This is a genomic window from Candidatus Methylomirabilota bacterium (genome assembly GCA_028870115.1).
Classification (GTDB): domain Bacteria; phylum Methylomirabilota; class Methylomirabilia; order Methylomirabilales; family Methylomirabilaceae; genus Methylomirabilis.
In genome coordinates, this window is sequence record JAGWQH010000039.1 from 1 (window position 1) to 42424 (window position 42424).

At 58.7% G+C, this 42424-nt stretch carries 43 protein-coding genes and 1 pseudogene; 12 read left to right on the top strand and 32 right to left on the bottom strand.

Going from position 1 to position 42424, the window contains the following annotated elements; all coding sequences use genetic code 11:
* On the top strand, nucleotides 1-120 hold a 120-nt coding region (locus tag KGL31_04030), incomplete at its 5' end, for an IS110 family transposase (protein MDE2321071.1).
* A 47-nt stretch (nucleotides 121-167) separates the two neighbouring features.
* Here the strand turns inward: KGL31_04030 and KGL31_04035 are convergent.
* Together KGL31_04035 and dnaK are read right to left on the bottom strand one after the other, a co-directional pair.
* A complete protein-coding gene (locus KGL31_04035; protein MDE2321072.1) occupies nucleotides 168-620 on the bottom strand; it encodes an Hsp20/alpha crystallin family protein in 453 nt (150 codons plus the stop codon).
* A 23-nt stretch (nucleotides 621-643) separates the two neighbouring features.
* A complete protein-coding gene (dnaK, locus tag KGL31_04040) occupies nucleotides 644-2563 on the bottom strand; it encodes a molecular chaperone DnaK (protein ID MDE2321073.1) in 1920 nt (639 codons plus the stop codon).
* A gap of 283 nt (nucleotides 2564-2846) precedes the next feature.
* Between dnaK and KGL31_04045 the strand changes: the two genes are divergently transcribed.
* On the top strand, nucleotides 2847-3182 hold the full coding sequence (locus tag KGL31_04045) for a divalent-cation tolerance protein CutA (GenBank protein ID MDE2321074.1): 336 nt from the start codon (nucleotides 2847-2849) through the stop codon (nucleotides 3180-3182).
* An 82-nt stretch (nucleotides 3183-3264) separates the two neighbouring features.
* Here KGL31_04045 and KGL31_04050 read toward each other — a convergent pair whose 3' ends face one another.
* The 6 genes from KGL31_04050 to KGL31_04075 form a co-directional block, all read right to left on the bottom strand.
* A complete protein-coding gene (locus KGL31_04050) occupies nucleotides 3265-4254 on the bottom strand; it encodes a cation transporter (GenBank protein ID MDE2321075.1) in 990 nt (329 codons plus the stop codon).
* Entirely contained in the window at nucleotides 4211-5071 is an 861-nt protein-coding gene (locus tag KGL31_04055) for a DUF4115 domain-containing protein (GenBank protein ID MDE2321076.1), read from the bottom strand. Before KGL31_04055 ends, KGL31_04050 begins: the two co-directional genes overlap by 44 nt.
* 119 nt (nucleotides 5072-5190) lie before the next feature.
* A complete protein-coding gene (locus KGL31_04060) occupies nucleotides 5191-5787 on the bottom strand; it encodes a hypothetical protein (protein MDE2321077.1) in 597 nt (198 codons plus the stop codon).
* The gene (locus KGL31_04065; protein MDE2321078.1) at nucleotides 5784-8759 is read right to left on the bottom strand and encodes an ATP-dependent helicase; all 2976 of its coding nucleotides are present in this window, start codon (nucleotides 8757-8759) and stop codon (nucleotides 5784-5786) included. The genes KGL31_04060 and KGL31_04065 overlap by 4 nt, the downstream gene beginning before the upstream one ends.
* A 6-nt stretch (nucleotides 8760-8765) precedes the next feature.
* Nucleotides 8766-9176, bottom strand: a complete 411-nt coding sequence (locus KGL31_04070; protein MDE2321079.1) for a type II toxin-antitoxin system VapC family toxin — start codon at nucleotides 9174-9176, stop codon at nucleotides 8766-8768.
* A complete protein-coding gene (locus KGL31_04075) occupies nucleotides 9169-9480 on the bottom strand; it encodes a hypothetical protein (protein ID MDE2321080.1) in 312 nt (103 codons plus the stop codon). Before KGL31_04075 ends, KGL31_04070 begins: the two co-directional genes overlap by 8 nt.
* A gap of 212 nt (nucleotides 9481-9692) precedes the next feature.
* Here KGL31_04075 and KGL31_04080 point away from each other — a divergent pair, with 212 nt between their 5' ends.
* The gene (locus KGL31_04080; GenBank protein ID MDE2321081.1) at nucleotides 9693-9941 is read left to right on the top strand and encodes a hypothetical protein; all 249 of its coding nucleotides are present in this window, start codon (nucleotides 9693-9695) and stop codon (nucleotides 9939-9941) included.
* 258 nt (nucleotides 9942-10199) lie between these two features.
* Nucleotides 10200-10478 carry a hypothetical protein gene (locus KGL31_04085; protein MDE2321082.1) on the top strand — a complete coding sequence of 93 codons (279 nt, stop codon included), beginning with the start codon at nucleotides 10200-10202 and terminating at the stop codon, nucleotides 10476-10478.
* A gap of 398 nt (nucleotides 10479-10876) precedes the next feature.
* Here the strand turns inward: KGL31_04085 and KGL31_04090 are convergent.
* Nucleotides 10877-11203: pseudogene (locus tag KGL31_04090) on the bottom strand (DUF4372 domain-containing protein).
* A gap of 154 nt (nucleotides 11204-11357) precedes the next feature.
* On the opposite strand from KGL31_04090, the gene KGL31_04095 reads away from it, so the two are divergent.
* The 6 genes from KGL31_04095 (at nucleotide 11358) to KGL31_04120 (ending at nucleotide 18477) form a co-directional block, all read left to right on the top strand.
* Nucleotides 11358-11876, top strand: coding sequence for a hypothetical protein (locus KGL31_04095; GenBank protein MDE2321083.1), 519 nt, complete (start codon nucleotides 11358-11360; stop codon nucleotides 11874-11876).
* A gap of 185 nt (nucleotides 11877-12061) precedes the next feature.
* Entirely contained in the window at nucleotides 12062-14293 is a 2232-nt protein-coding gene (gene glgB, locus KGL31_04100) for a 1,4-alpha-glucan branching protein GlgB (protein MDE2321084.1), read from the top strand.
* A gap of 48 nt (nucleotides 14294-14341) precedes the next feature.
* The gene (locus KGL31_04105; GenBank protein ID MDE2321085.1) at nucleotides 14342-16462 is read left to right on the top strand and encodes a DUF1926 domain-containing protein; all 2121 of its coding nucleotides are present in this window, start codon (nucleotides 14342-14344) and stop codon (nucleotides 16460-16462) included.
* Complete coding sequence (locus KGL31_04110; GenBank protein ID MDE2321086.1) at nucleotides 16462-17334, top strand: mechanosensitive ion channel family protein; 873 nt, start codon at nucleotides 16462-16464, stop codon at nucleotides 17332-17334. Before KGL31_04105 ends, KGL31_04110 begins: the two co-directional genes overlap by 1 nt.
* Nucleotides 17335-17455: 121 nt before the next feature.
* On the top strand, nucleotides 17456-18073 hold the full coding sequence (locus KGL31_04115; GenBank protein MDE2321087.1) for a tetratricopeptide repeat protein: 618 nt from the start codon (nucleotides 17456-17458) through the stop codon (nucleotides 18071-18073).
* A 113-nt stretch (nucleotides 18074-18186) separates the two neighbouring features.
* The gene (locus tag KGL31_04120) at nucleotides 18187-18477 is read left to right on the top strand and encodes a Smr/MutS family protein (protein ID MDE2321088.1); all 291 of its coding nucleotides are present in this window, start codon (nucleotides 18187-18189) and stop codon (nucleotides 18475-18477) included.
* A gap of 32 nt (nucleotides 18478-18509) precedes the next feature.
* Here KGL31_04120 and KGL31_04125 read toward each other — a convergent pair whose 3' ends face one another.
* The 4 genes from KGL31_04125 to KGL31_04140 all read right to left on the bottom strand — a co-directional run bounded on the left by KGL31_04125 (nucleotide 18510) and on the right by KGL31_04140 (nucleotide 20662).
* Entirely contained in the window at nucleotides 18510-19217 is a 708-nt protein-coding gene (locus KGL31_04125; GenBank protein MDE2321089.1) for a type 1 glutamine amidotransferase, read from the bottom strand.
* A gap of 190 nt (nucleotides 19218-19407) precedes the next feature.
* Entirely contained in the window at nucleotides 19408-19782 is a 375-nt protein-coding gene (locus tag KGL31_04130; GenBank protein MDE2321090.1) for a type II toxin-antitoxin system VapC family toxin, read from the bottom strand.
* The gene (locus KGL31_04135) at nucleotides 19782-19976 is read right to left on the bottom strand and encodes a type II toxin-antitoxin system VapB family antitoxin (protein ID MDE2321091.1); all 195 of its coding nucleotides are present in this window, start codon (nucleotides 19974-19976) and stop codon (nucleotides 19782-19784) included. Before KGL31_04135 ends, KGL31_04130 begins: the two co-directional genes overlap by 1 nt.
* A 140-nt stretch (nucleotides 19977-20116) precedes the next feature.
* The gene (locus KGL31_04140; protein MDE2321092.1) at nucleotides 20117-20662 is read right to left on the bottom strand and encodes an HNH endonuclease; all 546 of its coding nucleotides are present in this window, start codon (nucleotides 20660-20662) and stop codon (nucleotides 20117-20119) included.
* A 587-nt stretch (nucleotides 20663-21249) separates the two neighbouring features.
* Here KGL31_04140 and thiI point away from each other — a divergent pair.
* Nucleotides 21250-22449, top strand: coding sequence for a tRNA 4-thiouridine(8) synthase ThiI (thiI, locus tag KGL31_04145; protein ID MDE2321093.1), 1200 nt, complete (start codon nucleotides 21250-21252; stop codon nucleotides 22447-22449).
* A 36-nt stretch (nucleotides 22450-22485) separates the two neighbouring features.
* Here the strand turns inward: thiI and KGL31_04150 are convergent, their stop codons facing one another.
* The 17 genes from KGL31_04150 to KGL31_04230 form a co-directional block, all read right to left on the bottom strand.
* Nucleotides 22486-22872 carry a cytochrome c gene (locus tag KGL31_04150; protein MDE2321094.1) on the bottom strand — a complete coding sequence of 129 codons (387 nt, stop codon included), beginning with the start codon at nucleotides 22870-22872 and terminating at the stop codon, nucleotides 22486-22488.
* A gap of 266 nt (nucleotides 22873-23138) precedes the next feature.
* Entirely contained in the window at nucleotides 23139-23531 is a 393-nt protein-coding gene (locus KGL31_04155) for a cytochrome c (protein ID MDE2321095.1), read from the bottom strand.
* Between the two features lie 243 nt (nucleotides 23532-23774).
* Nucleotides 23775-24524 carry a DNA repair protein RecO gene (gene recO / locus KGL31_04160; protein ID MDE2321096.1) on the bottom strand — a complete coding sequence of 250 codons (750 nt, stop codon included), beginning with the start codon at nucleotides 24522-24524 and terminating at the stop codon, nucleotides 23775-23777.
* A 7-nt stretch (nucleotides 24525-24531) separates the two neighbouring features.
* Nucleotides 24532-25452 carry a GTPase Era gene (era, locus tag KGL31_04165; GenBank protein MDE2321097.1) on the bottom strand — a complete coding sequence of 307 codons (921 nt, stop codon included), beginning with the start codon at nucleotides 25450-25452 and terminating at the stop codon, nucleotides 24532-24534.
* Nucleotides 25430-25960, bottom strand: a complete 531-nt coding sequence (locus tag KGL31_04170) for a diacylglycerol kinase family protein (protein ID MDE2321098.1) — start codon at nucleotides 25958-25960, stop codon at nucleotides 25430-25432. The genes era and KGL31_04170 overlap by 23 nt, the downstream gene beginning before the upstream one ends.
* Nucleotides 25957-26403, bottom strand: a complete 447-nt coding sequence (gene ybeY / locus KGL31_04175) for an rRNA maturation RNase YbeY (GenBank protein MDE2321099.1) — start codon at nucleotides 26401-26403, stop codon at nucleotides 25957-25959. The genes KGL31_04170 and ybeY overlap by 4 nt, the downstream gene beginning before the upstream one ends.
* Nucleotides 26306-27952, bottom strand: coding sequence for an HDIG domain-containing protein (locus KGL31_04180; protein ID MDE2321100.1), 1647 nt, complete (start codon nucleotides 27950-27952; stop codon nucleotides 26306-26308). Before KGL31_04180 ends, ybeY begins: the two co-directional genes overlap by 98 nt.
* Before the next feature lie 11 nt (nucleotides 27953-27963).
* Nucleotides 27964-28941 carry a PhoH family protein gene (locus tag KGL31_04185; GenBank protein MDE2321101.1) on the bottom strand — a complete coding sequence of 326 codons (978 nt, stop codon included), beginning with the start codon at nucleotides 28939-28941 and terminating at the stop codon, nucleotides 27964-27966.
* A 312-nt stretch (nucleotides 28942-29253) separates the two neighbouring features.
* Entirely contained in the window at nucleotides 29254-31035 is a 1782-nt protein-coding gene (gene aspS, locus KGL31_04190) for an aspartate--tRNA ligase (protein MDE2321102.1), read from the bottom strand.
* Complete coding sequence (locus KGL31_04195; protein MDE2321103.1) at nucleotides 31032-32291, bottom strand: histidine--tRNA ligase; 1260 nt, start codon at nucleotides 32289-32291, stop codon at nucleotides 31032-31034. Before KGL31_04195 ends, aspS begins: the two co-directional genes overlap by 4 nt.
* A 57-nt stretch (nucleotides 32292-32348) precedes the next feature.
* Nucleotides 32349-33311, bottom strand: a complete 963-nt coding sequence (gene glpX / locus KGL31_04200) for a class II fructose-bisphosphatase (GenBank protein MDE2321104.1) — start codon at nucleotides 33309-33311, stop codon at nucleotides 32349-32351.
* A 384-nt stretch (nucleotides 33312-33695) separates the two neighbouring features.
* The gene (locus tag KGL31_04205) at nucleotides 33696-34601 is read right to left on the bottom strand and encodes an ankyrin repeat domain-containing protein (GenBank protein MDE2321105.1); all 906 of its coding nucleotides are present in this window, start codon (nucleotides 34599-34601) and stop codon (nucleotides 33696-33698) included.
* Nucleotides 34602-34622: 21 nt separating this feature from the next.
* Nucleotides 34623-35534 carry an ankyrin repeat domain-containing protein gene (locus KGL31_04210; GenBank protein ID MDE2321106.1) on the bottom strand — a complete coding sequence of 304 codons (912 nt, stop codon included), beginning with the start codon at nucleotides 35532-35534 and terminating at the stop codon, nucleotides 34623-34625.
* A 33-nt stretch (nucleotides 35535-35567) separates the two neighbouring features.
* Nucleotides 35568-36386, bottom strand: a complete 819-nt coding sequence (locus tag KGL31_04215) for an ankyrin repeat domain-containing protein (protein ID MDE2321107.1) — start codon at nucleotides 36384-36386, stop codon at nucleotides 35568-35570.
* Between the two features lie 186 nt (nucleotides 36387-36572).
* Nucleotides 36573-37484: an ankyrin repeat domain-containing protein gene (locus tag KGL31_04220; GenBank protein MDE2321108.1), complete on the bottom strand. Its 912-nt coding sequence runs from the start codon at nucleotides 37482-37484 to the stop codon at nucleotides 36573-36575.
* A 21-nt stretch (nucleotides 37485-37505) separates the two neighbouring features.
* Complete coding sequence (locus KGL31_04225; GenBank protein MDE2321109.1) at nucleotides 37506-38417, bottom strand: ankyrin repeat domain-containing protein; 912 nt, start codon at nucleotides 38415-38417, stop codon at nucleotides 37506-37508.
* A 116-nt stretch (nucleotides 38418-38533) separates the two neighbouring features.
* Entirely contained in the window at nucleotides 38534-39748 is a 1215-nt protein-coding gene (locus tag KGL31_04230) for an MFS transporter (protein MDE2321110.1), read from the bottom strand.
* 190 nt (nucleotides 39749-39938) lie between these two features.
* On the opposite strand from KGL31_04230, the gene KGL31_04235 reads away from it, so the two are divergent.
* Nucleotides 39939-40169, top strand: a complete 231-nt coding sequence (locus tag KGL31_04235) for an Lrp/AsnC ligand binding domain-containing protein (GenBank protein ID MDE2321111.1) — start codon at nucleotides 39939-39941, stop codon at nucleotides 40167-40169.
* Nucleotides 40170-40257: 88 nt separating this feature from the next.
* Here KGL31_04235 and KGL31_04240 read toward each other — a convergent pair whose 3' ends face one another.
* Together KGL31_04240 and KGL31_04245 are read right to left on the bottom strand one after the other, a co-directional pair.
* A complete protein-coding gene (locus KGL31_04240) occupies nucleotides 40258-41778 on the bottom strand; it encodes a leucyl aminopeptidase (GenBank protein ID MDE2321112.1) in 1521 nt (506 codons plus the stop codon).
* Between the two features lie 186 nt (nucleotides 41779-41964).
* Nucleotides 41965-42424: proteasome accessory factor PafA2 family protein (locus KGL31_04245; protein MDE2321113.1), on the bottom strand; the 460-nt coding region annotated here is incomplete at its 5' end.

Consider the following 42424-nt stretch of genomic DNA (forward strand, 5'->3'; position numbering starts at 1 on the left):
GCAGCCGGGAAAGCGAAGAAGGTCGCCTTGACCGCCTGTATGCGGAAGCTGCTGACCATTCTGAATGCGATGCTCAAACATCAGACCCCGTGGACCATAAATATTGCGCGTAGCTCTTGACAACCAAGACAGTTGCTATCTACCCTGTAGTTACCTTTCACGCCCTATTACTTCACGTCGATTTTCACTTGCTTGGGTTTAGCCTCTTCCGCTTTCGGCATGGTGACTTCCAGCACGCCGTCCTTGAACACTGCCTTGATCTTGTCCTGCTGGACGACGGTGGGCAGGTTGAAGGCGCGCTGAAACGCCCCGTATGAGCGTTCGATCCTGAGGTAATTTTCCTCTTTGACCTCACGCTCGAACTTCCGCTCGCCTTTCAGCGTCAGGGTATTGTCCCGCACTTGGATGTCAATGTGGTCCCGGCTCACCCCGGGCAGCTCCGCCTTCATGACGATACTGTCAGGGGTCTCGAAGATATCCACGGCGGGCGACCACATGGAGGTCGTGAGCCCCTCCTCATCATCCGTACGGGTCCGGGACAGCGCCTGATCGAACAGGCGATTCATCCGTTCCTGAAGCGTCATGACGTCGCGGAATGGATCCCATCGAACGATCGCCATCTGCGTCACCTCCCTTCCTGCTGTCATTTCTTATCGCTTTTACCGCCAAGGTCCTCGAACTCGGCATCGACCACCCCGCCTTCCGGTGCTCCCTGGGATGGCTCACTCTGAGCCTGTCCACCAGGGGCAGTCTGCTGCTTGCTCTGAGCCTGCTGATAGAGCAGCTCAGCAAGTCGGTGGGAGGCTTTGGTCAACTGATCAAGCGCCTCGCGTTGCTTTCCCACCTCTTCGCCCTTCAGGGCATCCTTGGCCGCGTTGATGGCGGTTTCCAGCGTGCCCAACTCGGAGATCGGGAGTTTTTCGCGATTCTCGCTCAGCATCTTCTCTGTCTGGTAGCACAGACTGTCGAGCTGGTTCCGGACCTCGATCTCCTCGCGCCGCTTCTTATCTTCCTCGGCGCACCGGTCGGACTCTTTGACCATTCGCTCGATCTCATCTTTGGTGAGTCCGGAGCTGGCAGTGATTGTAATCTTCTGCTCCTTGCTGGTGGCAAGGTCCTTGGCGGCAACGTTGAGGATTCCATTAGCGTCGATGTCGAAGGCTACCTCGATTTGCGGAATGCCGCGCGGCGCCGGCGGGATCCCCACCAGGTGGAAACGACCCAGCGTCCGGCTGTCCCTGGCCAGTTGCCGCTCCCCCTGCAGGACATGGATCTCTACGCTGGTCTGGCTATCGGCCGCCGTCGTGAAGAGTTCGCTCTTACGGGTCGGGATGGTGGTGTTCCGCTCGATCAGCCGAGTCATGACCCCGCCCAAGGTCTCAATTCCGAGGGAAAGCGGCGTCACATCCAGGAGGACCACGTCTTTGACGTCGCCCACCAACACGCCGGCCTGAATAGCTGCGCCGACCGCGACCACCTCATCGGGATTGACCCCCTTATGCGGCTCCTTCTCAAAGAGCTCCCGCACAAGTTGCTGGACCTTCGGCATTCGGGTCTGGCCGCCAACAAGCACGACCTCATCGATGTCGCGAGGATCGAGACCGGCGTCCTTTAGGGCCTGCCGGCAGGGCCCGACGGACCGTTGGATCAGGTCCTCGACCAATTGCTCGAGCTTCGCCCTCGTGAGCTTGATGCTCAGGTGCTTCGGGCCGGAGGCGTCGGCCGTGATGAATGGAAGGTTGATCTCGGTCTCCAGCACCGTGCTCAGCTCACATTTGGCCTTTTCCCCAGCCTCTTTCAGCCGCTGAAGCGCCATTCGGTCCTTCCGCAGGTCGATCCCCTGGTCCTTTTTGAACTCTTCCACCAGCCACGAGATGATCCGCTCATCGAAGTCGTCGCCTCCCAGGTGGGTATCGCCGTTGGTGGATTTGACTTCAAAGACGCCTTCGCCCAACTCGAGGATCGAAATGTCGAATGTCCCGCCCCCCAAGTCGTAAACGGCGATCTTTTCGTCCTTTTTCTTGTCCAGGCCGTAGGCCAGCGACGCCGCCGTCGGCTCATTCACGATTCGAAGCACCTCGAGGCCGGCGATCTTGCCGGCGTCCTTGGTGGCCTGGCGCTGCGAGTCGTTAAAATAGGCGGGAACCGTGATCACCGCCTGCGTGATCTTCTCCCCGAGATAGGCCTCGGCATCCGTCTTCATCTTCTGGAGGATCATGGCGGAGATCTCCGGTGGAGAATAGCCCTTCCCTCTTACCTCAACCCAGGCATCGCCATTACCGGCTCGAGCTACCTTGTACGGCACCAGCTTGATTTCCTGGCTAACCTCATCATGGCGGCGACCCATGAAGCGTTTGATTGAAAAGATCGTATTTTCGGGATTGGTGGTTGCCTGCCGCTTGGCGACCTGACCTACCAGTCGCTCCCCCTCTTTCGAGAATGCCACAACCGACGGGGTCAATCGACCGCCCTCGGCATTGGGGACAACTACCGGATCTCCAGCCTCCATAATGGCCATTACTGAATTGGTGGTTCCGAGGTCGATACCGAGAACTTTTGGCACTTCTTGTCCTCCTGATAAGAAATTGTTATTGCCAATTTAACAAAGATTAAATTTACTTCTCACTATTCTCGCAACGATTCTCATCTCACACGGCAAGTTATAACATTAGTCCATCGCTGTCAAGTATTATTGAAAGAATTATTTTAGATATGTACCGACCTTTTCTGAGCCGGCCTAGTTGGAAAACTCCTTGACTCACCGTACCGCATGAGTTAGTGTTGCGATAATCTATTGAATATTAAGGCGGAATGATCGGGATACGTTCTCAGCCGGAGGAAGGGAAATGGAGTCGACACCTACCCATATTGTCGTCCTCATTACAGCAAGCTCCAGGCAGGAGGCTGAGGTGATTGGCAAGGCGCTGGTCGAATCGCGGCTGGCAGCCTGTGTCAACATTTCGGCTGGGGTGTACTCTCTCTTTTGGTGGCAGGGGGCGGTCGAACGTCAAGAGGAGGTACTCATGTTGGTAAAAAGCCGACGCGATCTCCTCTCTTCGATCATTGAGATTGTAAAAGGGTTGCACTCCTACTCTGTGCCGGAAGTGGTCGCGCTACCCATTCTCGCCGGGTCCGCCGACTACCTTGCTTGGGTGGACGAGTCGTTACAGCAAACGCCCTGATGCCGGCCGGCAGATGGCCCGTCACAACGACGGAATCTCCTTCATGGGCTGATACCCTTCCAAAAAAGTGAGCGAACCTGCCTTAACGGGACTGAAGAACGTTTGCAGGTTCCTTCGAATTAAGGGCACAGGTCTGCTCAAGCGTACACGCCTCGGCTTCAAGTTGGAAGGTGGTGTGAGCAATGCCAAAGCGCTCCTTCAGCATATGGCTGATCCGGTCGAGCAGCCGATTGCCCTGGCTGGTCTGGAGATCAGCCACCTGGACGTGGCAACTCATGGCATAGACATGAGAGCTGAGGCTCCAGACATGCAGGTCATGCACATCCTTGACCTCCGGGAAGCTACGTACAGCTCGTAAGAGGCGATCCATCTGGATCCCGCGCGGAACGCCCTCCATCAACACATTCACTGTCTCTGCCACGATATCCCAGCAGCCGGCCAGAACCAACAGCCCGATTACACAACTCAGGAGCGGATCAATCAGGCTCCAGCCGCTGAACAGTATGATAACCCCAGCCGCCACAACGCCAAGCGACACGAACCCGTCGCTCAGCAGGTGCAGAAAGGCGCTTCGGATGTTGAGATCCCGGGTCCCTCGCCGAAGCGACAGGGCGACCCCCATATTTATCAGAAATCCGATTCCTGCTACCGCCATCATGACGGGTGCCTGCGGCACAACCGGGGATCCCAGCCGATTGATGGCCACATAGAACAGCCACAGGGTGATGCCGATCAGCGAGATCCCATTGCCGAGGGCGGCCAGGATACTGGCCCGATGATAGCCGAAGGTCTTTCGTTCGTTGGCTGGACGCTCCACCTGCCGAAGCGCAATCCATGAAATGGCCAGTCCGATGACGTCGCTAAAGTTATGCCACGCATCGCCTACGAGGGCGAGACTCCCAGCAGTCAGGCCTGCTACCAACTCGGCCAGGGCAAACAAGAGATTCAGGACGATCCCGATCTTCAAACGCCGACTGACGAAATCTCCACTATCGTGGGCGATGCCTGGATTCGTCCCGATCCCCACCTTACTGCCCCGCGATAGGCGATCCGCCGTCCCCAGGTAGGACAAGGTTCCTGATCACCCGACCCCGCTCCCCCTTCAACGAAATCGGCCTGCCATTCAGCGAAAGCGCCACCCCTTCGGAGTTACCGATGGTGACCACAAATCCATTGTTCGCCAACCACTGTGAAGTCTCGCCCGGATACAACAAGACCCCTCTTCGAGGCGCCCCGTCCGCCGAAACCCCAAGCCAGGTCGTCTGTTTCGCCTCAGCCTTTAGCGCATAGCGGGAAGGCGGGCTCTCAGGCGCCCTTACCGGAGGGCCAGTGGGTGGGCTGGCCGGGCTCACCCCTTCTGGCTGCCCCGAGCCCATAGCGGTAGCGTGGGGACCCGGTGGTGTTGCGGTGCCGGCCTCCGGGGTTGGTACGGCCGTCTGCTGAGACTCTAGCGGCGGCACTGGCGATCGCCCGGAGAGGAGCGAGAGTCCGATGAAGATCAGGGGGATCGCAACGGCGGCGGGCACCAAGTAGACGAGTAGGCGACGGAGATCGATCTGCGAGCCTATTCCTATTGATGATATCGGATGCGACAGCCCGCTCACCCTGGCCGCGTTCACCTGCTCCTTCAACTGCGCCAAGAGCTGCTTGGGATCAAGGCCAAGAAAGGCGGCGTATTCCGTCAGAAATCGAGTGAGGTATAGAGAATCTGGAACAAGGTGGAACTGCTCCTGCTCCATCAGGCGAACGAAGGAGAGGGGAACCTTGCTGCCGGCCGCAGCCGCTTCGATTGTGAGGCCCTTTGCCGTCCTGGCTCCCTGCAGGAGCGGACCAATCGTGCTCGTCGCGTCACCTGTGCTGCCGTCCATATCACCCTCTGCTCGAGCCACCCAGTCTCCCTTCCACCGATGATCGAAGTGCGCTCCATCGTGCGGGGCTCAACGCTCGATCCATTTATCGATAAATGTACGCTACCATAGTAGAACATGAGAGGCAAGCGGATGGCGAGCTATCGATGCTCCCCATTACCGTTCAGGTCGGCAATCCGCGTCAGCGCCTCATGCCATGACCCGATTCGACGCACGTTGTCAGGAAGCGGACCCTGATTCCACGGGTGGTCGAACAGCAGGACCGGGATGGTCGTGTCCGCTACGGCGAGGGCCACTGCAAGCTCATCCTCGATGAAAAGACCGAGCGCCAATCCTGATGCGACATCCGTTTTGTGGCGTTCCACCGGGTCGCGCGTCCTGTGCACGACCGCCTCGAAGTAAGACCGTACGCCCACGCGCGTCAGCCAGTCCATCGTGATCCGCTCGTCTCGCGGAGTCCGGCCGGTGATGATGTACAGATCATGGCCGACGCCGGCTAACGCTTCCACCGCCTCCTTGGCGCCGGGAAAGAGGGGACGGGATGAGAAGAAGCCGTCCTCGATCAGTTCCGTAAAAAAGTCATCGGCTTCCTGCCGTGGGATATGGGGAAACCGGTCGGCGATTCGCCAGGCCGCGTCCGCAAGCTCGACCTCGACACCGAAGCGTTCATTAAAGGCCTGCAGGTAATGCGGCAGTGAATCAGCCAGAACATCATCGAGATCGATACCGATCCTCATCCCTGGCGCTCCCCGATCCATACGGTAGCGGGACAGATGGTCCTGAAGGCGCAGAAGCTGCAGATCCACTGACCCGGCGTCGCCTGAAAGAGGCCTGTCCGGATCCCGGTTGCAGCCTCCCGAACCCGCTGGGCCGCCTGCTCGAGATCTTTTTCCTTTTTGACCGCCTGCCCAATGATCACACCGCCAGGGGTCAGAAAGTGCAGCTCTACCCGGTCCGGCACCCGGCCGGCGGACTCCCGGTAGGCCAGCGCATACAGGGAGAGTTGCTGGCTCTCCCGCGCCTCTTTATCTGCGGCTTTCTGGTCCCGGACCGACGACGACTTATAATCGATGATCACCAACTCCCCTTCGCGCTCGTCCACACGATCCAAAAAACCGGTGACGATATCGTTGCCGACCTCAAACCGGAACCGTTTCTCGACAGCCGTCGGCGGTTGCCTTACCCCGGCAAAGGCATGGAATCGGGTGAGGGCGTCTCTGCCCTCCTGTAGCCGCGCCTCTTCATGCTCCCGGGAGATGAAGCCCTCATTGACCCAGTGGGCTTCGAAGGTTTCGATCAGGTTTTCAAGCGATATCGTCTGCTCCTGAAGCCGGCGATTATTATATGCCTGAACAGCCCGATGCAGTGCAGCGCCATAGACGATCGTATGCTCCCTGAGCACCGGTACCCGCAGGATATGGACGTATTTGTATTTCAGGGGGCAGGTCAGGTAGTCATCGATCTGGTAGTGGGAGAGGTTGAGTGGCGCGTCGGCGCGGCCCACGGGGTCGATGTCGATCTGGGGAGGCGGCGCGCCTCGACCGATGGCCGCCTCGGGCGTCCCTCGCCAGGGGCGCTCCTCATCCTCTTTCGGCAGCGCCAGTGTTTCCGCCAGAAACCGGCTACGTTTCCACTCCCGCTTGGTCCCGTAATCCTTCGCCCGCGTAAGAAAAAGGTATCGCTTGGCGCGGGTTATCCCGACGTAGAACAGGCGTCGTTCCTCTTGTAGATGAAAGTCGCCGGACGGCAGCGTTTCCTTGATCAGCTCATCGGGGAGCTGGATCGCATCCTTCCGATCGACCGAGGGGAACCGCTTCTCGACCAAGCCCGCGAGAAACACCGCCTCAAACTCGAGCCCCTTGGCCTTGTGGAGCGTGAGGACGGCAACCGTTCCTTCCACTGGTTCTGCTTCGGCGACAGGCGGGTCTTGTCCTGCCTCGATCAGCATCGTCAGATACGGAACGAAACCGGCTACGCGGTCCTGGGGCGCCGCCTCCCCAAACCGCTGAACCAGTCCGAAGAATGCGGCCAGATTCCCGACCTGTTGATGATCGCGGGGAGAGTTGGATTGAAGCAGTCGCTTGGCGTAGCCCGGTTGGTCCATCAGAAACTCATACAGAATGCGGCCGGTTACTTCTCTGGCTGCTTTGCCGAGATAGCGGTACAGGTCGTCCAAGAGGGCTGTAGCGGCCGCGATCCCCTCAGACGAAACACCGGACAGCTCGGGTAGAGCGTCTGGTTGTCTTGTCAGATCGAGCAGTACCTCATAGAGGCTGCGATGCTTCCGATGCGCGTGGGCGTTACAGAGGGTCAGATCCGCCGCCGGTATCCCATAAATATCGGAGCCGGCCAGATGAAAGAGGCTGAGGGAATCGTGAGGGTCGGCCAGCAGCCGGAGAAATGAGATCGCCAGCCGTATCTCCTCGCGGTCGTACAGGCCCCTGGCGCCGCTGAAATTCCACGGAATCCCCTTCATGTTCAGCGCCCGCAGGAACGGGTCGGCATCGCTGTTTCTTCGAACCAGAATGGCGATGCTGCTGAGCGCGCACGCGTTCGCCTCGACCAGCTCGTTGATCTTCCCGGCTATCCAGTCGGCCTCCTCCTGATAGGTCTGAAAGACCATGCTCTCGACAGCCGGGCCATCATCGTTGCAGGGCTTGAGGCGCTTGTCTACACCTTCCTGATACTCCAGGCGATCCGGATTGTTGTGCTGGATCAGACGGTATGCGGTGTCAAGAATACCAGGTGTCGAGCGATAGTTCTCCACAAGGACAACCGTCTCCGTCTCCGGAAACTCCCGGCGGAAGCCGAGGATGTTACTGATTGAAGCCCCTCGAAACTTGAAGATCGACTGGTCGTCATCTCCCACCACCGTTATATTCCGATGAAAGGCCGCCAGGAGCTTCACGATCTGAAACTGGGCATAGTTGGTGTCCTGGAACTCATCGACCAGGATGTACCGGAACCGTTGCTGCAACTGTTGGAGCGCGAGCGGGTGCTTCCGAAGCAGGTTGAGTGTCTGCGTCATCAGGTCGCCAAAATCCAACTTCCCCTCCCGGGCCATCAATTCCTGATACTGCCGGTAGGTCCCGGCGATCTCCGTCTCACGGGTCGCTTGCTCGGCCAGCGCCGTATCATCGGGAGAAGCCGCCGCTCGACTCGCCAGCTCCACTGCGTAACTCGCGTACTGCTCGGGACCGACATCCTCATCCTTGGCCCGACTGAACAGTTTCAGCAGGGCCTGAACATGCCGCAGCGGGTTGCCAAGCGGCCGGAAATAGTCGAGGGGGAGTTCGAACAGATGCTCCTGAAAGAAGATGACCTGCTCCGCCTCTGTGAGTAGGCGGAAGTCCGGGCTCAATCCGATCTCCAACGCGTGCTCCCGGAGCACGCGGTCTCCAAAGGCGTGAAAGGTAGAGATCCAGGTATCGGTAAACCCGTACGGGACCAGCAGGTCCACGCGCCGCTCCATCTCCGCTGCCGCCTTCTCGGTAAAGGTCAGGGCGAGGATCTGTTCCGGCCGGGCTTGCTTGCTGTTGATCAGGTGGGCGATTCGACGGGCGATGACCGTGGTCTTCCCCGTCCCGGCGCCGGCAATGACGAGCAGCGGGCCGTCGCCGTGCGTGACCGCCGCCTGCTGAGCCGCGTTCAGGCCCTCCAGACCTGGCGCCCCGGTATCCAACGTTGTCATCGTCGGTGGCTGTGCCATCTGCTGTCAGCTCCTGCGAGGTTTTCCCGTCGGAGCCGAAAGAGGGTACAAGGTAAGATCAGGTACTGAGAAATGCTCCGCATTGTATGTCACAACCACCAGGCGATAGGCCTTGGCTGTGGCGGCAACGATAAGATCCGGCAGATCAACCATTTTTCCTCTGGCCCGTAATGCTCGATAATATTCCGCCGCCTGATCCGCAATCTCTGCCGTGACCGGGTAGTCGGTCAGAGAGTCCAAAAACGCTTCCGTGACTTGCTGTTCTGACGGACGCATGCCAGCCTTGATCTCAAAGCGCGTGATCACAGAACACCCGGGAAGCCCCTCCAACTGGAACTTCCTGATCAGTTCTGCGGTCGCCTTGTCCCCTCGCAGGAACCAAATAATGACATCGGCATCAAGGAGCGCCTCAGCCATGCAGATGCTCCATCCGGCGACCCGTCTCTGCCCTGAGCTGCGCAAGCCACCGGTGCACCTCTTTCAAGGTAGAAAGCTCCGGGTGGCCTTCATCGCTCCAGGCCCCGGCCGCTTTTTCCATGGCTTGTTCCAGACGCTGTCGCCTCAGCTCCTTTCGAGTCGCCTCCACGATAAACTCGCTCCGTTTCCGTCGTGAGACCACCTGATCCACTTCTCTGAGGAGGTCCCGCGGAAATACGACCTGCATCTTCATCTTCTGCATCCCTTCCTCCCCCATCTCACGAGTCTCCCCAGACATCGTCATCCGATAGCGCTCCGGCTGAACAGCCAGGTCGCGAAACCCCCGCAAGAAGAACATACAGGAAGAAGGAGATGGTGTCAACACTGTAAGCATGACAATATAGCCAGTATTGTATCTCCTCAAAGGGTGCCCAACTGGCCTTCCTGGCGGCCCTTGCGTTCTCCATCGGTTTAGCCTTTGCTACAGCGAAGATAATCACCGGTGAGGTGGTCTGGGTGGAACCCTCTGCGGAGATCCTGGTGATCAATGCTCACGGAAAGGAGATAACTTTCCGGGTGGCGGAGAAGGCTGGAAGGTTGGTTGGGTACCTGTTCACCGGATTCCTGGAAGAGCAGGAAACGACTTTCGGTGACGCAGAGAACGCTGCACGGGCACTGGCTAATGTGAAACCAGGCGACAAGGTGACAGTGAATTACACCGAGACTAACGGAAATCTTTACGCTCAGTCCTTCGTGACGGACTGAGCCGACGTGAAATGGGTATAAAGAGGCGGCTCTCGCCCCGAGGGCCGCCTCTTCTTCTTTTCTCAGCCGTCCGAAATTCCTTTGGTCCGGACAGACGGCACTCGACGTATGAGACCGCCATGGCATATTATAATATTTAATAGAGGGGATGTGGGATAACTGAAGTTGATCACACTGAGCGGTGAGCCTCCAGAAGTGGGCACAGAGTTTGCGACTCATACTCAATATGAAGGGAGGTGACCTTCCATGCGGAGACAAATGGCAGTAGCCCTTGTCGCCATCCTGGCAGTTGTGTCCTTTACTGGAGTGGCGTTTGCTACGCATTTGATCACCGGCGAGGTAGTCTCGGCAAACCCATCCACGAAGACGCTAGTGATAAATGCTCAGGGGCATGAGATAACGTTCAGCGTGATGGAGAGCGCTGTACATGCCATGGCTGACCTTAAGCCAGGCGCCAAGGTAGCGGTCGTTTTCAGCGAAGGTGACGGGAAGCTACCAGTGTGCCACCATGTGTTCCTCTGGCCGACTGGAGGGTAACAGTCAGTTACACTGGGGCCGACGGGAAGCTTACCGCTCAGTCCGCCACAAAGGGTTGAGTCGACACAAAACTGGCGAAAAAGGTGGCTGTCGTTACGAGAGTTGCCTTTTTTCCCTTTTATGAATGATGACACTGATTACGCAAAGACAAAGCCTTGTTGGGGGATCGGCTGTTCGGGCTGACGCAGGGTCCCCAAGGGATCATGCACCCAACTCCACAGGTCCCGGCTTGAAGAAGAGCTCGATCTGCCAGCTGTCTTTATGGATGGCGGCGACCCCGTCGGTAATGACACCAAAGGCGGGCAAATACCCGTCATGGTCGAGCACCAGGTGTAGCTTGATCGCTCCTTTCGTGCGACGGAATTTGGCCCAGTCGAAGAGGGATACACAGAGATCGATCACGGTGGAATCCATGCTGACCAGCCGATTCTTGAATCGGAACCGCTTGCCGAACGGCCCCGTCGCACGACAGCGCTCCAGGAGACAGAAGAAGAGTTGCTGGAAGAGCTCCCAGGGCCGGTGTGCATTGGCATAGGCGAGGGAGGAACGCTTCGGCGCCACGATCCCCAGATGGACGAGCTTGCCCTCGCACCCTCGCAGGTCTGCAGGCCCTGGCAGATTTCTCGCAGGGAATGGGCGCGGCCGAGTTGGCAGAAGAGCATGGCGACGAACTGGCCCCAACTGCTAAAGCCCTTGGCATGCCGCTCGGCCCCCGTTGCGCGGACTAATTATTCGAACTCGACTCGCGGAAAGAGTTGCAGGATTTGGCTGAACATGCTACAGACCTTCATGGTTGAGTCCTCCTTGGTTGGGGGTGACTGTTTGGGTGAACATGTACCCCCTATGGTACCTTGGAGGACGCAGCCTTCGAAACCTATTTTGGACAAGACTGGAGCGTCCACCTACTCTCTCAAGCCGCTCTTTCGCGACGAGCAGCGAAAGGTCTTCAACCTCATCCTGGAATCGACCATGGCCGAGGTCGAGACCGTCTATCACCAGCTCTACGAGCACCATGCCCCGCTGATGCATTTTCGGAGTACGCTCGGCATCCCGTTGCCCAAGGTCTTCCATGCGGCTGCAGAGGTTGTTCTGAACACTGATCTCCGCCGGGGCTTCCAGGAAGAGGCGCCTGATCGCGGCCGCATCCAAGCCCTGTTAGAGGATGCCAGGATGTGGCGAGTCGAGCTTGACATCTTCGGTCTCTGGTATACGCTCAAGCAGACGATTCAGCGGCTGGCCGAGGGGTTTCGGGTACAGCCTGCCGAGACCCCCCTTCTCCAGCGGCTCGAGGCAATGGTGGCTCTGACGCACGCTCTGCCCTTCGAGGTGGATCTGTGGGAGGCCCAGAACGTCTATTATGAACTGCTCCAGTGGGGTCTATCCCGCGCTTCGCGATAAGCGCGACCAGGGCGACTCTGAGGTCCAGGAATGGGTGAGCCATTTCGTCTCCCTCGGCGAGACGCTCGGGATCGTGGTCGATTAGTGGAGAAGAGGCAACAGGACGGGCGACAGCGATTGAACTGAAGGTAAGGATGGTGTTATCTTTGGGACCACGATGTGCAAGATTGTCGGAGAGTTCATAAATGCCGTCTACTCTTACTGCTGAGACGATCGAGGCGATTGTCCAGGGTGAGCATGGCGATTCGTTCGCCGTGCTGGGCCCGCATGAGGTACATGTCGCCTCAGAGCCGTGCGTCGCCGTGCGCGCCTTCCTCCCGGATGCCCGGGAGGCGACGGTCGTTCATGCTGATGGTGTGAGCGAGGACCGGCCCATGGAGCTGGCGCACCCGGATGGTCTCTTCGAGGTTATCGTTCCGACGCGGGACGGCCTCTTTCCGTATCGACTGCGTGTCGTAGACCGGCAGGGAGAAGGGTGCGAGATCGAGGACCCTTACCGTTTTCCCTCGACCTTGAGCGACTATGACCTATACCTGATGGGTGAGGGCAGCCATTTCAGAAACTATGAAAAGTTGGGGGCCCACCTGATGACCCTGGGTGGTGTGCCCGGGGTGTGCTTTGCGGTCTGGGCCCCCAATGCCAAAAGAGTCAGCGTCGTCGGAGACTTCAATCGCTGGGACGGCCGGCGTCATCCGATGCGACACCATCCCGGAAACGGCATATGGGATCTCTTCATCCCGGGTCTCACAGAGGGCGCGCTGTACAAATTCGAGATCAAGTCGCAATCCGGCGAGCCGCTCGCCCTCAAAGCCGACCCATTCGCCTTTGCCTTCGAGCCATCACCCCGAACCGCCTCGCGTGTGTTCAACATTGATGCCTACCGGTGGGGGGATGCATCGTGGATGGAAGCGCGAGAGCATTACAACGGGCTTGAGCGACCGGTAGCGATCTACGAGGTACATCTGGGCTCCTGGATGCGGCCGCGTGAGGAGGGGAAAGATTTTCTCACGTATCGGGAGCTGGCGCACCAGCTTGCCGATTACCTGACCGAGATGGGATACACCCACGTCGAACTGCTCCCGATCACGGAGCACCCATTTTACGGCTCGTGGGGGTACCAAACTATCGGCTACTTCGCGCCAACCTGCCGATATGGAACGCCGGCAGATTTCATGTACTTCGTCGATCATTTGCACCAGTGCGGGATTGGCGTAATCCTTGACTGGGTCCCATCCCATTTTCCCCGCGACCCGCATGGGTTGGTTTACTTCGACGGGACCTACCTTTATGAGCATGAAGATCCCCGCAGGGGTGAACATCGCGAGTGGGGTACGCTCATCTTCAATTACGGCCGAAAGGAAGTGGACAACTTCCTGCTGAGCAATGCGCTCTTCTGGCTTGAACGCTATCATCTGGATGGTCTGCGGGTGGATGCGGTCGCCTCGATGCTCTATCTGGACTACTCCCGCAAGCCTGGCGAGTGGATCCCCAACATCCATGGCGGCAACGAGAATCTGGAGGCGGTCGCCTTCCTCAGGCGCCTCAATGAACTGATCTACGAGCACCATCCCGGCGTGATGACGATTGCGGAGGAATCGACCGCATGGCCCCAAGTCTCGCGCCCGACCTACATGGGCGGACTTGGCTTCGGGTTGAAGTGGAACATGGGGTGGATGCATGACATGCTCGGGTATATGGCACTCGATCCGATTCATCGAAGCTATCACCATAACAACCTGACCTTCGGTCTGCTCTATGCCTTCAGCGAAAACTTTATCCTGCCCCTTTCCCACGATGAGGTGGTGCATGGGAAAGGCTCACTGCTTGGAAAGATGTCGGGCGATATCTGGCAGAAGTTCGCGAACCTGCGCGGCTTCTATGTCTATATGTATGGGCAACCGGGGAAGAAGCTTCTGTTCATGGGAGGAGAGTTCGGCCAATGGCGCGAGTGGAATCACGACCAGGGCTTGGACTGGCATCTCCTCACGGAAGGTCCCCATCACAAAGGGGTACAGAGGCTCGTACAGGACCTGAATCGGCTTTACCGGGCGCAACCGGCTCTGCACGAGGTCGATTTCGATCTGCGCGGATTCGAGTGGATCGACTGCCATGACTGGCAGGGGAGCATCGTCTCTTTCCTGCGGCACGCCAGGAATCCGGAAGACTTCATGATCGTGGTCTGCAACTTTACCCCCGTGCCCAGATACGGCTATCGCATCGGTGTACCGACCGGTGGCTACTATGTGGAGCTACTGAACTCGGATGCCGCGATCTACGGTGGCAGTAATCTCGGGAATGGCGGCGGCGTTACGGCAGAGCCGATCCCGGATCATGGACAGCCGTTTTCACTGCTCCTCACTCTTCCTCCATTGGCCGGGTTGATCCTCAAGCCCGCAACCACCCCGGGTCCAACATGAGAACTCTGAGGGGACGGCGATCGCCTCCCGCTTACGGAGCGTCGGAATATGGCGGATAGACCTGCTGAGCAGACTTTCGACAGCGTTCAGGACAAGCTCCGTTTTCTGTTTGTCCTGCACAACCATCAGCCTCTAGGCAATTTTGATGAAGTGATCCAGGCGCTGACGGACAGGGCCTACCGACCCCTCCTCGAGGCCATCCGCACTAGACCAGCGCTCAAATTCACCCTGCACCTGAGCGGTCCGCTGTTGCTGTGGCTGGAGCGCCGAGCCCCGGATTACATCGATCTTATCGGCGAGCTGGTCCAGCACGACCGACTGGAGCTCCTGTCGGGAGGGTTATACGAGCCGATCCTGGCCGCCATCCCGCACGAGGACCGAATCGCCCAGATCACGCTGATGAGCGAGCGTCTTCTGTCCCGTTTCGGTGTTCGATCGCGCGGCCTGTGGCTGACGGAGCGGATCTGGGACAGCGCGATCATCCCCTCCCTTGTAGAGGCGGGCGTCGCCTATGTCTTGATGGATGACCGCGCCTTTCTCACGTCGGGATTTGAGGCCGAGCGACTGCACGACTATTACCTCACCGAAGCAGAAGGTCAGTCACTCGCGGTCTTCCCGATCGATAAGACGCTCCGATACCTGATCCCGTTTCGCCAGCCGGACGAGATTAAGGCGCACCTGCGCTGGATCGCACGGATAGGCGGGCGGCTGGCCATCGCGGCTGACGATGGCGAGAAGTTTGGCGGCTGGCCTGGGACTGCACAGTGGGTCTACAGGGACGGATGGCTGAAGGGGTTTCTGGACCTGCTTGAAAGTGCAGGCGATTGGCTCGTATCGCAGACGGTGAGCGAAGCGTTGGAGGGCGTTCGTCCCGCCGGCCTATGCTACCTTCCGACCTGCTCATACGTCGAGATGGAGGAATGGTCGCTCGGACCGAATGGAGGGCGTCGGTTTGAGGAACTGAAGAGCCGCCTCGGCCCCGATGCCGATCGGTTCATGCCGCATCTGCGCGGAGGACATTGGAAGCATTTCCTGGTCCGGTATCCTGAGGCGAATCGGGCCCACAAGAAGGGTCTGGCGCTTGGCCGACTGCTCCCGGTAGGGCGCGGCGCTAAACAGGCGAAGCACGAACTCCTTGCGGCTCAATGTAACGACAGCTACTGGCATGGGATATTCGGGGGCCTGTACCTGCCCCATCTGCGACATGAGATCTGGCGACATCTGGCGCGTGCCGAGGCTTGCATCCGCCGCCGCCAGAAGTTCAAGGTGGAAGTGTCCGATCTCGATTGCGACGGGGCGCCGGAGGTCTGGGTCTCGAGTAGCCGCTTCTCGGCCCAGATTCAGCCGCACCGCGGCGGTCGGTTGGTGGAATGGACCGACTTCGCCGGAGAGATCAATCTCCTCAATACGCTCACGCGCCGCCCTGAGCTCTATCATGATGCCATCCGGCGCGCGGCCGCGCAACCCGAAGGGCAACCGCACGAGGGGGTTCCTGGGATTCACGACCTGCATCGGGCGGCGCCGGCCGATCTTGTGACTGCCCTCTGCTACGATCAATGGGAACGCGCCGCGTTCCTTGATCACTTTTTTACTGATCCCGATCCACTGTCGTCCTGGATCTCTGGCTGCCTAGACGAATGCGGCGATTTCGTCGACGGGACCTGGGATTGGCAGCAGACCTCGGCCGGCGTCGTCCTCGACCGATCTGGGAGAGTTCGGACCGACAAAGGACTTCACCATCCGCTCCTCCTACGAAAGAAGTATATCTTTACAAATGATCGGTGCCTTACCGTTCGCTATCGCATCACGAATCGGGGGGGCGATCGCCTACACATCCGCTTCGGAGTGGAACTGAACTTCTTCCTGCCGGGCCTCGCCTTCGGCCAATCGCTCATCACGCTGGGCGACCAGCGCGTCTCACTCGACAATCCAGCGTGCGCAGCCGAGGTCGAGCGCTTTACCGTGTCCACTACTCAGGAGCCAAGTCCACGGCTTCGCGTCGAACTCGACCATCCTGCAGCGCTGTACAGCCATCTGGTAGCGACCGTCTCGCAATCGGAGGATGGGTATGAACGGACAGTGCAGGGGGTGGCGGCCATGCCGACCTGGGATCTCTGCCTTGATCCTGGTGATATGTGGGAAGGTCAGGTGGAGGTAACGTTGACGTGATGAACGCGGGAGCACCTGAAGAGTTCCTCCATTGGCTGCGGACGGGCGGCGTGCGCCTGGTGATTATTATCACAGGGAGCCTGGCACTGGTTCGCCTCCTTAAGCTGGCCTCGGATCAGGTCGTCCGAGCCGTAACGGAAGAAGGGACCGACCAGGCCAGTGAGCGCGAGAAGCGCGCCCTGACGCTCGCCGGCATCGTCAAGACCGTCGGGACGACAGTGATCGTGATCATCGCCACGATGATGGGACTTCGGGAATTCGGGTTGGACATCACGCCCATCATTGCCGGCGCGGGTGTGGTGGGGCTGGCCGTCGGCTTCGGCGCGCAGAGTCTGATCAAGGATGTCATCGCCGGCTTCTTCATTATCCTCGAGGGGCAGTTTGCGGTAGGCGACGTCATTAAGACGGGCGAGATCAGCGGTTCGGTGGAGCGGCTCAGTTTGCGGGCAACCATCCTGCGAGATTTCAGCAGCGGCGCGGTACACTTTATCCCCAATAGCGAACTCAAGGTCGTCTCGAACCTGACGAAGGAGTGGTCACGGGTGGCACTAGATATCGGCGTCGCCTACGACGAGAATATTGACTGGGTCATCGAGGTGCTGCAACGGACCGGTCAGGAGCTGGCAAGGGATGAACGGATGGGCCCGCTGATCCTCGAGCCGCCGGAAGTTCTCGGCATTGAGTCGTTCGGCGAGTCTCAAGTCATCATCAAGGTGCTGGTCAAGACGCTCCCTCAGCGACAATGGGAGGTGGCTCGGGAGTTCAGAAGGCGGATTAAAGCGACCTTCGAAAAGGAGGGGATCGAGATACCCTATCCTACGCGGGTACATCTGACACGGATCGAGAGCCTGCCTCTGGAAGAGCAGCTATAAGCTGTCAGCTATTAGCCGATGGCTGTTTTTAAGCATCTTGACTCCCGCTTCAGCCCGGCGGTAGGATAATAAGATAACACTATAGTTGCTTGGCTGCTCCCGTGGGTGGGGGGAGACCCCGATGCAAGACGAGACAGTCCCGAAAACCCTTGAGGCGTATCGTAAGGCCGTTGATCTCGACCCTGAGAATGTCCAGGCGCGGTATCAGCTTGCGCTGCAGTATCTCCGGGCGAGGCGGGTGAAAGAGGCGATTGCCGAGATGCAACGGGTGATCATCCTGGATCCCAAGCATCTCGAGGCTCAGTTCCAACTCAGCCTCTGGTATTACAGGCGGTGTATGTTTCACGCCGCCATCGAAGCCGCCAAGAAGGTCTTGGCGCTGGATCCGGCCAACCCGTGGGCCTACTACCGGATGGCCAGATCCTATTTCCATCTGGGTAAGTTGGACTTGGCCATACAGAGTTTCGGCAAGGTGTTGGAAGCGGACCCCTCGCATATCATTGTACATTACCATCTTGGCATCATCTATGAACGAAAACGGCAGTGGCATGACGCAATCCGAGAATTTTCACTGGTGGTGTCCGAGAATCCTGAGGATGCCTCCTCCCACTTCCACCTGGGACTTGCCTACAAGCGGCTGGGAATGAGCGACCTGTCCATCGGCGAGTTCATGGCGGCCCTGAACCTCGACGGCGAAGACAGCGCATCGCTCGAACAGTTGCACACCCTCCAAGGGTAATCTGCGGTCATCCCTAACCCGGACTCACACGATTGGCACTCCTGAGACCATTCAGTCGGCAGTCGAGGAACTATCTAACGCTGACTCGGGAAACAACGGGCCAGGGTGATGCCGTGAGCGCTGCGCCGGAGGAGCCGTTCGAAGAGCCGGTGAAACTTCCCGTCGAGGATGTCCTCGATCTGCACACTTTTGCGCCGAAGGAGATCGCTTCGGTCGTCGAGGAGTATCTGTGGCAGTGCCATCAGGCCGGAATGTCGCAAGTGCGGCTGATTCACGGGAAGGGCACAGGCACGCAGCGGGCGATTGTCCGTCGGCTCCTGATGAACCATCCCGATGTTCTATCCTTTGCCGATGCCCCAACCGAGGCCGGGGGATGGGGAGCGACTGTGGTCCGCCTCAAGTAGGGGCGAAATATGTTTCGCCCCTACGGTTTCGTCTAGCGCAGGTTTTCGTAGAAGCGTGCGAAGAGGATCCGGGCCCACCGATTGAGCTCGTCGATCCTGGCTGGAAGCTGCTCAAGGATCGCACCAGGCCGGATATAGTCCTTGACTCCATCGAGCTCCTGCGTGAAAGTCCTCACCCACTCAGAGACCATCGATGCAGTGACCTCGAGGTGAAATAGCAGGCCATAGACGTGGCGGCCGATCGAGAAGGCCTGGCACTCATAGAGCGTTGATCTGGCAAGGTTGACTGCCCCGGGCGGTGTGTCGAAATACTCGCCATGCCACTCGAACACCTCAATCGACTCTGGAAACCCGCCGAATAGCCGATCATGCCGCGCCGCCATAGTGAGGTGAACCGGGTACCAGCCGATCTCCTTGCGCGGCCCCCGGCGGATCGTTCCGCCGGCCGCTTTGGCAATGAGTTGTGACCCGAGGCAGATACCCAATGTGGGGAAATCGAGTTCCATCGCCTCTTTCAGGAGCCGATCCTCTGTCCTTAACCACGGGTAATCCGCTTCGTCGTTCACACTCATTGGCCCGCCCATGACCAGGAGCCCGGAAAACGGCAACAGGTCGTCCGGCACCCGGTCGCCGTCGTACAGCCTCACCGTCTCCACGGGACGTTGCTGCGCCTGCAGTAGGTCAAGGAAGATGCCAGGAGTCTCACACCCGATGTGCTGGAAGACCAAGAGTGGTTTCATTGCAAAGGGTCTCCATCGCGGAAGGAGTGACCTGCAGGATCTCCGCTATATTTACCGCTTGCCCTCAGCCAGTCGAAGGGCAATGTTGCCAACATGCTCCATGCGTGGTTCGACAGGCCTGAGCATAGGCCCGTCTCCGTCCAACTCGGCAGCGGGATTCTCGCCAAGCCTCATCGGGTTCACGTGGTTGTTAGTGCTCACGATACTGATCAGCAGCGATACGAAGCGCACGTGCCGCTTCGTGGAGGGCCTTATCCTGCGTCCACAGGCGACAGGACGAAAGGAAAGCACCGCCGAGCAGGTGGACATCTACCCAGCCCAAACCACGGCCGGAGAGCTGGTGCTGATCCACGAAACGGAGAAGCTCGTCGTGCTCTGTCACCCGCGCTTGTGGCAGGGCCGCCAACAGGCCGAGGATCTCCCGCCGGTTTCGTAAATGCCCACATGCGAGCTCGCCGATCACGAAGGGGTGGCACACCACATGCCCCTCGTGGAGCAATTCAACGAGCTGCGCCCGGCCTCGGGCCAGATGGTCAACCCACACGGAGGTGTCGACGAGGATCATCAGGCCGCTGAGCGGCGACGGCGGACCGAGCGAAGCGAGCTCTCGGTCCCGCCCAGCTTGGCCAGACGACGAGCACTCTCCAGCGCAATCAGGGCCTCTAGCCCACGCCGGATCAAGGCGGTCTTCTCGCTGATCCCGGTCAACTGCTCAGCCCTCTTCAGGAGTGAGTCATCGATATTGAGTGTGGTTCTCATATGCATCAGTATGCATTAGCCATGCATACTTGTCAAGACCTCGGATAGCGCTAACACGTTTGAGCTCAAGGGCTGCCGGTGCCCGAAGGGCAGAGGGAACCAACAAGCGCCGCTTGTTGGCGGTCCCCTGAAACGAAGGGTTAGGCATGGCGCTCATTACGGCTGGAATTCTCGGAGACCATCCCGGTGAGTTCTTCAATTGATAGAGGAGCATCGCGCCTTCGATGGACCATTCGATGGCAATTGGAGCAGAGCACGGTCAAGTCGTCTTTGGGATTGATGGTAGATGGCTCAGGAAGGGTGGAGATTGGAACGACGTGATGAACTTCAATATAGTTCTTCCCGTGCGCTCCGTATGCAGCCTCAAAATTGAAATCACAGGCTTTGCATGTTGTTCCGTAGATTTTAATTGCAGCCACGCGAAGTTTAAGCTTGCGCTCGAAATATGAAACGAGGCGTGCTTTTCTCGGGCCTGCTATACCGCTTTCCTCTTCCTGCAATCCATCCAAATCAGCAGCAACCTGCTTCCGAAGGGAATGGTCGTCGAAGAACTCGCGGATTCTGGAGATGTCGTCCGAGTGAGTTGTATTCTCCTCAAGTGCAAGTTGTAGTTTGGTTGACCTCGAATCGAGCCAGTCGAACAGAGCGTGGTCAAACTCCGAGGTTCCGTTAATTGCCGGGCGCAATTGCCGACGGAACTTGTCGGAAACGGTCGAATGTGACGCAATGCCTTCTTTCTCAAGTCCCTGACATTTTCCCCCGACATCTGGGGCCTGTAGTGGCCGGCAACATCGCGAAGAACTTCCATGATCTCGTTGATTCGATCACTCATCGTACCTCCCCTTGCTGCCGAACTACTGATTAGCCTAGTCAGGCTATCAGTATTAGGTTGGTCGGCCTATTACATCCTTGGAGCTCCAACGATTGCCGCGATTGTCTAGCCGTTCCAGGGAGTTGTCAAGGGTTTCCATAGAAAACGCGCCTACGTTGGTCCTTGTCACAGGAGGAGGTCATCATGCCGGCCCGTCACCCCGGCGAAAGCCGGGGTCCAGGGCTGGATTCCGGCTTACGCCGGAATGACGAACGGTTGCGGACTCACGGAGAAGCTGGGAGAATCCTTGCCGAAGGTAAGTCTTTTGGGTGCGCCGTGGTGCGGCACTACCGCATGAAGTTTCACTTGCCTTTCAAGCGGCGCCCCACGAGCTCTTTGCGTGCAAGCGGAAATCGATTGCCGATCACAGAGAACGTGCTAGGATGAGCTACTGGAGGAATTATGAAAACTAAAAGCAACGCGATGGCACAACCGCCGGTGAGGGGCGTCCTCATCCATTACCACGAGATTGCACTCAAAGGGAAAAACCGGAGCTTCTTTCTGAAGCAGCTTGAGGCTAATCTCCTGGCGGCCACGCGTGATCTCGACTGTGGCCCGCTCCGGCGACCCGCCGGTCGGCTATTCCTGGAGTTGCGGGAGGAGAGTTCGTGGGAGGTCTTGCGGCAGCGGTTGAGCCGAGTCTTCGGAATTGCGAATTTCGCCCCCGCCTTCACGATGGCGCCCAACCTGGAGTTGCTCGCACAACGGATCGAAGAGGAGGTCTGCAACCGCTCATTTCGCAGCTTTCGCGTGGCGGCCCGTCGTGCCTTCAAGACCTTTCCGCAGACCTCCCAGGAGATCAACGAGATGATCGGGGCCAGAGTGCAGCGTATCCATGGCGCCGACGTCGATCTCACCAATCCGGACCTGACCATCTACATCGAGTTGCTCCCCGCAGAGGCTTTTGTCTACTTCGAGAAGCTCTTGGGCCCCGGAGGCCTGCCGGTGGGGACCGGCGGGACCCTTGCGTGTCTGCTGTCAGGCGGGATCGACTCCCCGGTTGCGGCTCATCGGATGATGAAGCGGGGCTGCCGTATCGTCTTTGTCCACTTCCATAGCCAGCCGTTCGCCGACCGAACCTCACAGGAAAAAGCAATCGAGCTGGTACGCCTTCTCACCCGGTACCAGTTTACCTCTCGCCTCTACCTGGTACCCTTCGGCGAAATCCAGCAGGAGGTCGTTGCTCGCGTCACGGGACGCTTGAGGGTCCTTGTGTATCGACGGCTGATGTTGCGAATCGCCGAACAGATCGCTCAAAAGGAAGGCGCCCAAGCCCTGGTGACCGGTGAGAGTCTCGGTCAGGTGTCGTCACAAACCGTTGAAAACATCGCGACCATTGAACAGGCATCCACCCTGCCGATTCTGCGGCCATTGATCGGCATGGATAAGGACGAGATCACGCAGCAGGCGCAGCAGATCGGCAGCTACGATGTCTCGGTCATCCCCGACCAGGACTGCTGCTCGATGTTCACGCCCAGGCAGGCGGCGACACATACGACTCACCACGAGATCGAATTCGCTGAGCGCCCTCTTGACCTGGACCGACTCACAGCGAAGGCGCGCGCTGCTGCGCACTCCGTCGAGCTGTCGTTTCCCGTCTGAGGCCTGATCTCAGTCCCTCTCTCCGGTTCAGGCGCCTTACTTCTTCGGCTGGTACTTCGGGACAGCCACTGAGCGGATAAAGGCGACGATCTCCTTGATCTCCTTCTCGTTCAGCATACTGCCGTACCCGGTCATCAGCGGACTCAACTTCTCGGCCGCGCTACCATTCTTGATGACATTGATCACTTGCGCGTCGGTTCTGGTATTCATGTACTTGCCGTCCGTAAAGTTCCGCGGCTTGGGATTTAAAGAAGCGGCTGCCAACCCGTCCCCCTTACCTGCTGGACCATGACACGGAACACAAAAGGTCGTATACTTCTCCGGAGCCTTGGGATCGGTATTGGCCGACGCGGCTGTCCAGGCTCCTGCAGAGCCCACGACCAAAACGGTCAGCAGGGTCACTTGAATGGTCGCTTTTCTCACCGTCAATTCCTCCTGTGAAGTGGTTTCCGCTTATCGTATACAGTGAGTAACCAACACTAGATACAAGTTACACTACAAATTGTCCTTGCAAAAAGAACAACGAAGAAGAGGTTAACCTCGCCGAGCACCCCCTTGACCTGGACCGGCTCGTGGCGCGGGTGCACCTGCTGCATACTCCCTTGAACTGCCGTTTCCCGGTTAACTAGGCTACCTGACTTTCAGCAATCAGCGCTCAACCGGCTGAAAGCTGGACGCTGAAGGGTTGCCTAGTACTTCTTTAGCTGGTACTCCGGGATGGCTAGTGAGCGGATAAAGGTGACGATCTCCATGACCTCCTCGTCAGAAAGCTGACCCGCCCACGTTGGCATGAACGAGCTCAGGCCGACCGCCGCGCCGCCTTCTTTGATGGCCTTGATCAACTGCGCGTCAGCCTTGGCATTCATTAACTCGCCGTCCGTAAAGTTTCGCGGCTTGGGATTCAGAGCAGCGGCTGCCGGCCCGTCCCCTCGACCCGCTGGACCATGACACGGAGCACAGAGGATCGTAAACTTCTCCGGAGCCTTGAGCTCGGCGGCGGCCGACGCGGCTGTCCAGGCCCCTGCAGAGCCCACGACCAAAGCGGTCAGCAGGGTCACTTGAATAGTCGCTTTTCTCCCCATCGATTCTTCCTGTGAAGTCGTTCCCGCTCCGCTCATGTAAAGAGTACCAGACATTTTTTACATGTTGCACCCCGGATTATCCTCTGTCAAGAGGAAGTTAATCCCCAGTAGCGCAGATCGCGCAATACGACAATGCTCGCTTCTGCCGGCTATCGGTAAAAGTTGTTAAAGAGGACGGTGTTGCGAGCGTTGAGTCGGAGTCGTTACGAAATGACTGCTGGGAAGCGAGTGCGGATAACAGCCCTATTCAATGAGGTTGAGGAAGGCAACAGACCGAAGTCGTTTGCCGAAGAAGTGGGTAATGCACACTCGCAAGATCTCTTGAAGGTTGGTAATGTGGGGATCGGCCAGAGGCGAAGCGAGTGACTGTTCGAGTCCGCCATGCAGAACCGAGCGCAGGAATTCTACTGATTCCGAAGAGATGGGTAAATGGTCCGGCGCCCGTGAGAGGCACCTGGAGCAGACCAGCCCACCTCGGATCGGGCTGATAGCGAGTTGAGTACCGTGCTCCAGCACAGACCGGCACACCAGGCAGCGATAGAGCTCCAGGAGATATCCGACAATTCTGAGGAGGCGGATCTCAAATGATCTGAGAAGGCGCGGTTCATCATGTAAGACGAGTAGCGTAAGGGCATCTAAAAGCAAGAGAAAGATCTCCTCGTTTGACTCCCCCTCCTCGACGGACGCGCCCGCCAACTCCACAAGGTAGGCCCCCCGGCTTAGCCTCCCCAGATCGTTTTTGAGCCCGGCAAACGGCTCAATAACGGAGAACTCGTTGATCTTGTGGAGAGTCCGGTTGGGCCATTCGAAGAAGACGAGCTGGCCGAGCGTGAACAGCTCGAGGGTTCCGCCATATCGGCTGCGAACCCGCCTTGCGCCTTTCGCCACCGCCCGAATCTTTCCCAGCCGTCGCGTAAAAAACGGAATAATCCGGTCTGCCTCGCCAAGATTGTGTCCGCCGACCACAATCGCTTCGGTTGTCTGTAGCGGCATGGTCCTGTTACGGTTGCAGGTAACCGAGCCGTTTTAGCGACTCATCATCCTTCTGCCAGTCGCTGCGCACCTTGACCCACAGCTTCAGGAAGACCTGGGTGCCGAGCAGCTTCTCAATCTCCGGCCTGGCCGATTCCCCGATTTTTTTCAGCATGGTCCCCCCGCGCCCAATAATAATCGCTTTCTGCGAGTCCTTCTCGACATAAATGGTCGCCTCAACGTCGGTGAGTGCCCGCCCTTCCCGCACTCTGACCTTTTCTACCAACACGGCCACCGCATACGGCACCTCCTGATAGACCGAGCGGAAGACCCGCTCGCGGATCAGCTCGGCAATGACAAACCGCTCAGGTTGGTCGGTCAACTGATCAAGGGGATACAGCGGCGGCCCCTCCGGGAGGTGTTGGACCAGCAGCGACTCGAGGAGCCCAACGTTGTCGCCTTTAGTGGCGGAGATCGGAACGATCTCGGCAAACGGCAGCAGTGTTCGGAAGCGATCGATCGTGGGCAACAGACTTTCTTTCCCAACGAGATCGACCTTGTTGACGGCGAGCAGGATCGGAGACGTGACGCGCTTCAGAATCTCCAGGATCAGCTTGTCGCCCTGGGAGAGCGAATCGGGGGCCTCCACGATCCAGAGGATCAGGTCTGCCCCCTCCAGGCTGTTCGTAGCCGTTTTGACCATCAGCCGGTGGAAATAGCCGCCGGATTTATCAATCCCGGGCGTATCCAGGAAGATTAATTGCGCTCCAGGCAGGCTCTTGATCCCCATGACTTTGGTCCTCGTCGTCTGCGGCCTGGGAGAGACGATCGATACCTTCTGTCCCAACAGGCGGTTCATGAGGGTCGATTTGCCCACGTTGGGGCGTCCAATGATTGCCACGAAGCCGGATTTATAGCTGTTCACATCACACCTGGTGATTCGCGACATCGAACCGATGATCATCTTTGCCTGGACCTGGTTCACTGGAAGGGTTCCGTCCGGGCCGGCGCGGCAAGAGCGCAGTGACAATGGTTCCTCCCAGTCCGATGGCGGTCGCCGCCAGCATGGCCGACTTCGCTGAAAGCGGACTTGCGATGAAGGCGTCGAACAGAGGAGGCGCAAGAATGATGATACCGACAACAGCCGAGACCAACGCAGCAATCAGGACTGCGCCGGCAGCGATATCCTTTGCCCGTCTGGCGATCGGGTGAAGATCGGGCGATACAAGGTCCACGGTCAACTCCACCGCAGTATTCAGAAGCTCAGTGATGACGACCAACGCAATGGCCATGAGCAGCAGTACGAGATCGATATACGGCAACCCCAGCAGCAGCCCGAATAGCGCGACGAGGCCGGTCACGATGATGTGGATGCGCAGGTGGCGTTGCGTTGAGATCGCATCTTCGATTCCCTTTAGCGCACAGCGAAACGGATATAACGACCACACAACGCTTATCTGCCTTCTGCTTCGACGAACGGGAGGCCGAACCGTCTCTCGAGGCGTTTCATTCGCCTCGCCTCTACCGGCGTCTGATGGTCGTAGCCGAGGAGGTGGAGGAGACCATGGATCAGGAGCGCGACCAACTCCTCTTGAAGAGTGTGACCCGCCGCTCCGGCCTGTCGATCGGCTGTTTCGGCCGAGATCACCACATCCCCCAGTAGATGCGGCGAAAGCGCCGCAAATGGCCCCTCGCGCATCGGAAATGACAGGACGTCCGTACTGTGAGCCTTCCCTCGATACTGCCGGTTCAGGCGGGTCATAGCCCGGTCGCCCACCAGCAACAGCCCGCACTCGGCCTCGTTAGCCCCTGCTTTCATGAGGATGGTATCCCCGACCTTTTTTAGAAATCTCGTGTCGAGCTTGATCTTCCTTTGCCGGTTTGTGACCTGTATCGCCATTCGCTCCCCTTTTGCCGGCGAACTCCTCAAAGGCAAACCCTGGATACTCCACCCGTCGGTGGTAGATGCCGCACAGAATCCGAACGAAGTTCTCCTCAATGAGGCGGAGTTCGCTGAAGGTCAGCTCGCATTCGCGGAGTTGCCCATCCGCGAAAATCGCATTAACAATCTTCGCAACCAGCGCCTGAAACCGCCCGGGCGTCCGTTCGGTGAGGGTCCGCGATGCAGCCTCAACGGCGTCGGCCAGCATCAGGATCGCCGCCTCTTTGGTTTGGGGTTTGGGCCCGGGATATCGGAACTTTTCTTCCTGAACCTCGCCCTGGTCGCTTTCTTCTGCGCCCTTGGCCTTGTGATAAAAGAAGAGAATGAGCCTGGTGCCGTGGTGCTGCGGGATCATCTCCAACACCGCCGGTGGCAGGCCATAGGCCCTGCCTAACTCAATACCCGCCTTCACGTGTGATACGATCACCAAACTGCTGAGGCTCGGACCAAGCTTTTCATGCCGATTCCTGACATTCTGTTGATTTTCGATGAAGTATGAAGGCTTGGTGATCTTCCCGATGTCGTGGTAGTACGCGCCCACCCGGCACAGCATGCTATTCGCGCCGATCGCCTCCGCGGCCGCCTCGGCCAGGGTGCCCACCATGATGCTGTGATGGTAGGTACCGGGGGCCTTGAGTATCATCTGTTTCAGGAGCGGATGGTTCAGGTTGCACAGTTCCAGCAATCGAAAATCGGTGGCCACCTCGAACAGGTATTCGAATAGTGGGAGCAGGCCGAGCGACAGAATTGCAACGACCAGCCCGCCGACCAGGCCGCATAGCAGGTGAAAGCCAAGCCGCTCCGTAGACCCGGAGAGCAACGACCATGCGAGAACGGAGTATAGGTTGGCCAGCCCGACAGCTACCCCGGCCTTGAGCAGGATCGCTCGATCTTTCCGACCAACGAGGGCGAAGATTGCGGCAAGGCTGCTCACAAGGCTGTATAGGAAGAAGCGGAATCCGTTAGTCGCCAAGAGAGCGGTAAGAATGCTGATGGCGAGGGCGCCGGCAAAGGCCAGGCGGCTGTTGAAAAGGATCGCCAGCAGCAGGCCTCCAAGGGCGACAGGGATCGAGTATTCGAGGGCGCTCGCAGGTACATTGGGGAGCGTCTGATGAACGGAGGGCAGAAAAAAGTAAAACAAACGGGTAATGGCGACCGTCAACAAGATGACCGATGTGAGCAGGAACAGGCTCTTCGGCTGTCGCAGCGGCTTGGGTTGAAGCGTCCAGATGTACAGGTAGAGGTTCCCGAGTAGGAAGCCGACCAGCAGGCAGATCCCGAGAAGCGTAAGGATTCCCGCCTGGAGTGTCGGTGAAGATGCTATGACGAGGATGATCGCGAGGACAGCCAGACCGCAGAGCGTGTAGAGCGCACCCGGATGGTGCTCAAGGCCTCTGGTGGCCCAATGGAACCAGGAAGAGACTACGCGCGGAGCGCTCAACAGCCGGCGCGCAACCGGCGACTGCACGCCGGCGATCGTACTACTGCCGTTCCTGTAGGGCGCCATCGGGCGCCCTCCTATCGCCCCCCGGCTGGTAACGTGGAGGTCTGGTACAGTTCATAGGCCCTGACAATCTGCTGCACCAACTCGTGTCGCACCACGTCCTCCTCGCCGAGATAGGCGAACTTGATCCCTTCGATCCCTTTCAGAATGCGCTGTACCTCGATCAGGCCGGACAGTCTGCCGGTAGGTAGATCGACCTGGGTGATGTCTCCCGTGATAACGGTCTTTGAACCGAAACCAAGGCGTGTCAGAAACATCTTCATCTGCTCCGAGGTTGTGTTCTGGGCCTCGTCCAATACAATGAACGAATCGTTCAGGGTCCGGCCTCGCATGAAGGCCAACGGGGCGATCTCGATGGTGCCCATCTCGATCAGACGGGTAACACGTTCCAGCTCGATCATGTCGTAGAGCGCATCGTACAGGGGTCGAAGATAGGGGTTAATCTTGTCGTAGAGCGTGCCAGGAAGGAACCCCAACTTTTCCCCCGCCTCCACGGCGGGCCGGGTCAGAATGATCCTGTTGACCTCGTGCTTCAAGAGAGCCGACACAGCCATCGCCATGGCCAGATAGGTCTTACCGGTTCCGGCCGGCCCGATGGCAAAGACGATATCGTGGTGGCGGATGGCCTCGATGTACCATCGCTGGCCGGGACCCTTCGGTCGAACCGGCCGCTTCTTTGACGATACCTCGATCAATTCACCCTGGATCCGCTTGAACTCCTCCTCCTCTTTCTTGATGAAAAGCCGAAGGGCCAGCTTCACGTCCTGTGGCGTCACGCGCTCGCCGCGCGTCAGTTGCGAGATCAGCTCCGATACGACCTGCTCCCCCACCGCCACATCTGACGCCTCACCCTGGATGCTCACGAGGCCGTTTCGGGCAACCAGTTTGATCTGCAACGCCTCTTCGATGAGCTTCCTGACCTCGTCCTTACGACCAAACAGTTGCTGGATCTCTTCCCCGATGGGTAAGGAGACCTTCGTTTCCGGTCGAATCTGGTCCCTCGTCATCTCCCCGCTTCACTGCTCATCACTCAGCGTTCAGCTATCAGCCATCAGCAACTTGCGACCCTTTTGTCGCTGAATGCCGCTCCCTTGTTCTACACTCAGCATATTCCCGTCCCGCAGCCCTGTCAACATCACCACCCGTTCATGCGCTTGTCATTGCGAGCGACCAACGGGAGCACGGCAATCTCACCGTCGTTGTTCTGAAGGACTGTGAGATTACTTCGGCTTCGCCTCGCAATGACGCGCGGGACTTTCGGAGCAATAACACGAGCGACTTCGCTGACGGCTGAACGCGGCTTCTCAGTCCAGATCCAGTTTAATCTGCAGATCTCTGAGTTGCCTTGCGTCGACAGGCGAGGGGGCCTGCGTCATCAGATCCTGCGCCTTTTGGGTCTTGGGGAAGGCGATGACATCCCGGATCGAGCCGGCCCCCGCGAGCAGCGCGATGACCCGATCGAAGCCGAAGGCGAGCCCACCGTGGGGTGGGGCGCCGTACTCAAGCGCCTCCAGGAGAAACCCGAACCTGGCCTTCGCCTCATCCGCGCCGATGCCAAGCGCGCCGAACATCCGGCTTTGCACATCCCGGCGGTGGATCCTGATGCTGCCGCCGCCCAGCTCCTGCCCGTTTACGACCAGATCATAGGCCTTGGCGCGGATGCTTCCGGGGTCGGCGTCAAAGAGCGGCAGATCCTCGTCTAACGGCGCCGTAAAGGGGTGATGCATCGCCTGCCACCGCCCTTGCTCGGGATCGTATTCAAGGAGCGGGAAGTCGATAACCCAGGTGACCGCCAGCGCGCTTTCGTCGATCAGTTTCAACTCTCGGCCCAATTTGACTCGGAGACGCCCCAGCGTCTCAGCCGCCGTCTTGACCCGATCGGCGACCAGCAACAGCAGATCCCCCTTCTCCCCTTTCAGTCGCTCAGCCAGGCGCGTAAGGATGATCGGCCCGAGGAATTTGGCCAGAGGCGACTGGATCCCATCCGCGGACACCTTGAACCAGGCCAAACCTTTGGCCCCGAACCCTTTGGCGCAGTCAACCAGCCCATCGATCTGTGCCCTGGAAAATGAGGCGCACCCCTTGACATTCATCCCCTTGACCACGCCGCCTCCCGCAATCGGCTCGGCAAACGCCTTGGCCTCAACCCCGCGCAATATCTCGGTCAGATCGGCAAGTTCCATCCCGAACCGGGTGTCCGGCGCATCGAGGCCGAACCGGTCGATCGCCTCGGCATACGTCAGTCGCGGAAAGGGTCTGGGTAGGGAAGGTTTGCCGGCCGCTTCGAAGAGCGCCGCCACCAGCCCCTCCGTCACACTCAGCACATCCTCTCGATCCACAAACGACATCTCCATGTCGATCTGGGTGAACTCCGGCTGCCGGTCGGCCCGCAGATCCTCGTCTCGAAAGCACCTGACGATCTGATAGTACCGGTCGATCCCCGCGACCATGAGAAGCTGCTTGAAGAGTTGAGGCGACTGCGGCAGGGCGTAGAACTCCCCGGGGTTCAGCCGACTGGGGACCAGATAGTCCCTGGCCCCTTCGGGCGTGCTCCGGGTCAACATAGGGGTCTCTACCTCAACAAACCCATGTCGGTCCAGATAGCCATGGACCGCCTGGCTCGCCTTGTGACGCAGGCGCAGGTTACGCACCATCGACTGGCGACGGAGGTCCAGGTATCGATACGTCAGCCGAATCTCCTCAGCGACATCGGTCTGCTCCTCAATCGGAAAGACCGGCGGCTTGGCCTCGTTCAGGATCTGCGCCTCCTCTACCACAACCTCGATCGCCCCGGTGGGAAGCAGAGCGTTTGCGGTTCCCGGCGGGCGGGCCTGGACCCTTCCGCGAATCGCTACCACAAATTCAGCGCGCATCCGTCGGGCCACCTCATGAGCCTCCGGGTGATGCTCGGGGTTGAAGACCGTCTGGGCAATTCCTTCGCGATCCCGAAGATCGATAAAGATAAGGCCGCCATGGTCGCGTCGCCGATGCACCCAGCCCATCAGCACCACAGAGTTCCCGAGATGATCCTGGCGCAACAGACCACAATACTCCGTCCGTTTGAGGCGTCCCATACTCGCGCTCACACCCCCTCCAGTCCCATCAGGTGCTCGACGATCTGATCCAGCGCCACGGAAGTCTGGTCCGCCTTCACCATATCCCGCAGCGTCGCCTGGCCCTGCCTCAGTTCCTCGTCGCCCAGGATCAGGCAGTACCGGACTCGCTCCTTATTGGCCTGGCGCATCTGGCCCTTAAGGCTGCGCGCCTCGAGATCCATCAGGCCGCGTATGCCGTGACGACGCAATTCCTGCAGGAGCCCCATCCCGGTCCGCTGCGCCGCCTGCCCTATGGTCGCAACGTAGACCCCTTGCAGGACGCCCTCCTCCAGAACCGACGGAAGCGAGGCCATGACCCGCTCCAACCCCACCGCGAACCCCATTGCCGGGATAGAGGGCCCGCCCATCGCTTCGATCAGGCCGTCATAGCGCCCGCCGCCGGCCAGGGCATTTTGAGCGCCGAGACGGGGATTGATCACCTCGAAGGCCGTTTTCGTATAATACTCAAGGCCACGAACCAATCGCTTATCGATGGTATAGGGGATCTTCAGGAGATCCAGCAGACCCCGAACCTCGGCGAAATGCGCGGCGCAGGCTTCACAGAGGCTCTCAAGCGGCTTCGGCGCCTCCTCCACCAGGCGCTGGCAGCCCTCCTGCTTGCAATCCATGATCCGGAGCGGATTGCGCTTCAGCCTCCCCTGACAATCCGGACAGAGTTCCGACGACCGATCCGCCATATAGCGGGAGAGGCGATCCCGGATCGTGGGCCGGCACGCAGCATCACCGATTGAGTTCAGGCGAAGTTGCAGATCGGGAATCCGACACTCCTCCACCATGAGCGCCCACAGGAGGTCGATCACCTCCGCATCCACCGCCGGCTGGTCGGAGCCGATCGCCTCTACACCGATCTGATGGAACTGCCGGTAGCGTCCGGATTGCGGCCGTTCCCGACGGAACATCGGGCCGAGGTAGTAGACCTTCACCAGGGGAAACTGGCCAGCCATCTGATGTTCGAGGTAGGCTCGGACAACCGGCGCGGTCCCTTCGGGTCGAAGCGTGAGACTCACGTCACCCTGGTCGGTGAAGGTGTACATCTCCTTCTCGACGATGTCGGTCCCCTCGCCGATGCCGCGGATAAACAGCTCGGTTCGTTCGAAGGCGGGGGTCCGGATTTCCGTGTAGCCGTAGCGCTGCAGGAGCGAACGAGTTGCCGCTTCTACGCGCTGCCACCTCGCAGACTCCTGAGGCAGGAGGTCCGGCGCCCCCCGTACACCCTTGAACTTCATGCTGATAACGGATCGCCGGCTGATAGCTTGCCGATCAAAGAAATGCTCAATGCGGGCCTATGAAACCGTCTTCCGGTCGAAACGGAGGGTTGATTCGATAAAGCGGATGGTCGCGGATCTCGAGCGCATCACAAGGGAGTGGGTCTGGGCTCCTCCGCCGAAGAAGCGCACTCCTTTTAGGAGATCACCATCGGTGACCCCGGTTGCGGCAAACATGATGTCGATCTCTCCCCCGCCGGTCAGATCGGAGATCGTAAATACCCGGCCCAGATCCCGGATCCCCATTCTCAGCGCCAGCTCTGCTTCCTCCTCCGTTAGCGGCTTCAGGCGACCCTGCATGTCGCCTCCTATACACTGAAGCGCCGTCGCCGCGATCGCGCCTTCTCGCGCCCCTCCGACCCCCATGAGGACATCGACGCCTGTCCCTTCGAATGCCACCGCTATGGTGGCGGAGAGGTCGCCATCCTGAATGAGTTTAATGCGCGCACCGATTCCGCGGACTTGTCTCACCAGTTCGGCATGACGAGGTCGGTCAAGGATGACCACCGTGATATCCTCGACGGAACAGTTCATTGCTTCAGCAATGGCGCGAAGGTTCTTCTCGGGAGGGGCGGTGATATCGATCGCCCCGGCGGCCTTGGGCCCGACGGCGATCTTTTCCATATGGGCATCCGGCACCTGGCGCAGCGACCCCTTCTCAGCCGCGGCAATAACGGAGATGGCATTCGGTCGGCCTTGGGCCACGATCGCCCCGCTTTCAACGGCGTCAAGCGCTATATCCACTTGAAGGGCATCGCCCTGGCCAAGGACCTCTCCGACGTAGAGGGTTGGCGCCTCACCGTGCTCACCCTTACCGATAACGATGGAACCCCTGAAGCTGACGTTATCGAAGGCATGGCGCATGGCGTCGATCGCAGCCTGCTCAGCCGCGCTCGGATTGCCCAACCCCATCCAACGAGCCGATGAAATGGCGGCCATCTCGGTCGCCCGCACTAACTCAAGCGCCAGGTTTCGGTCCATCGTCTCTCTCTTTTCTGTCACCGCGAAGCTGCGAGCGGTTCAATGCTGTTCGTTCGCGCTCCACATCCCTAAAGTCGACAGGAGTATAGGAAATACGCGGGATCGAGTCAAGCCCAACTCCTGCAGTTGCCTTCACCGAGAAGCCGTAAGACCTTAGCCTGCATTATTCATGAATGTCTGGTGTTCATTTATACATGCCTATACTACCAGTGAAATGAGCGAGATGGGCTTTGACACCATGTCGATCCCGGTCTTCAGGGTCATGCTATGCGAAGGCTGTATTGTCGCTCCGCAGCGAAGACTGCAAATAAGATTGGGCCGCCTTCATGAATAATGCGGGTTAAGCTGCCTACAGCCGCCGTTTAAGCCATACCGGACATCTTTCTAATCTTCGCACGCGCCGTGCTTCTCGAGCAGCTCAGCAACCTTCGTATCCCCATGCCACAAGGCATACTTCAGGGCTGTCCCGCCGTCGCTGGCTTTGACGTTCACCTCGGCACCTTTATTGAGCAGCAGCTCGACAATCCCGGTATGCCCCTTGCCGGACGCATACATCAGCGCCGTCACGTTATTATTATCCCTTATGTTCACCTCAGCACCTTTATTAAGCAGCAGCTCTACCACCTTGGAACGTCCATGCAAGGCCGCGCGTATGAGGGCGGTTCCGCTATCTTTATTGCGGGCGTTCACGTCGGCGCCTTTGGCGAGCAACTGCTCTACAACCCCGGTATGGCCATTCTCGGATGCGCATATCAGGGCGGTCGCACCGACCTTATTACGGGCGTTCACGTCGGCGCCTTTGGCGAGCAACTGCTCTACAACCCCGGTATGGCCATTCTCGGAGGTCATGATCAGGACCGTCGCGCCATTGGCAGCTCTCGCGTTTACGTCGGCGCCTTTGGCGAGCAACTGCTCTACAACCCCGGTATGGCCATTCTCGGACGCATACATCAGGGATGTGAAGCTGTCTTTATCCTTCGCGTTCACGTCGGCGCCCTTGTTGAGCAGGGCCTTCGCAATCCCGGCATGTCCATGCCAGGACGCGCGTATCAGAGCGGTCAGGTCATTATTGTCTCTCGCGTTCACGTCGGCGCCTTTGGCGAGCAGTAATTCCGCAATCCCGGCATGTCCATGCCAGGCCGCATGCATAAGGGCTGTCCAACCTTCTCGATCTCTCGCATTCACGTCGGCGCCTTCAGCGAGCAGACGCCCGACTTTTTCTGCCTCACCGGATTGGGACGCCTCGATAAGCTTTCCACTACCCCCAAATATTGAGCCTAGGAAACCCATAGAACCTCCTTGCGGTCTTTTTTAGCGTACTCCGTGCTTCTCCAGCAGTTCAGCAACCCTGGAATGCCCGTTCGAGGATGTATACATCAAGGCTGTCACACCATCATGATCTCTTACGTTCACATCGGCGCCGTGATGGAGCAACAGCTCTGCAACCTTAACATGGCCATTCGCAGAGGCCCGTATCAGGGCGGTCCCGCCATCACTCGCCTTGGCGTTTACGTCGGCGCCGTGATAGAGCAGGACCTCAGCAACCCCGGCGTGCCCATTTAAAGAAGCCCGTATCAGAGCGGTCCCGCCATCATCAGGCCTGGCGTTCACATCGGCGCCGTGATGGAGCAGCACCTCCGCAACCTCGGTATGGCCATTCCACGCCGCCCGCACCAGGGCGGTCCCGCCATTAAGGTCTCTCACATCCATATCCGCGCCACCACGCAGCAGCACCTCCGCAACCTTGGCATGGCCATTCCACGCCGCCCGCACCAGGGCGGTCCAGCCCCATTTATCTTTCGCGTTCATATCAACACCGTGATTGAGAAGCACCTGGACGGCTTCAGCATGCCCATGCCAGGCCCCTCGCATCAGGGCGGTAAAGCTGTCTTTATCATGAGCGTTCACATCGGCGCCGTGATTCAGCAGCAGCTCTGCAACCTTCGTATGCCCGCGCCAGGCCGCGCGCATCAGGGCGGTCCCGCCGTTATTGTCTCTCTCGTTCACATCGGCGCGGTGATGGAGCAACAGCTCTGCAACCCCGAAATACCCCAAGAAGGACGCATGTATCAGAGCTGTCCAGCCGTATTTGTCCTTCGTATTGACATTGGCGCCTTCGGCTAACAGCCTCTTGACTTTTTCGGTATCCCCGGATTTAGACGCCTCGATGAGCTGTTCACCAAGCTTCCCACTGCCCCCAAATAATGAGCTCAGCAAACCCATATCATCTCCTTCTCATGCGTGGGACCAGGCATCTTATTTTGTGAGCGCGTTATGCCTTTCCAGCAGTTCAGCAATCTTAGAAGTCTTATTGCGCGATGCATACATCCAGGCCGTCCCCTCCATATTATCCTTCGCGTTGACATCGGCACCTTTATTGAGCAGCAGCTCTGCCACCCTGGCGTGCCCATGCCAGGCCGCTCGTATCAGGGCGGTCCCTCGATTGTTGTCCCTCGCGTTCACATCCGCGCCGTGATTGAGCAGCAATCCCACTACTCCTGCATGCCCATGCCACGCCGCACGTATCAAGGCGGTCGCGCCATCCCTCGCCTTCGCATCCACATCAACACCTTTGGTAAGCAGCAACCCTACAACCGCGCCATGCCCTTTCTCCGCCGCCCGTATCAGGGCCGTAACGCCATTCGCAGCCTGCGCGTTCACATCGGCACCCTGAGCAAGCAGCAGCTCCGCAACCTTACCGTGTCCGTGCCAGGCAGCGTGAATCAGAGCTGTCCAGCCGTCATTATCTTTCACATTCATATCAGCGCCTTTCGCGAGCAGCAGCCCCACAACCCCGGCATGCCCATGCTCGGACGCATGCATCAGTGCGGTCGTACCATCGCCGGCCTTCGCGTTGACGTTGGCGCCTTTGGTGAGCAGCAGTTCGGCAACCCCCGTATGCCCATGCCCGGCCGCATGCATCAGCGCGGTCGTACCATCTCTGTTGCCCGCGTTCACGCCGGCGCCTTCAGCGAGCAGGCGCTTGACCTTTTCGATGTCGCCGGACTTGGACGCCTCAGTGAGCCGTTTCCCCAGCTTATCTTCGGCTTCAAAAAATGAGCTGAAAAATCCCATACAACCTCCTCTCAACCCTCCAGCCCTTCCGTCCAGTCCGGCAAGCAGCCACTGTCGAACCCCCGCCAGGATGCCGGATTTGAGCCGGCCGTTCTAAATTTCGAGACCTTACAGCACGAGCCTGTACGAGTCACGTACATGGCCCAATTGAGACATTACCATGAGCGGTACCGGCAGAGCTTGGTCTCAGCGCGCCGTGTGGCCTTCCAGCAGGTCAACAATATTCTGATGCCCATTTCCAGACGCATAGTATGCGGCTGTACCACCTTTACTGTCCCTGGCCTTGGCATCGGCGCCGTTATTGACCAACAGCTCCACAACCTTGATGCGCCCATACCACGCGGCATGCATCATGGCCGTACTGCCGTCTTTCGCCTGCGCGTTGGCATCGGCGCCGCGATCGATCAGTAGCTTGACGATCCCGAATTGCCCTTCTGCAGCCGTGCGCATCAACGCTGTCCAGCCCTGTCTGTCTTGTGTGTTAATATTGGCGCCTCGATCGAGCAGCAGCTTGACGATCTCAGAATGACCCTTCCCGGACGCGGTAATCAGGGCTGTTCCGCCGTCTTTCGCCTGCGCGTTCACATCGGCGCCGCGATCGAGCAACAGCTTGACGATTTCAAATTGTCCTTCCGCGGACGCGATGATCAGGGCTGTACTGCCGTTGCTCGCTCTGGCCTCCATATCGGCATCCTTATTGAGCAGCAGCCGTACAAACTCGGCATGCCCCTTGTCGGACGCATACATCAGGGCCGTCCAGCTATGTTGATCGCTCACATTCACATCAGCACTCTTATGAAGCAGCCGCTCTGCAACTCCCGCATGCCCGTGCCACGAGGCATGCATTAAGGCTGTCCAGCCATTGTTGTCTCTCACATTCACATCGGCATCTCGATTGAGCAACAGCTCTACAACCCCGGTATGCCCATGCCGAGAGGCATGCATTAAGGCTGTCCATTCCTCCCTATCTCTCGCGTTCACATCGGCGCCTTCGGCCAATAAGCTCTTGACTTTTCCGGTATCTCCGGATTCAGACGCCTCGATAAGCTGTCCACCAACCTTCCCGCTACCCCCAAATATTGAGCCCAGGAAACCCATGTATCCTCCTTCGTCTTGTTCTTAGCGCGCCCCGTGCTTCTCCAGCAGTTCAGCTACCTTGGAATGTCCACTCGAAGACGCATGCATCCTGGCCGTCTGGCGATCATGATCCTTCACGTTCATATCAGCGCCTCGATTGAGCAGCATCCCTACAATCCTGGCACGCCCTCTCTCAGCCGCATAGATCAGGGCCGTACCGTCCTTGTTGTCTTTCGCGTTCGCATCAGCACCATGCTTAAGCAGCAGCTCTACCACCCCGGAATGCCCTCTCCACGCCGCGCGGATCAGGGCAGTCGCGCCACTATGATCATTCGCATTCACGTCAGCGCCGTACTTGCGCAGCAGTTCTACCGCCCCGGCATGTCCATTCCACGCCGCACGCATCAGGGCAGTCCAGCCGTCTTTATCCTTTGCGTTCACGTCGGCGCCGTGCTTGTGCAGCAGTTCTACCACTCCGGAACGCCCGTGCCCGGCGGCATGCATCAGAACCGTCCAGCCGTCTTTATCCTTTGCGTTCACGTCGGCGCCGTGCTTGAGCAGCCGCTCTACGATCTCGGAGTGCCCATGCCCGGCGGCATGCATCAGAACTGTCCAGCCGTTATGATCCTTCGCGTTCACGTCGGCGCCATGCTTGAGCAGCCATTCTACGACGTCGGCATGCCCTTTCCAGGCCGCACGCATCAGGGCGGTCCAGCCGTTATGATCCTTCGCGTTCACGTCGGCGCCATGCTTGAGCAGCAGTTCTGCAATCTTGGAACGCCCATGCCAGATCGCATGCATCAAGGCGGTCCAGCCATGTTTATCGCCCGCGTTTATGTCAGCGCCTTCAGCTAACAGGCTCTTGACTTTTTCGGTTGTTCCAGCCTTAGATGCTTCAATGAGTTTTTTACCAACCTTCCCGCGGCCTTCAAATAATGCGCTAAAAAAACCCATATAGCCCCCCCCTTTTTTCACATCTTATATCTGCCCGTCTATCGGACCGCTGAGGAGATCCGGCGTAATCGCTATCTCTACCGCCGACATGGGCATCGAGTCATGATGACGTTCGTCTACGCTTCCGAAGCTGTAGGCGACCGCAATATGTGAGCTCTATGTCGAACACACAATAATACAAGAAACGTCGTCATCGCAATTGCCGAAGCTAAGAGGTAGATCAGCCGATAGCCGAACTGCTCTGCGATAATTCCGAATATAAACGACGCAAGCGCATGACCCAGCAACATCGCAGTGCTGAACGCGCCGATGGATCGTCCACGCCCTTCCGAGTCCGCCAAGTCAATTGTGTAGGCGCTCAGGGCCGGAAAAAGCAAGCCATGCGCCATTCCGGTAAGCGTCCCGACCAACAGCAGACCAATCAGAGAGCCGAGCCAGACAAGACCCAGGGTGCCCGATCCCATGAGCAGCAGGGCAGGAAGAATGACGCGCTGACGCCCCCATCGGTCAGATAGTCTACCACACGCCAACCGGATGCCGATCGCAGCGACGCTGTACGCAATATAGAATCCACCGATGTGCGATAACCCAGCCTGTGTCGCGTAGGTCGGCAGGAATACAAACACCGTCCCGGAGGCCAAACCGAACACTAGGGAGAGGAGAATCGGCGGGAGGATACGCACCGAGGGGATCAAGAAAACGAGGCCTGAGGAGACAGATTCGCGGGGCGTCGATGAGAGGTTACGAAACGTAAGGCTGGCTAGAAGGCAGGCGGCTGCGGCGACAGCAGCAGTCAAGAAAAATACCGAATACCCCGCACGATGGATCACTTGCTCCCCGAGAGCGGGGGAGAGCGCAATCGTGATAAGTCCGGAGATCCCGAAAAGGCCCACCGCCTCCCCGCGACGGCTCGACGGAACGATATCAGCCACCAGCGTCAGATTTGCAATATAGAAGGTCGAGTACGCCATACCCTGCAGGATGCGAAAGAGAACGAACCGCGCATCCATGTGGGTCGAGAACGCAAAGCCGACCGCGGCCAGCATCCCCAATGTCGATCCCAGCAGCAGAAATCGCTTGCGCTCGAAACGGTCAATAAGGGCTCCGGCTAGTGGTTGCCCAAGAATGGCCGCAAGGCTGTAGCTTCCCATGACCCAACCGATCTGCGACTCGGTCCCGCCAAGCGTCTTGATGTAAAGGGGAAGCAGGCTGAAGGCATTGAGGCTCGCGAAAAAGAAAAAATTGGAGAGGCAGGCGATAAAGAAGTTGAGGCTGGAAATCGTATCGTCGACAGAGCCATCCCGCTCCTGACGAGCCCGGTTTGACAACATTACGAGTTGACTCTTACCTGATCGATCCATCTGCGTACAGTCAGCCCCCTATCTTTCTCCTTGTGTAGTATTGAAATATATCGTATACATACGTCCAGTCAAGATCGTTCGCCTGCCAGATTGAGCCACTGACCAAAGCATGATGGTAGCCAGAGGCTCTTGGCCAATTACCCACAAGGAGGGATGCGCGATGACAACCACTGCGTACGTCCTGATCGAAGGTGCATCGGATCAGACGGCCAACATCGTAAAAGCGTTACAGAAAATAAAGGGGGTAAAGTCGGCTCATGCCGTGACCGGACCCTACGACGTCATCGCGTGCGTTGAGGCAACCGATGTCGGTACAGTTGGGACAGTTGTCCTCTCGAAGATCCGCACCTTGAAGGGCGTCATGCGAACAGTGACCTGCGTCGCCGTCTAGAATCCCCCCAAAGTTCAGGAGTGTGGCGGGTAGACTCATACCCTTCCCATCACTGCATTTCCATCCATTACCACCCACTACTCTTTTTTCAACTCTTCCCAGTCTCGTCAAAGCTCATCGCGAAATAGATCAGGGTGCGGACCATCGCTCCAGTTGCCCCCTTCACCTGATACCCGCAGTCCTTCTCGGTCTGCGAGGTTCCCGCGATGTCCAGGTGAACCCACGGAGTCTTCCCGACAAAGTTGGCCAGGAGCTTCGCGCCCGTAATCGGCCCGGCCTTTCTGCCGCCGATATTCTTCATATCCGCGCAGTCGCTCTTGATCTGTTCACCGTACTCGTCATCCATGGGCAGTTCCCAGATCTTCTCGCTGGCCGCCTCGCTGGCCTGCTTCACCCGCTGCATCAGTTCCGGGTTATTGGTAAACGCACCGGTTCGAACCGACCCGAGAGCGATAACGCACGCCCCCGTCAATGTCGCCACATCAACGAGATGGGTAATGCCCCTGTCGCAGGCGTAGCACAAGGCATCAGCCAGGATCAGTCGCCCCTCGGCGTCGGTGTTGATCACCTCGATTGTTTTGCCATTCATGGCCTTGACGATATCCCCAGGGCGCTGGGCTGTTCCGCTGGGCAGGTTCTCGGTCGCCGGCACGATGGCTGTCGCATCCACCGGCAGCTTCAACTCCGCAATCCCCTTGATCGCTGCGAGGACCACCGCCCCGCCGGCCATATCGCCCTTCATCGCCTCCATCCCCTCGCTCGGCTTGATTGAGATTCCTCCGGAATCGAATGTGAGCCCTTTGCCCACCAGACCGAGGCGTGGACCGGTCCCTTTTCCTTTCTTCCCCTTGTAACTGACCTCAATCAGCTTCGGGGGCTCCTGGCTGCCCTGAGCCACTCCCAGCAGCGCCCCCATACCGAGCTTCTTCATATCGGCGCGGTCCAGGATTTTGATGGTGAGCCCAGACCCGCTCGCCATCGTCTTGGCCCGTACTGCCAGTTCCGAAGGGGTCAGCGTATTCGCCGGCTCATTCACCAAGTCGCGGGCAAAGCTCACGGCCTCAGCCAGGATCCGGCCGCAACGCACCCCCTCCTGCATTGTGGAGACCTTGGCGCTGTCGCGCTCCAGCAACGTCAGCTTTTGCACGACCTTCTCCCCGTTCTCGTCCGGTTTCTTATATTTATCAAATCGATAGAGGCCCAATAACGCTCCTTCAGTCACCGCACATGCCGCCTGGCCGGCGTCCAGCCCTCCGATACCGGCGCCGTGAACGATGGACCCCACCGTCCGCGCCCCCACCCCGCGCAAATAGCGCATCGCCTCCGCCGAGGCCGAGCGTACCCGATCTAGGGTAAACTCCTCCTGCTTGCCCAGTCCAATCACCAGAACCCGGGTTACCGGAAGCTGCCCGGTAGTATGCAGCAGGAGCCGCTCATGCAGTTTGCCTTTGAACTCCTGCCGGCGGATGGCGGCGGTGATCGACCCGCCGAGCGCTTGGTCCACTGCGCCGGTCGCCCCGCCGGGACGCTCCGCCCCCTCGAAGAGATTCACGATAAGCGTATCCCCTTTATAGGACAGCAGATCCTGTGCCTTGATCTCTACCTTCACTCGATCACTCCTTTCAAAGGCCACACCCACCTCGATGGCGCAAAAATAGGAGGGATGGCGACTGTGCCACCCCTCTCTCTTCGCGCCACCGTCGGTACGGCTATCCTCTCAGTGATTCTCCATCCCTCTATATCCCCATACCGGCATTCGGCGGACCGAGTCAGGGCGAGTGAAACCCGCCCCTATTTACGACAAACCGATCAGCTCATCCACACGCGGATCCCAGGGCTTGAACGGATCCTTACAGAGAATGGTACGCTGATACCGATCGTTCAGCTTCAGGTAACTCCAGCCCACATCGTACGACTTATTCTTCTCATTTGCGTACTTGATAAAGTCGCTTCGCACCTTGGCCCTGGTCGTCTGCGGCGGCGTCGTCATAGCCGTCTCGATCTCATCCTCCGTAATCACTCGATCGATCAACTCGTCCTGCAGCATGAGATAGTACAGCCCGCGGGTCCGCTTGATGTCATGATACTGCAGATCCAACATGAAGACGCGCTGGTCGTCGAAGGAGCAGCCCTTGCGGTTGATGTAGGAGGTGATGAGCCCGTGCTTGATGACCCAGTCCAGTTCGCGGTTGAGCGTCATCGGGTCCTCGGCGAGCTTGTCCAGGACATACTGCCATTTCTCCAGCAGGTCGGCC

Coding starts and splice junctions, on each gene's coding strand:
- KGL31_04230 (MDE2321110.1), bottom strand. CDS start 39,748: ATGTTGTCAAACCGGGCTCGTCAGGAGCGGGATGGCTCTGTCGACGAT.
- thiI (MDE2321093.1), top strand. CDS start 21,250: ATGAAAACTAAAAGCAACGCGATGGCACAACCGCCGGTGAGGGGCGTC.
- KGL31_04070 (MDE2321079.1), bottom strand. CDS start 9,176: ATGGCTGAGGCGCTCCTTGATGCCGATGTCATTATTTGGTTCCTGCGA.
- KGL31_04060 (MDE2321077.1), bottom strand. CDS start 5,787: ATGAGGATCGGTATCGATCTCGATGATGTTCTGGCTGATTCACTGCCG.
- KGL31_04110 (MDE2321086.1), top strand. CDS start 16,462: ATGAACGCGGGAGCACCTGAAGAGTTCCTCCATTGGCTGCGGACGGGC.
- KGL31_04135 (MDE2321091.1), bottom strand. CDS start 19,976: ATGAGAACCACACTCAATATCGATGACTCACTCCTGAAGAGGGCTGAG.
- KGL31_04125 (MDE2321089.1), bottom strand. CDS start 19,217: ATGAAACCACTCTTGGTCTTCCAGCACATCGGGTGTGAGACTCCTGGC.
- KGL31_04115 (MDE2321087.1), top strand. CDS start 17,456: ATGCAAGACGAGACAGTCCCGAAAACCCTTGAGGCGTATCGTAAGGCC.
- ybeY (MDE2321099.1), bottom strand. CDS start 26,403: ATGGCGATACAGGTCACAAACCGGCAAAGGAAGATCAAGCTCGACACG.
- glpX (MDE2321104.1), bottom strand. CDS start 33,311: ATGGACCGAAACCTGGCGCTTGAGTTAGTGCGGGCGACCGAGATGGCC.
- KGL31_04180 (MDE2321100.1), bottom strand. CDS start 27,952: ATGGCGCCCTACAGGAACGGCAGTAGTACGATCGCCGGCGTGCAGTCG.
- KGL31_04210 (MDE2321106.1), bottom strand. CDS start 35,534: ATGGGTTTGCTGAGCTCATTATTTGGGGGCAGTGGGAAGCTTGGTGAA.
- KGL31_04105 (MDE2321085.1), top strand. CDS start 14,342: ATGGCGGATAGACCTGCTGAGCAGACTTTCGACAGCGTTCAGGACAAG.
- KGL31_04075 (MDE2321080.1), bottom strand. CDS start 9,480: ATGACGATGTCTGGGGAGACTCGTGAGATGGGGGAGGAAGGGATGCAG.
- KGL31_04155 (MDE2321095.1), bottom strand. CDS start 23,531: ATGGGGAGAAAAGCGACTATTCAAGTGACCCTGCTGACCGCTTTGGTC.
- recO (MDE2321096.1), bottom strand. CDS start 24,524: ATGCCGCTACAGACAACCGAAGCGATTGTGGTCGGCGGACACAATCTT.
- KGL31_04130 (MDE2321090.1), bottom strand. CDS start 19,782: ATGATCCTCGTCGACACCTCCGTGTGGGTTGACCATCTGGCCCGAGGC.
- glgB (MDE2321084.1), top strand. CDS start 12,062: ATGCCGTCTACTCTTACTGCTGAGACGATCGAGGCGATTGTCCAGGGT.
- KGL31_04205 (MDE2321105.1), bottom strand. CDS start 34,601: ATGGGTTTCCTAGGCTCAATATTTGGGGGTAGTGGAAAGCTTATCGAG.
- KGL31_04195 (MDE2321103.1), bottom strand. CDS start 32,291: ATGAAGTTCAAGGGTGTACGGGGGGCGCCGGACCTCCTGCCTCAGGAG.
- KGL31_04065 (MDE2321078.1), bottom strand. CDS start 8,759: ATGGCACAGCCACCGACGATGACAACGTTGGATACCGGGGCGCCAGGT.
- KGL31_04215 (MDE2321107.1), bottom strand. CDS start 36,386: ATGGGATTTTTCAGCTCATTTTTTGAAGCCGAAGATAAGCTGGGGAAA.
- KGL31_04035 (MDE2321072.1), bottom strand. CDS start 620: ATGGCGATCGTTCGATGGGATCCATTCCGCGACGTCATGACGCTTCAG.
- KGL31_04220 (MDE2321108.1), bottom strand. CDS start 37,484: ATGGGTTTCCTGGGCTCAATATTTGGGGGTAGCGGGAAGGTTGGTGGA.
- era (MDE2321097.1), bottom strand. CDS start 25,452: ATGTCGCGAATCACCAGGTGTGATGTGAACAGCTATAAATCCGGCTTC.
- KGL31_04085 (MDE2321082.1), top strand. CDS start 10,200: ATGGCAGTAGCCCTTGTCGCCATCCTGGCAGTTGTGTCCTTTACTGGA.
- KGL31_04225 (MDE2321109.1), bottom strand. CDS start 38,417: ATGGGTTTTTTTAGCGCATTATTTGAAGGCCGCGGGAAGGTTGGTAAA.
- KGL31_04045 (MDE2321074.1), top strand. CDS start 2,847: ATGGAGTCGACACCTACCCATATTGTCGTCCTCATTACAGCAAGCTCC.
- KGL31_04235 (MDE2321111.1), top strand. CDS start 39,939: ATGACAACCACTGCGTACGTCCTGATCGAAGGTGCATCGGATCAGACG.